Origin of the sequence: Thermoanaerobacter sp. X514 (assembly GCF_000019065.1) — a bacterium.
GTDB lineage: Bacteria > Bacillota > Thermoanaerobacteria > Thermoanaerobacterales > Thermoanaerobacteraceae > Thermoanaerobacter > Thermoanaerobacter pseudethanolicus.
In genome coordinates, this window is record NC_010320.1 from 1,273,530 (window position 1) to 1,315,000 (window position 41,471).

The 41,471-nt window shown below is 40.4% G+C and carries 44 protein-coding genes and 1 pseudogene (2 of these 45 cut by a window edge); all 45 read left to right on the forward strand.

The genetic code is table 11. The annotated features are described in order from the left end of the window. On the forward strand, nt 1-981 hold the 3' portion of the coding sequence (locus TETH514_RS06240) for a DUF2800 domain-containing protein (protein WP_009052908.1). It extends 147 nt beyond the left edge of the window; only the last 981 of its 1,128 coding nucleotides appear in the window; its start codon lies beyond the left edge, outside the window; its stop codon occupies nt 979-981. A gap of 5 nt (nt 982-986) precedes the next feature. After that, nucleotides 987-1,547 (forward strand): DUF2815 family protein, encoded by a 561-nt coding sequence (locus TETH514_RS06245; protein WP_009052907.1) that lies wholly within the window; start codon nt 987-989, stop codon nt 1,545-1,547. Next, nucleotides 1,544-3,478, forward strand: coding sequence for a DNA polymerase (locus TETH514_RS06250; RefSeq protein ID WP_009052906.1), 1,935 nt, complete (start codon nt 1,544-1,546; stop codon nt 3,476-3,478). The genes TETH514_RS06245 and TETH514_RS06250 overlap by 4 nt, the downstream gene beginning before the upstream one ends. Nucleotides 3,479-3,564: 86 nt before the next feature. Further along, entirely contained in the window at nt 3,565-4,356 is a 792-nt protein-coding gene (locus tag TETH514_RS06255) for a phage antirepressor (protein WP_009052905.1), read from the forward strand. Nucleotides 4,357-4,359: 3 nt separating this feature from the next. Then, nucleotides 4,360-4,779 (forward strand): DUF4406 domain-containing protein, encoded by a 420-nt coding sequence (locus TETH514_RS06260; protein WP_009052904.1) that lies wholly within the window; start codon nt 4,360-4,362, stop codon nt 4,777-4,779. Next, entirely contained in the window at nt 4,776-7,121 is a 2,346-nt protein-coding gene (locus TETH514_RS06265) for a virulence-associated E family protein (RefSeq protein ID WP_012268676.1), read from the forward strand. Before TETH514_RS06260 ends, TETH514_RS06265 begins: the two co-directional genes overlap by 4 nt. A gap of 257 nt (nt 7,122-7,378) precedes the next feature. Next, complete coding sequence (locus tag TETH514_RS06270) at nt 7,379-7,660, forward strand: VRR-NUC domain-containing protein (protein WP_009052903.1); 282 nt, start codon at nt 7,379-7,381, stop codon at nt 7,658-7,660. Further along, nucleotides 7,641-8,990: a DEAD/DEAH box helicase gene (locus tag TETH514_RS06275; RefSeq protein WP_009052902.1), complete on the forward strand. Its 1,350-nt coding sequence runs from the start codon at nt 7,641-7,643 to the stop codon at nt 8,988-8,990. Before TETH514_RS06270 ends, TETH514_RS06275 begins: the two co-directional genes overlap by 20 nt. Before the next feature lie 4 nt (nt 8,991-8,994). Beyond that, the gene (locus TETH514_RS06280) at nt 8,995-9,453 is read left to right on the forward strand and encodes a hypothetical protein (RefSeq protein WP_009052901.1); all 459 of its coding nucleotides are present in this window, start codon (nt 8,995-8,997) and stop codon (nt 9,451-9,453) included. A gap of 119 nt (nt 9,454-9,572) precedes the next feature. Then, the gene (locus TETH514_RS06285) at nt 9,573-9,932 is read left to right on the forward strand and encodes an HNH endonuclease (protein WP_009052900.1); all 360 of its coding nucleotides are present in this window, start codon (nt 9,573-9,575) and stop codon (nt 9,930-9,932) included. A 111-nt stretch (nt 9,933-10,043) separates the two neighbouring features. Next, entirely contained in the window at nt 10,044-10,595 is a 552-nt protein-coding gene (locus TETH514_RS06290; protein ID WP_009052899.1) for a P27 family phage terminase small subunit, read from the forward strand. A 17-nt stretch (nt 10,596-10,612) separates the two neighbouring features. Further along, a complete protein-coding gene (metK, locus tag TETH514_RS06295; protein ID WP_012268677.1) occupies nt 10,613-11,788 on the forward strand; it encodes a methionine adenosyltransferase in 1,176 nt (391 codons plus the stop codon). After that, entirely contained in the window at nt 11,769-13,007 is a 1,239-nt protein-coding gene (locus TETH514_RS06300) for a site-specific DNA-methyltransferase (protein WP_009052897.1), read from the forward strand. Before metK ends, TETH514_RS06300 begins: the two co-directional genes overlap by 20 nt. Nucleotides 13,008-13,598: 591 nt before the next feature. After that, on the forward strand, nt 13,599-14,882 hold the full coding sequence (ltrA, locus tag TETH514_RS06305; RefSeq protein ID WP_009052896.1) for a group II intron reverse transcriptase/maturase: 1,284 nt from the start codon (nt 13,599-13,601) through the stop codon (nt 14,880-14,882). A 151-nt stretch (nt 14,883-15,033) separates the two neighbouring features. After that, a complete protein-coding gene (locus TETH514_RS06310) occupies nt 15,034-15,723 on the forward strand; it encodes a virulence protein (RefSeq protein ID WP_009052895.1) in 690 nt (229 codons plus the stop codon). Next, nucleotides 15,723-15,950 carry a DUF4314 domain-containing protein gene (locus TETH514_RS06315; protein WP_009052894.1) on the forward strand — a complete coding sequence of 76 codons (228 nt, stop codon included), beginning with the start codon at nt 15,723-15,725 and terminating at the stop codon, nt 15,948-15,950. Before TETH514_RS06310 ends, TETH514_RS06315 begins: the two co-directional genes overlap by 1 nt. Before the next feature lie 135 nt (nt 15,951-16,085). Further along, on the forward strand, nt 16,086-16,985 hold the full coding sequence (locus TETH514_RS06320; protein WP_009052893.1) for an amidoligase family protein: 900 nt from the start codon (nt 16,086-16,088) through the stop codon (nt 16,983-16,985). Between the two features lie 37 nt (nt 16,986-17,022). Then, entirely contained in the window at nt 17,023-17,484 is a 462-nt protein-coding gene (locus tag TETH514_RS06325) for a gamma-glutamylcyclotransferase family protein (protein WP_009052892.1), read from the forward strand. Next, the gene (locus TETH514_RS06330; protein ID WP_009052891.1) at nt 17,469-17,654 is read left to right on the forward strand and encodes a DUF5049 domain-containing protein; all 186 of its coding nucleotides are present in this window, start codon (nt 17,469-17,471) and stop codon (nt 17,652-17,654) included. The genes TETH514_RS06325 and TETH514_RS06330 overlap by 16 nt, the downstream gene beginning before the upstream one ends. Nucleotides 17,655-17,727: 73 nt before the next feature. Further along, a complete protein-coding gene (locus TETH514_RS06335; protein WP_049886822.1) occupies nt 17,728-19,326 on the forward strand; it encodes a terminase large subunit in 1,599 nt (532 codons plus the stop codon). A gap of 18 nt (nt 19,327-19,344) precedes the next feature. Beyond that, the gene (locus tag TETH514_RS06340; protein ID WP_009052889.1) at nt 19,345-20,601 is read left to right on the forward strand and encodes a phage portal protein; all 1,257 of its coding nucleotides are present in this window, start codon (nt 19,345-19,347) and stop codon (nt 20,599-20,601) included. After that, nucleotides 20,598-21,278 carry a head maturation protease, ClpP-related gene (locus TETH514_RS06345; RefSeq protein WP_009052888.1) on the forward strand — a complete coding sequence of 227 codons (681 nt, stop codon included), beginning with the start codon at nt 20,598-20,600 and terminating at the stop codon, nt 21,276-21,278. Before TETH514_RS06340 ends, TETH514_RS06345 begins: the two co-directional genes overlap by 4 nt. Before the next feature lie 11 nt (nt 21,279-21,289). Further along, nucleotides 21,290-22,489 (forward strand): phage major capsid protein, encoded by a 1,200-nt coding sequence (locus tag TETH514_RS06350; protein WP_009052887.1) that lies wholly within the window; start codon nt 21,290-21,292, stop codon nt 22,487-22,489. A 15-nt stretch (nt 22,490-22,504) separates the two neighbouring features. Beyond that, complete coding sequence (locus TETH514_RS06355; protein WP_012268679.1) at nt 22,505-22,723, forward strand: hypothetical protein; 219 nt, start codon at nt 22,505-22,507, stop codon at nt 22,721-22,723. A 19-nt stretch (nt 22,724-22,742) separates the two neighbouring features. Beyond that, entirely contained in the window at nt 22,743-23,051 is a 309-nt protein-coding gene (locus tag TETH514_RS06360) for a head-tail connector protein (protein ID WP_009052885.1), read from the forward strand. 3 nt (nt 23,052-23,054) lie between these two features. After that, complete coding sequence (locus TETH514_RS06365; protein ID WP_012268680.1) at nt 23,055-23,390, forward strand: head-tail adaptor protein; 336 nt, start codon at nt 23,055-23,057, stop codon at nt 23,388-23,390. Further along, a complete protein-coding gene (locus TETH514_RS06370) occupies nt 23,383-23,814 on the forward strand; it encodes an HK97-gp10 family putative phage morphogenesis protein (RefSeq protein ID WP_009052883.1) in 432 nt (143 codons plus the stop codon). The genes TETH514_RS06365 and TETH514_RS06370 overlap by 8 nt, the downstream gene beginning before the upstream one ends. Beyond that, entirely contained in the window at nt 23,811-24,164 is a 354-nt protein-coding gene (locus TETH514_RS06375; protein ID WP_009052882.1) for a hypothetical protein, read from the forward strand. Before TETH514_RS06370 ends, TETH514_RS06375 begins: the two co-directional genes overlap by 4 nt. A 3-nt stretch (nt 24,165-24,167) precedes the next feature. Beyond that, nucleotides 24,168-24,770, forward strand: a complete 603-nt coding sequence (locus TETH514_RS06380) for a major tail protein (protein WP_009052881.1) — start codon at nt 24,168-24,170, stop codon at nt 24,768-24,770. A gap of 12 nt (nt 24,771-24,782) precedes the next feature. Next, complete coding sequence (locus TETH514_RS06385) at nt 24,783-25,166, forward strand: hypothetical protein (protein ID WP_009052880.1); 384 nt, start codon at nt 24,783-24,785, stop codon at nt 25,164-25,166. Beyond that, nucleotides 25,163-25,354: pseudogene (locus tag TETH514_RS13145) on the forward strand (hypothetical protein); the annotation flags it as partial. The gene TETH514_RS06385 and the pseudogene TETH514_RS13145, both read left to right, overlap by 4 nt. Nucleotides 25,355-25,380: 26 nt before the next feature. Continuing rightward, a complete protein-coding gene (locus tag TETH514_RS06390; protein ID WP_009052879.1) occupies nt 25,381-27,939 on the forward strand; it encodes a tape measure protein in 2,559 nt (852 codons plus the stop codon). A gap of 13 nt (nt 27,940-27,952) precedes the next feature. Then, entirely contained in the window at nt 27,953-28,726 is a 774-nt protein-coding gene (locus tag TETH514_RS06395) for a distal tail protein Dit (RefSeq protein ID WP_009052878.1), read from the forward strand. Nucleotides 28,727-28,730: 4 nt separating this feature from the next. After that, the gene (locus TETH514_RS06400) at nt 28,731-31,253 is read left to right on the forward strand and encodes a phage tail spike protein (protein ID WP_009052877.1); all 2,523 of its coding nucleotides are present in this window, start codon (nt 28,731-28,733) and stop codon (nt 31,251-31,253) included. Nucleotides 31,254-31,268: 15 nt separating this feature from the next. Continuing rightward, the gene (locus TETH514_RS06405; protein ID WP_009052876.1) at nt 31,269-31,463 is read left to right on the forward strand and encodes a hypothetical protein; all 195 of its coding nucleotides are present in this window, start codon (nt 31,269-31,271) and stop codon (nt 31,461-31,463) included. Between the two features lie 9 nt (nt 31,464-31,472). Next, complete coding sequence (locus TETH514_RS06410) at nt 31,473-32,054, forward strand: hypothetical protein (RefSeq protein ID WP_009052875.1); 582 nt, start codon at nt 31,473-31,475, stop codon at nt 32,052-32,054. Beyond that, entirely contained in the window at nt 32,051-34,522 is a 2,472-nt protein-coding gene (locus TETH514_RS06415; RefSeq protein WP_038016876.1) for a glycosyl hydrolase family 18 protein, read from the forward strand. Before TETH514_RS06410 ends, TETH514_RS06415 begins: the two co-directional genes overlap by 4 nt. Before the next feature lie 81 nt (nt 34,523-34,603). Further along, nucleotides 34,604-35,014 carry a holin family protein gene (locus tag TETH514_RS06420; RefSeq protein ID WP_004103217.1) on the forward strand — a complete coding sequence of 137 codons (411 nt, stop codon included), beginning with the start codon at nt 34,604-34,606 and terminating at the stop codon, nt 35,012-35,014. Beyond that, nucleotides 35,011-35,712 (forward strand): N-acetylmuramoyl-L-alanine amidase, encoded by a 702-nt coding sequence (locus TETH514_RS06425; protein ID WP_009052873.1) that lies wholly within the window; start codon nt 35,011-35,013, stop codon nt 35,710-35,712. The genes TETH514_RS06420 and TETH514_RS06425 overlap by 4 nt, the downstream gene beginning before the upstream one ends. Nucleotides 35,713-35,844: 132 nt before the next feature. Further along, complete coding sequence (locus TETH514_RS06430; protein ID WP_004103221.1) at nt 35,845-36,075, forward strand: SHOCT domain-containing protein; 231 nt, start codon at nt 35,845-35,847, stop codon at nt 36,073-36,075. 52 nt (nt 36,076-36,127) lie between these two features. Continuing rightward, a complete protein-coding gene (locus TETH514_RS06435) occupies nt 36,128-37,687 on the forward strand; it encodes a recombinase family protein (protein ID WP_009052872.1) in 1,560 nt (519 codons plus the stop codon). Continuing rightward, nucleotides 37,657-38,109, forward strand: a complete 453-nt coding sequence (locus tag TETH514_RS06440; protein WP_009052871.1) for a recombinase family protein — start codon at nt 37,657-37,659, stop codon at nt 38,107-38,109. The genes TETH514_RS06435 and TETH514_RS06440 overlap by 31 nt, the downstream gene beginning before the upstream one ends. A 1-nt stretch (nt 38,110) precedes the next feature. After that, nucleotides 38,111-39,682 (forward strand): recombinase family protein, encoded by a 1,572-nt coding sequence (locus TETH514_RS06445; RefSeq protein WP_009052870.1) that lies wholly within the window; start codon nt 38,111-38,113, stop codon nt 39,680-39,682. 316 nt (nt 39,683-39,998) lie between these two features. Further along, a complete protein-coding gene (locus TETH514_RS06450) occupies nt 39,999-40,373 on the forward strand; it encodes a metalloregulator ArsR/SmtB family transcription factor (RefSeq protein ID WP_004103228.1) in 375 nt (124 codons plus the stop codon). A 13-nt stretch (nt 40,374-40,386) separates the two neighbouring features. Further along, on the forward strand, nt 40,387-41,471 hold the beginning of the coding sequence (locus TETH514_RS06455) for a heavy metal translocating P-type ATPase (protein WP_009052869.1). The gene runs 1,276 nt beyond the window's last position; only the first 1,085 of its 2,361 coding nucleotides appear in the window; its start codon is at nt 40,387-40,389; the stop codon falls past the right edge of the window.

Sequence of the window (41,471 nt, forward strand, 5' to 3'; positions counted from 1 at the left end):
CTCCGAAAGGCACTTAAGATGAGATCAAAAAAGCCGGTCTCTCCATACGACTCAGATGAGATGGACAATTACACCGATGGTTACGTGGAATTTGTACTTGAAGTGATTGAGCAAGCCAAGAAAATTTGTAGTGATCCCTTAATCTTGATAGAACAGCGGCTTGATTTTTCAAAGTATGTACCTGAGGGATTTGGAACGGGGGATTGTTTAATTATTGCTGATGGAACTCTTCACATTATTGATTTTAAGTATGGTCAGGGTGTCTTAGTCAGCGCAGAAGACAATCCTCAAATGAAACTTTATGCCCTTGGTGCACTGGATCTATTTGATGGCATTTATGATATCGAAATGGTTTCAATGACAATTTATCAACCCCGTCGAGAAAATGTCAGTACATCCACAGTCTCAAAAGAAAACTTGTATCAATGGGCTGAAGAAGTTTTAAAACCTAAAGCTGAATTAGCCTTCAATGGTGACGGCAACTACTGTCCCGGTGAATGGTGTCAATTTTGTCGGGCTGCAGTGAAATGTAGAGCAAGAGCAGAAGCAAAAATGAAACTGGCTACGTTTGAGTTTGCTCTACCACCACTTTTATCTGATGAAGAGATTGCTGACATTTTATCTTCTATCGGTGATCTCACTAACTGGGCAAATGAGATTATAGCCTATGCGACGGATGCAGCAGTTAATCATGGAAAGAAGTGGACAGGGTTTAAAGTAGTCGAAGGTCGCTCCAACCGTAAATATAAAGATGAAGAAGCAGTCGCAGAAGCAGCAAAGAATGCAGGATACCGAGATATATACAAGCAAAGTCTCATTACCATTACCGAAATGGAAAAATTGATGGGCAAGTCAAAATTTAATGAAATCCTTGGTGAACTAGTTATGAAGCCACCAGGCAAACCGACGCTAGTTCCAGTTTCAGATAAGCGTCCTGAAATGAACACATCATCAGCAAAAAATGATTTTATGGAGGTATAAAAATTATGTCAAAAACAGCAAAAAGAACAAATCCAACAAAAGTAGTTACAGGAGTTGTCAGACTTTCTTATGCTAATGTGTGGGAACCTAAATCAATCAATGGCGGTGCTGAAAAATACAGTGTGAGCCTGATTATTCATAAGAGTGATACTAAAACCTTAAGTGCTATCAATGAAGCGGTGAATGCTGCAATAGAAGAAGGTAAAGGTAAATTCGGTGGTAAGATTCCAAATAAAGCGGCGTTAAAGCTTCCTCTACGTGACGGAGATATTGATCGTCCAGATGATGAAGCTTATGCAAATAGCTATTTTATCAATGCCAATAGCAATACCCCTCCACAAATTGTAGATAGAAACGTCAATCCAATCATTGATCGTTCTGAAGTATACTCTGGTGTCTATGCAAGAGTGAGTATCAACTTCTACGCCTTTAACTCCAATGGAAACAAAGGTATAGCCTGTGGACTTGGAAATATTCAAAAAATCCGTGATGGTGAACCTTTGGGTGGCAGAACTAATGCAGCTGATGATTTTGTCACTGATGTGGATGATGACTTTTTATCATGAGAACCCTCAGTATAGATATAGAAACATTTAGCAGCGTAGACCTCGCCAAAAGCGGGGTCTATCGTTACGCTGAAGCACCGGATTTTGAGATTTTACTTTTCGGTTACAGTGTGGATGCTGGGCCGGTTCAAGTAGTAGATTTCGCTTGTGGCGAAAAAATACCTAAAGAAATACAGCAAGCGATTCTAGATAATAATGTTACCAAATGGGCGTTTAATGCGCAGTTTGAGCGGATTTGCTTATCGAAGTACTTTGGTATACACCTTGCACCTGATTCTTGGCGTTGCACAATGGTTTGGTCTGCGTACCTTGGGCTTCCTTTATCTTTGGAAGGAGCAGCAATCGTAACAGGAGCAGACAAGAAAAAGCTAACAAAAGGTAAAGAGCTCATTCGATATTTTTCAGTTCCATGCAAACCAACAGTAACTAATGGTGGTCGTACACGAAATCTACCTGAACATGCTCCAGAGAAGTGGAATAGCTTCAAAGCATATAATCTTCGAGACGTTGAAGTTGAACTTTCTATACAGGAAAAGCTTCAAAAATTTCCTATGCCTGAAGAGGAATGGAATAACTATATTCTAGATCAGCAAATCAATGATCGGGGTATTCAGTTAGATTTGGAATTGGTAAAAAAAGCGATTCAATGTGATGAAAAAGTAAGAGAAGAGCTAACAAGCAGACTAAAAGAACTAACTGATCTTGATAATCCTAATTCAGTTGTTCAAATGAAGTCCTGGCTATCGGAAAAGGGTCTGGAAACAGACAGTCTTGATAAGGCATCAGTTAAGGCACTATTAAAGGAAGCTCCAGAACATCTGAGTGAAGTACTGGAACTGAGACAGTTACTAGCCAAATCCAGTGTAAAGAAATACACCGCAATGGAAAATGCCGTATGCACTGACGGAAGAGCTCGGGGACTACTACAATTCTACGGTGCTAATCGAACCGGTAGATTTGCAGGAAGGCTTATACAAGTTCAAAATCTCCCTCAGAACCATTTGTCGGATCTGGAACAGGCACGTCGATTGGTTAGAGGTGGCCATTTTGATGCCTTGGAAATATTGTATGACTCTATTCCGGGAGTTTTGTCTGAATTAATTCGAACCGCTTTTGTGCCAAAGAAAGGATATAAGTTTATCGTTGCTGACTTTAGTGCAATAGAGGCTAGAGTTATTGCTTGGCTTGCAGGCGAGACATGGAGAAACGAAGTGTTTGCTACTCATGGAAAGATTTATGAAGCATCTGCTTCCCAGATGTTTAAAGTCCCCTTAGAAGAAGTCACAAAAGGCAGTCCTCTAAGACAAAAAGGAAAAATTGCGGAGCTGGCCTTAGGTTATGGTGGTTCTGTAGGTGCATTAAAAGCAATGGGTGCACTTGATATGGGTCTTACCGAAGAAGAATTAAAACCTTTGGTCTACGCATGGCGAAATGCAAATCCTAATATTGTACGACTTTGGTGGGATGTTGATCGTGCTGTCAAAGAAGCTGTAACAGAAAGGTGCAGAACTGAAACTCATCGTATCCGTTTTGAGTATCGTAGCGGGATGCTATTAATATGGCTTCCTTCTGGCAGACAACTTACTTATGTTAAACCAAGAATGGGTATTAACAGCTTTGGCAGTGAAGCAGTGACTTATGAAGGAGTTGGTGCCACAAAGAAATGGGAGCGCATTGAAAGTTATGGTCCGAAGTTTGTTGAGAACATCGTGCAGGCCATTTCAAGAGATCTTCTTTGCCATTCCATGCGAAATCTGGATGAATCAGGACTAAATATTGTCATGCATGTCCATGACGAGGTAGTTTTAGAGGTTCCTTTAGAAATATGCGTACAAGACGTCTGTGTTCTTATGGGTCAGGTACCGCCTTGGGCGCATGGGCTTCTACTTCGTGCGGATGGATTTGAATGCGATTTTTATAAAAAAGATTAATTTGAGGGGGTTCGAAGCCTCCTCTTTTTTTGCTTATAGCTGAGGGCATGTTTTATCGCTCTACAACTATATGCTGGAGGTTCGATATGAACAAAATAACTTTATTCAACTATGAAGGCAACACAGTAAGAACAGTAATGAAGGATGGAAATCCTTGGTGGGTTCTAAAAGATGTATGTTCGGTACTAGACATTGGAAACAGTCGTGATGTTATGGCTCGTTTGGACAGTGATGAAAAGGGAGTCGATATTATCGACACCCCTGGAGGAAAACAGGAAGTATCTATTATCAATGAAAGTGGTCTTTATAGCGTGATATTGGTTTCTCGAAAGCCAGAAGCTAAAAAGTTTAAGCGCTGGGTAACCCATGAGGTGCTTCCTTCAATCAGAAGGCATGGCCTTTATGCTACAGATGAGTTACTTGCTAATCCAGACTTTTTGATTCAGGCACTACAGGAGCTTAAAGCGGAAAGAGCTAAAAATGCTGAGTTAACTACTACCATTAGCATTCAAGAACAGCAAATTGCAGAAATGAAACCTAAAGCAAGTTATTACGATGTGGTACTTAACTGTAAGGATGCGGTGTCTATCACAACAATAGCCAAGGACTATGGAAAGTCAGGGCGCTGGTTTAATGAGTATCTGCATAATTTAGGTGTTCAATTCCGTCAAGGGAAGATTTGGCTTCTATATCAAAAGTACGCTCAACATGGATATACGACGACAAAAACCCATACTTACCTTGGAAATGATGGGACGATGCATTCAAAGGTTCATACTTACTGGACTCAGAAAGGACGCTTGTTCATTTATGAGCTTCTTAAGGATCATGGCATTTTACCATTGATTGAACAAGAGTCCGAATTCGAGGAGATGTAACTTATGGATAGATATAACGCTGAAGGCTATCCAGATCCAACTGCAGCAGAAGCCTTGGAAAATATCATGCGTGAAGAAAAAGCAAAAAACTATAAACCTTGCGTTTTTATTTGTTCTCCTTTTGCTGGAGACATAGAAAAAAATCTGAATAAAGCTAGAGAATACCTGAAGTTTGCAGTGAAGCAAGGAACCATTCCTTTTGCTCCTCATCTGCTATACCCTCAAGTGCTAGATGATGGCGATCCTGAACAAAGAAAACTAGGACTATACTTTGGCATGGTATGGCTTAGAAAGTGTGATGAGCTGTGGGTATTTGGTCGCTATATCTCAAAAGGGATGCAAGCAGAGATAAATAAAGCATCGAAGCATCGTATACCTATCCGGTATTTTTCTGAAAACTGCGAGGAGGTGCAGAAGCTATGAAGATAGCGGTTGGTAACAGCCGAATGGATAAAAAGTGGAAGAACAATGATATCACATGGGAGGACTTTATCTCACGAGTTAAATCTACCATACGAACAACAGAAACGGTATCTGAATTTCGGAAAATGAGTCGCGCTCAACAGGACTCAATAAAAGATGTAGGAGGATTTGTGGGAGGAGCCCTTCGTGAAGGAAAACGCAGAAATGGTTATGTCCTCTCCCGTTCCCTTCTGACTTTAGATATGGATTATGCCAAACCAGAGGTTTGGGAGCAAATTGAAGCGTTACATGATTTCAAATGCTGCATCTATTCTACCCATAAACATACACCAGATGCACCAAGATTAAGACTTATTATTCCACTTAAAAGAGAAGTAACAGAGGATGAATACCCAGCCCTTGGTCGGATGGTTGCAAAGGAGATTGGGATTGATTTATTCGATGACACCACTTATGAACCTTCAAGACTAATGTATTGGCCTTCTACACCGTCAGATGGAGAGTTTGTATTTAAAGAGAAAGACGGTGAACTATTGGACCCAGATATCTATCTATCAAAATATGTAGACTGGCGGGACACTTCAATGTGGCCAGTCTCAAGTCGACAATCTGAGGTTGTACAAAGGAAAATAACTAAACAAGCAGATCCATTAATTAAAGAAGGGGTTATAGGAGCATTTTGCAGAGCCTATAACATTGAAGAAGCCATCGAAGAATTTCTACCTGATGTATATGAACCTAGTACCATGAATGGACGATTTGATTATATTCCAGCAGATTCTTCAGCAGGCTTGGTAATCTATGATGGTAAATTTGCTTATAGCCATCATGCTACCGATCCAGCATGTGGAATGTTGCTAAACGCATTTGATTTGGTCCGAGTGCATAAGTTTCGGGAACTAGATGAAAAGGTGACAGAAAATACACCGCCAAGTAAACTACCTTCATTTAGAGCCATGACAGATTTGGCATTAGAGGATGAACGGGTAAAAGAGCAGTTTGCTGAAGAACGAAAGGCTCAGGTTGAAAAAGAGTTTATTGATGAAGATTGGGAAAAGCAGCTGGAGATTGATAAGACAGGAACGGTTAAAAATACTCTTAGAAATTTGATTTTGATACTTGAAAATGATCCCAACCTAAAAAGCATAGTGTTTAATCAGCTATCTGATAGTCTCGAAATTAAAGGTGATGTTCCTTGGCCGCATCCATCGAAGTTCTGGAGAGATGCAGATGATGCACAGCTAATCAGCTACATTGACACCCACTACGGAACCTTTTCTGCAAGAAACTATGATGTAGCGGTAGCGAAGGTCGCTGACGATAGATCTTATCATCCGATTCGGGAATTTATTGAGGCTCTTCCTGAGTGGGATAAGGTAGCTAGAGTAGATACCTTGCTAATCGATTATCTAGGTGCATCAGATAATCCATATGTTCGAGCTGTGACAAGAAAAACTTTATGTGCAGCGATTTCTCGTGTACTGACTCCAGGCATCAAGTTTGATTCCATGTTGGTTTTAAATGGCCCGCAGGGAGTTGGAAAAAGTACTCTTATAGCCAAGTTAGGTGGAGACTGGTTTTCTGATAGTTTGAGCTTGTCAGATACCAAGGATAAGACCGCCGCAGAAAAGTTACAAGGTTACTGGATTTTAGAAATTGGAGAGCTGGCTGGACTAAAAAAAGCAGAAGTAGAAACACTTAGAAGCTTCTTATCTCGCCAGAATGATATTTATCGAGCTAGCTTTGGCAAGAGAGCTACTCCTCACTTAAGACAATGTGTCTTTTTTGGCACCACTAATGCTGAAAAAGGCTATTTACGGGATACCACAGGAAACCGTCGTTTTTGGCCGGTAAAGACCCCGGGAAATGGCACAAAAAAATCTTGGCAGCTAAAGCAGGATGAAATTCTGCAGATATGGGCCGAGGCTCTTACCTATGTAAAGGCTGGAGAGAAATTGTACCTTGATGCTAGCCTTGAAAAGCTTGCAAAAGAAGAACAGCGAGAAGCTATGGAGTCCGATGAGCGAGAAGGTTTGGTTAGAGAGTACCTTGATATGCTTTTACCTGAGGATTGGGACACCATGGATCTATATGAACGTCGAGCCTATATCAACGGGACTGAGTTTGGTGAAAGCCAAAGGGTTGGTGTTTGGAAACGAAAATCTGTTTCTAATATGGAAATTTGGTGTGAATGCTTTGGAAAGGATCGAGCCAACCTTCGAAGAGTAGATGGTAATGAAATATCAGCTATTATGGCGAGTATTGGAGGATGGACAGGTCTCGTTAAAAAAGAACGTATCCCGCTTTATGGACCACAGTGGGTTTATGTTCCAAAAGAGTAATTCAGTTTGGAACACATGGAACAATTTTTTCTATGGAACAGATTTCAGCTGTTCCGGTGGAACAAAAACGGTCTTTTGGTACATCTCATCGGAACAGGCGGCAGCCCCTAGTAAGGTAGGCAACTTTATAACCCCTGTTCCATTGTTCCAATAATTATTATTAAAAATAATCCTAAAGACAAAAAGAAGAAATTACCTGCAGACGCGTATATACGCGCGTATAGAGACTTTTTGGATTTAGGGAACATGGAGGATATATGAGAGAAAAAAAGATTGAACAGCAACTGGTAAAAGAAGTGAAAGATATAGGTGGTATTGCACTTAAAATTGCATCACCAGGTTTTGATGGAATGCCAGACAGATTGATTCTTTTACCTAATAGAAAGCTAGCTTTTGTAGAGGTTAAAGCACCTGGTAAAACCTTAAGACCCCTACAAGAAAAGCGAAAAAGACAGTTAGAGGCACTTGGTTTTTTGGTATTCTGCCTGGACCATATAGATCAGATTGGAGGGATACTTCATGAAATACAAGCCTCATGAGTATCAGGTTTATGCCACTGAGTATATCCTCAATCATCCTATAGCAGCAGTGCTCTTAGATATGGGTTTAGGTAAAAGTGTCATAACTTTAACTGCCATCTTTGATTTAACACTGGACAGTTTTCTTGTTCGTAAGGTTCTGGTTATTGCACCGCTAAGAGTTGCCAGAGATACATGGCCTGCAGAGATTGAAAAGTGGGATCACTTAAAGGGTCTTAAATATACTTTAGCAGTTGGCTCTGAAGTAAAGAGAAAAACTGCCTTTATGGAAAGAGCACAAGTTTACATTATCAATCGAGAAAATGTAGAATGGCTCATTACAAGAAGTGGAATTCCTTTTGACTTTGATATGGTGGTAATTGATGAGTTGTCTTCTTTTAAATCTCATCAAGCTAAGAGATTTAAAAGCTTAATGAGAGTTAGACCCAAGGTAAAAAGGATAGTAGGACTTACTGGAACCCCATCCTCCAACGGATTAATGGATTTGTGGGCACAGTATCGCTTATTAGATATGGGACAACGATTAGGTAGGTTTATTGGTAGGTATCGGGAGGATTACTTTGTACCAGATAAGCGTAATCAGCAAGTGATCTTCTCCTACAAACCAAAACCAGGAGCAGAAGAAGAAATTTATAAGCTTATATCTGATATAACTATTAGCATGAAAGGGACAGATTACCTGAAGTTGCCGGACTTAGTTATAAACGAAGTGCCTGTAAAGCTTTCTGAAAAAGAAATGAAAACCCTCGATACGATGAAGCGGGATTTAATTACAAATGTTAAAGGTGAAGAAGTAACTGCAGCAAATGCAGCAGCTCTTTCAGGAAAGCTCCTGCAGATGGCAAATGGAGCAGTTTATGATGATCATGGCACAGTCCTTTATATACATGACCGTAAGCTGGATGCACTGGAAGACTTAATCGAAGCTGCTAATGGCAAGCCAGTTCTAATTGCTTATTGGTTTAAGCATGATTTGTCACGAATACAAAAGCGTTTTGAGGTTGAGGTGTTATCCACTAGCGATTCTATTAAGAGGTGGAATGATGGAGAAATCCCCATTGCAGTCATCCATCCAGCATCAGCAGGACATGGACTGAACTTGCAAGCTGGAGGTTCAACTCTTGTATGGTTTGGTCTAACTTGGAGCCTAGAGCTTTATCAGCAAACCAACGCCCGTCTTTGGCGGCAAGGACAAAAAGAAACGGTAGTGATTCATCACTTGATTTCCAAAGGCACCATTGATGAACGTGTAATGAAAGCCCTAAATGATAAAAACAATACTCAATCCGCACTGATAGATGCGGTTAAAGCCACACTAAAGGAGGTCTGATAAAATGAACATTGTCTGGCAATATTTAGATAAAAGAGCAGCGGCAATTAACGCCCTAAAAGATTACAGCAGTATGAAGTACATCATAGAACATACCGATGAGGACATTGCAACCCTCAACGAAGAAATGAGTTCCCCAGCTTCCCCAGTTATCAATGGCATGCCATCGACCCATGATCCAAAAGCTGGAGAGAAAAGGCTCATTGCCTGCATCAATGAAATTGATGTATTGAAAGAACGTTATCGTCAAGCACTGGAATACATGGACTGGTTTCAACCGGCATGGGATGCTTTAACAGAAGATGAGCAGTATGTGTTAAAGGAGTTTTATTTGGATGATGAACAAAAGCAGATTGATGCAGTGTATAACATTTGTGATCACTTTAATATTGAACGTTCTTCTGCATACAACAAAAAGAATCGAGCGCTTCAGCATCTTGCGCTACTACTCTATGGAAAGTAATGAGTAATATCATGGACGATTTTATTAGAAATCCATAATACAATGGTATTGTGAAAAATTGTAGAGAGCCTTCGTGGAAATACCGCGGGGGCTTTTTGCATGTCCAAAGGAGGTACGAAATGCCAAAGAAACCAAAACGACCATGTTCTTCTCCTGGTTGTCCGGAACTGACAGATGGACGTTTTTGTCCGGAGCATGCCAAAAAGGAAGCTTCTCGTTATGAAAAATATCAGAGAGATCCTGAAACGAGGAAGCGTTACGGTCGTGCATGGAAAAGAATACGTGACCGTTACATTACAGCCCATCCACTATGTGAAGAGTGTAAAAGACAAGGAAAGCTGACACCAGCAACTGAAGTGCACCATATCCTTCCCTTGGCACGAGGTGGGACACACGATGAAAGCAACCTAATGGCTCTTTGTACTCCTTGTCACTCAGCTATCACAGCAAGAGATGGAGACCGTTGGGGAACCCGGTAGGGGGAGTCATATCTCCACAGCTATTTAAATGTGCAACGGGCGTGGGGCTTCGTGCAAAAAGTCGCAGTTTCAAACGGGGTAATACCCCCTAATAAGAAATGAGGTGAGTTAATGGCCAAAGATGGTACAAATCGAGGTGGTGCCCGTATTGGATCTGGTCAGAAAAAGAAAGCACTTATAGATAAAATTGCTGAGGGAAATCCCGGAAAAAGAAAACTGGAAGTTATTGAATTTAAAAATACCGCAGAACTTCAAGGGCAGGAGATGCCACAGCCAAGGGCTATGCTTTCAGCAGTACAAAAGGATGGTAAAACCTTAGTAGCTAGCGAAATTTATGAGCTTACGTGGAAATGGCTTGAGGAGCGAGGGTGTGCACATCTAGTTCTACCACAGCTATTAGAAAGATATGCCATGAGTGCTGCTAGGTGGATACAGTGTGAGGAAGCAATAAGTGAGTTTGGTTTTCTTGCTAAGCATCCAACTACTGGCAACGCTATCCAAAGTCCATACGTTTCCATGAGCCATAATTTTATGAGTCAAACCAACAGACTCTGGATGGAAATATATCAGATTGTTCGTGAAAACTGTGCGACAGAGTATTCCGGTACAAATCCACAGGATGATGTGATGGAACGACTGTTGACTGCCCGTAGAGGCAAATAATGATAAGGAGATGTGAAATGAGTAAGAGATATTTAACAGCAGAAAGTGTATGTGCAGGGCATCCTGATAAACTGTGCGATATTATTGCTGACAGTATTTTGGATGCATGTCTTAGAAAAGATAAAGCATCACGCGTAGCTTGTGAGGTTATGGCTACTAAAGGAAAAATTATCGTGGCGGGCGAGATCTCCTGCAGCGAGAAAATTGATATCAGAAATATTGTTAAGAATGTGCTTAAAGAACTAGGTTATAACCCTTTGAAATTTTTAATTTATGTATATGTACACAATCAGAGTTCTGATATTGCATCTGGGGTGAATACTGCACTAGAAGCACGAAATGGTATAAACGAACAATATGGTTCTATCGGTGCTGGTGATCAAGGGACTATGTATGGCTATGCCACTAAAGAAACTAGAGAAATGCTTCCTCTTCCCCTTGTCTTATCTCATCGAATTGTAAAGAGACTAGATGAGGCAAGAAAAGGTAAGCTGATTAAAGGTATCCTTCCCGATGGAAAAGCACAGGTAACGATTGAGTATGATGATGATGTTCCAGTGAGAGTTAAAACCATTGTAGTGTCAGTTCAGCATGAAAAGAATAAAACTCAGGAAGAGCTAAAATCCGATATTTTAAATAATGTGTTATGGCAGTGTTTTGAGGATTTTCCTTTTGATGATGAAACAGAAATTCTTATCAATCCATCTGGCCAGTTTGTATTAGGTGGACCTGCTGCAGATACAGGTTTAACTGGAAGAAAGATCATGGTGGACACTTATGGCGGACTTGCATCACATGGTGGCGGAGCACTATGCGGGAAAGATCCAACCAAAGTAGACCGAAGCGGTGCTTACATGGCTAGGTATATTGCTAAACATATCGTGTGGTGTGATTTGGCAGAGAAATGTGAAGTGGCTATTTCCTATGCTATTGGCAAGGCAAATCCTGTGGCTTTTTCCATAAATACTTTTGGAACAGGAACAGTTTCTGATGAAGTTCTAACCATTGCTGCTCAAGAAGTTTTTAATTTGAGGCCTGCAGCAATTATTGAAAAGCTGCGACTTAGAAACATTCATTACTCCGATACAGCAGTCTATGGTCACTTTAACAGTTGCCTGTTCCCTTGGGAGGATGTTAATAAATATAGCGAACTAAAAGAGGCGGTGGGAAAATATGCAGATAGAGAAAATTAAGACGAAACTGCTGATCCCTGCTGATTATAATCCTAGAAAGGACTTAAAGCCGGGTGATCCAGAGTATGAAAAGCTAAAACGCTCCCTTGAGGAGTTTGGCTACGTCGAACCAGTTATTTGGAATAGAACCACAGGTAGAGTAGTTGGTGGCCATCAGCGATTGAAAATCCTACTGAACATGGGTATGGAGGAAGTAGATTGCGTAGTTGTTGAGATGGATGAGGAAAAGGAAAAAGCCCTCAATATTGCATTGAATAAAATAAACGGAGATTGGGATAAGGAAAAACTGGCACTTCTCATCACAGACTTAAACGCCGCAGACTTTGATGTATCTCTCACAGGTTTTGACCCCGGAGAGCTGGATGATCTTTTCAAGGATACGTTGAAAGACAAAATAAGAGAAGATGATTTCGATGTGGACAGCGAGCTGAGTAAGCCCGCTGTTTCGCGTTTAGGAGATGTATGGATACTTGGTAAGCACAGACTGGTATGTGGAGACAGCACAAAAAAAGAAACATATAACATTTTAATGGAAGGAAAGGTCGCCAATCTGGTGGTAACTGATCCCCCATACAATGTCAACTATGAAGGAACCGCTGGGAAAATCAAAAATGATAATATGGCCAATGACGCATTTTATCAATTTTTATTAGATGCCTTTAAGAATATCGAATCGGTATTGGCATCAGATGGAAGTATATATGTTTTCCATGCTGATACAGAAGGACTTAATTTTAGAAAAGCCTTTGTTGACGCAGGCTTTTATCTTTCCGGTACTTGTATTTGGAAGAAACAGTCATTGGTTCTTGGAAGATCCCCTTATCAGTGGCAGCATGAACCGGTGCTATTCGGTTGGAAAAAGAAGGGGAAGCATCTCTGGTATTCAGACCGTAAGCAATCAACCATTTGGGAATTTGATAAGCCGAAAAAGAATGCAGATCATCCGACTATGAAGCCCATTGCTTTAATTGCCTACCCCATTATGAATTCTAGCCTTACTAATAGTATCGTACTTGATCCTTTTGGAGGTTCTGGCTCGACGCTGATTGCCTGTGAACAGACCGATAGAATTTGCTATACCATCGAGCTGGATGAAAAGTACTGCGATGTTATTGTGAAGCGTTACATTGAGCAGGTTGGAACAGATAAAGATGTCTATGTTATTCGTGAAAAGAGAAGATTCCATTTAACGTGGCAGCCACATCCACTGATGAATTAGATTGATAGAGCAAGTTTTAAATGCATTTTTGCACAGAAATAACTTGCTATTGTGTAGCGTTAGAGTGATATATGGTACTACCAAATAAGAAAGGGTGCGCCGGTTCGGCGCTAAATATATAGCCCGGTGAAACACCGAGCCCGGTAAAGTGAGGCCAACAGCCGGTACCAAGCCTTGGAGCCGAAGCCGCGAGGTTAGGTTTAAGCGTAGGCATGGGAGTAAGCGAGCCGCAATGCGAAAGCGTGAAGCGATACAGCCCCGTTAGTTTATGAAGTCGAAGCCGATGCCGTCCTTTCGGCAGCAGGCAGCAATCCGCAAACGAAAAGGCAAGAATGCGGAGGTTCGGCCGGGGTCAGAGAGCGTGGCGAGCTTGCAAGGTATATTTAGCGTACCCGGGAGGTCTCGGAGGTTCTCGAAAGAGTATGAGAGGTAAGCGTTTTGTAAACGGAGCCAAACAAACGACCTGCGAGAAGTCGGACTGACTCATAGTAGCGAGGAAGCGCATGAAAGTGTGTGGAGCCAAGGGGTCAGCTGACACACATTTCTGCGAGAGCAGAAACATAACTATTGCACAGGAGGCACAGAAAGGTTATGGGAACAAAGAGAGCAGAGATAAGCGAAATCATAGCTAAATACGGAAAAGTGCAGAATCTGATAAGCTATGTAAACCCCGAAACACTCAAAGCCAAGCACGAGGAGATGCCCAAAAAGAAAGCGTCAGGAGTGGACAAAGTAACATGGGAAGAATACGATGTGAACGTGGACGAGAACGTAGAAACGCTCATAGCGAAAATGAAGCGGTTCAGCTATCGACCCCAGCCCGCAAGACGAGTCTACATCCCAAAAGCCAACGGAAAGCTGAGGCCGCTGGGGATACCGTGTTACGAAGACAAACTGGTAGCAGCGGTTATGGCAGACATACTAAACGAAGTGTACGAAAACATATTTCTAGACACATCGTACGGGTTCAGGCCAGGCAGGAGCTGTCACGACGCAATAAAAGAACTCAATCGCATAATAGGGAGATGCAAAATAAGCTATGTGCTTGAAGCGGACATCAAAGGATTCTTCGATAACGTAGACCAGAAACAGCTGATGGAGTTCATCGCACACGACATCGACGATAAGAACTTCAGCAGGTACATTGTCCGATTTCTGAAATCAGGGATAATGGAAGAAGGCAAATACCACGAAAGCGACAAAGGGACAGCCCAAGGCTCGCCACTATCGCCGATACTAGCCAACATATACCTGCACTACACGCTGGACGTATGGTTTGCCTATCTCAAAAGAAACGGGAAGTTCAGGGGTGAGGCATACATAGTGCGATATGCAGATGACTTTGTGATGCTCTTTCAATACAAGAGTGACGCAGATAAGATGTACGAGGCGCTGCCAAAGAGGATGGCGAAATTCGGGCTGGAATTGGCGATGGACAAGACGAAGATACTACCATTTGGGAGATTCGCCAAACAAAACAGCAAAGACGGCAAGACCGAAACATTCGACTTTCTCGGCTTCACATTCAGCAACGGTACGACCAGAAACGGCAAATACAGAGCACACATCCAGACGAACAAGAAGAAGCTCAAAGCAAAAAGGCAAGTAGTAAAGGCATGGCTCAAAGAGCAGCAACATGCGCCGGTAGCAGAAACATTCAAGAAACTGAATCAGAAACTGCAAGGGCATGTCAACTACTATGGCATAAACGGGAACTCAAAGATGGTAGCAAACTTCTTTATGTACGTCAAAGAAACATTCATAAAGATATTGCGAGCCAGAGGGCAGAAGCACCCGATAAAATGGGAAGACTATCAGAGAATGTGGGACTACTATATCAAGCCGCCGAAGGTCGTAGTCAACATTTGGGTATGATGAGCAAAAGTATGACAATACATGTGTGTCAGAAGAGCCGTATGCGGGAAAACCGCACGTACGGTTCCGTGAGGGGCAGTAGGCAATCCCTTCACGATACTAAAATATTTTGAAAGGAGTGTCGAGACTGTCTACTCGACTGGTATGTAGCATGAAAATTGATTTTAATCGCACTGGTGGTGAGAGAAAGGCCCTAGTTACTGAGATTGGAGAAATACTAAGAAAAAAGCCTGAATACAAAGGTGCACCAACATTTATTTATCAAATAGGCAGTTTTAAAGTTGATAAAGAAGGTGCTCTTATTTTTGACGAGGGAGTTATTGGCGAAAAAGCGGCCACACTCCTCGATAAACTTGAGAGTCGAGGATTTACCTATGTGAAACCAGAAGGTTTGCTACAGGGGCACACAGACGACAAAGACTTGTTAGTAATTGAAATCCCTAAGAAAGACTTCACCGACATTGCCTTAAGCAACTTGGAAAAGATTCTGGAAAGTAAGGGAGCTCTCATTAAAAAGGCCCTTGGAGTAGAGGAACTACCTGTTGAGCAAACAGAGGAAACTCTACGTTTTCCTTGGTTTTCCTTTGATGAAGATGCTGAGAAAGTTAAAGCCTACACGCATTTCATTACAGCCCTTTGTGATATGGCAAAAAAACAGAAGAGAATCACTGCCACAGCTAAGGAAGTGGATAATGAAAAGTATGCCTTTCGTTGTTTCCTTCTAAGACTTGGCTTTATCGGTCCAGAATACAAAACCGAACGAAAAATTCTCCTCTCCAAACTGTCGGGTAGCTCTGCCTTCAAAAGCGGAACTGCCAAGCATAAGGAGGTGAGTGAATAATGAATATCATTCACCCAGAAATGCTAAAACAACTTAGGAGTTATTACACTCCGGGAACTCGTGTCATGCTACTTAAAATGAATGACCCTTATACCAAGCTTCAGCCTGGAACTAAAGGTACGGTTACTAGTGTTGATGACATGGGAACCATCCACGTCAGTTGGGATTCAGGCAGTTCCCTTGGAGTGGTCTTTGGAGAGGATTTATGCAGGAAAATCGAAGAGTAAACATACACATTTTAAGACCAATATGGCAGTAAATATGTAGATTTATATTGCAGAATTGTCTTGCTATATAAGCCTTTTAGAGTGATATATGTACATGCCGAAAGGACAAACACACTTTAAAAGGAGCGAGATACGATGTTAAGTGCAAAATTCGGAATCGAGATTGAATTTACAGGGATTACAAGGGAAAGGGCAGCCAGAGTTGCTGCAGAGTTTTTGCAAGGCACTTATAGTGAAGGCGGGACTTACTACGACACTAAGAAGGTAAAAACTCCAGATGGTAGAGTTTGGAGATTTATGTATGATGGGAGCATCAACTGCCAAAGAAAAGAAGGTAGAAGAAAAGTAGCTGCAGGTAGAGATTATAGCGTTGAGCTGGTTAGCCCAATCCTAACCTACCGGGAGGACATTGAAACTTTGCAGGAGCTAGTAAGAAAGCTTCGAAAGGCTGGAGCCTTTACAAACACTTCTTGTGGAATTCACATTCATTTAGATGGCTCCAATCATACACCAAGAAGCATCCGAAACTTTGTAAATATTATTGCAAGTAAAAACGATCTTTTTTATAAAGCACTACAGATTGCGCCAGAGCGAATGCGCTACTGCAAGAAGATGGATAGCATTTTAGTTGAGAAGATGAACCACAAAAAGCCAACAACCATGAGACAGATTGAGGACATTTGGTATGAAGGCTACAGCGAAAGCAGGGGTACACATTATCACAATAGTAGATACCATTTCCTTAATCTACATAGCTTTTTTACTGGGAATCATACGGTTGAGCTAAGAGGCTTTAACAGCGAGCTGCACGCAGGCAAGGTAAGAAGCTATATTGTTCTTGCCTTAGCTTTAAACAACCAAGCTTTAACACAAAAATTTGCCTCTGCGAAGAAGCCTCAAGTAGAAAATGAAAAGTTTGCCATGAGAACCTACCTAAACCGTATTGGTTTTATAGGAGAAGAGTTCAAAAACTGCAGAGAGCATTTAACAGCAGCGCTTTCAGGTTATGCAGCTTGGCGGTTTCGGGCGGCTTGAGCTGCCCTAAGGCCCTAAACTAGGAAGGAGGAAAGCAATGAGTAACAAACTATATCTTGCCTATGGTTCTAATCTTAATCTGGAGCAAATGGCAAACAGATGCCCCACAGCCAAGGTAGTTGGGGCAAGTATAATAAAAGGTTATCGGCTGCTTTTTAGAGGATCACACGCGGGAGCAGTGGCAACCATAGAGCCTTTCAAAGGCGAAAGTGTTCCAGTGTTAGTCTGGGATATCACACCGGCAGATGAAGCGGCTCTTGACCGCTATGAAGGATGGCCATTTTTATATCGTAAAGAAACCATTAAAGTGAGATTGAATGGTAAAACTGTTCAGGCTATGGTCTACATCATGAATGAAGGAAGGCCATTAGGCCAGCCAAGCTGTTATTATTACAGCACCATTCTAGACGGCTATAAAAGTGCAGGTTTTGATGTGGAGATTCTGCGTAAAGCGGTAGCGGATTCTTTTGAGGAGGATAATGAATGTACCAAACCATAAAAAAACAAATACTTGCCATTCGAGATTCAGGTGAAACAAATATGTTTGATATCCCGATTGTGACTAGCATTGCTTTAAAAGAAGGCTATAATGAGCTAGTAGATTACCTTGAAAAGAATAAAGAAGCGTATGTCCATTTTATTCTGACAGGGGAAGAAAAAACAAAATAACCTAATCAACTTTATAGAATATTAAGGAACTCTTAGGGGGTTCCTTTTTTGTATCCATAGGGAGGTGGCGGCTATACGTAAACTAAAAAAATATAAGCCGACCATCTTTAAGGCGGATGGTTCGGTATATGATAAGGACGCTGCAGACATTGCGGTGTCTTTTATTAATTGCTTAAAGCATACCAAGGGAGAATGGTATGGGAAGCCATTTGAACTGATAGACTGGCAGGAACAAATTATCCGAGATGTGTTTGGCATTATAAAGCCTAATGGCTACCGTCAATTTAATACTGCATATATCGAAATCGCTAAAAAACAAGGAAAGTCTGAGCTAGCAGCAGCGGTTGCCTTACTGCTTACTTGTGGTGATTTTGAGCATGGTGGTGAAGTATATGGATGTGCATCTGACAGACAGCAAGCTTCCATTGTTTTTGATGTAGCAGTTGATATGGTAGAACAATGCCCAGCTCTGAAAGCAAGAATTAAACCGGTACTATCGCAAAAACGACTTGTTTATAAACCTCTAGGTAGTTTCTATCAAGTTTTATCTGCAGAGGCGTATACCAAGCATGGACTAAATGTGCATGGTGTGGTATTTGACGAACTTCATGCTCAGCCAAATAGACAGCTTTTCGATGTCATGACTCATGGCTCTGGTGATGCAAGAAAGCAGCCACTGTATTTCTTAATTACGACTGCCGGAAATGATACACACTCTATTTGCTACGAAGTGCATCAAAAGGCTAAAGACATCCTAGAAGGGCGAAAGGTTGACCCTACATTTTATCCAGTTATTTATGGTGCTGATGAGAATGATGACTGGACTGATCCAAAGGTGTGGGCGAAAGCCAACCCCTCAATGGGCATTACCGTTGACATAGAAAAGATTTATATTGCTTGTGAAAGTGCAAAGCAAAATCCAGCAGAAGAAAACTTATTTAGACAACTTCGTCTAAATCAATGGGTTAAACAGTCGGTACGTTGGATGCCTATGGAAAAGTGGGATAAATGTGCTTTTACTGTAAACCTAGAAAGTCTTACAGGACGTGTGTGTTATGGTGGTTTGGACTTATCCTCTACAACCGATATAACAGCATTTGTTCTTGTATTCCCTCCTGAGTATGAGGGAGATAAATATATCATCCTCCCTTTTTTCTGGATTCCAGAAGATAACATGGACCAAAGGGTAAAGCGTGATCATGTGCCCTATGACGTATGGGAGAAGCAGGGGTTCTTACACACCACTGAAGGAAACGTGGTGCATTATGGTTACATCGAAAACTTTATCGAAGAGCTGGGCTTAAAGTACAACATTCGAGAAATTGCTTTTGACCGGTGGGGAGCTGTACAGATGACACAAAACTTAGAGAACCTTGGGTTTACAGTAGTTCCTTTCGGTCAAGGTTTTAAAGATATGAGTCCGCCAACGAAGGAGCTTATGAAGCTTACCTTGGAAGAGAAACTGGCGCATGGTGGTCATCCGGTGCTCCGATGGATGATGGATAACATCTTTATACGTACTGATCCTGCTGGAAATATCAAACCGGATAAAGAAAAATCAACTGAAAGAATAGATGGAGCTGTCGCTACCATTATGGCTCTTGACCGAGCAATTCGCAAAGGTGGAACAGGTAACTCCGTTTATGACGGTCGAGGGCTTCTTATTTTGTAGCAAAGGAGAGTGATGCAGATGGGATTGTTTTCTAATATTTTCAAAGCGCGTGATAAACCGAAGGATCGAACCACAGGAAGCAATTATAGCTTCTTTTTTGGTGGAACAACCAGCGGTAAGCCTGTAAACGAACATACAGCAATGCAAATGACAGCGGTCTATTCATGCGTAAGAATACTTGCAGAGGCTGTGGCAGGGCTACCCCTACACCTATATAAATACACTGCAAGCGGCAGTAAGGAAAAGGCTCTTTCTCATCCACTGTATTTTTTATTACATGATGAGCCGAATCCAGAGATGAGTTCTTTCGTTTTCCGAGAAACGTTAATGACTCATCTTTTATTATGGGGCAATGCCTATGCACAGATTATTCGAAATGGAAAAGGTGAAGTCATAGCACTGTATCCGTTAATGCCAAATCGAATGTCGGTGGACCGCGATTACAGTGGTGCTCTTTATTATACCTATACCAGATATTCCGATGAAGCACCTACGATGAAAGGTATGACAGTCACACTTAGACCAAGTGATGTATTTCATATACCTGGCTTAGGCTTTGATGGACTAGTGGGCTATTCGCCGATTGCAATGGCTAAGAATGCTATAGGTATGGCAATTGCTTGTGAGGAATATGGAGCTAAATTCTTTGCTAACGGAGCTGCTCCAGGAGGGGTACTTGAGCATCCAGGTACCATTAAAGACCCTCAAAAAGTACGGGATAGTTGGAATGCAGCCTATCAGGGAAGCAGTAACTCTCATCGTGTAGCGGTGCTTGAAGAAGGAATGAAGTATCAGCCTATTGGTATCTCACCAGAACAAGCTCAGTTCTTAGAAACAAGAAAATTTCAGATTAATGAAATCGCTCGAATTTTCCGCGTACCTCCACATATGGTAGGAGACTTGGAAAAATCGAGCTTTTCTAATATTGAGCAACAGTCACTGGAGTTTGTGAAATACACATTAGATCCTTGGGTGATTCGTTGGGAGCAGACCATCAGCCGAGCACTTTTAAGGCCAGATGAAAAGAAACTTTATTTTGCCAAGTTCAATGTAGATGGACTGCTTCGAGGTGATTATGTTTCTCGAATGAATGGGTATGCAACCGCGAGACAGAACGGCTGGATGAGTGCCAATGATATTAGGGAGCTTGAGAACCTTGATCGAATCCCACCAGAGCTTGGAGGAGATTTATATCTAATCAATGGCAATATGACCAAACTTGAAGATGCGGGTATTTTCGCAAATAAAGAAGGATTGGAGGGAAAACCTGAATGAAGAAATTTTGGAATTGGGTTCGCGACACAGATACACAGACACGAACCCTCTATCTAAACGGTGCAATTGCCGAGGAGAGTTGGTTTGAGGATGATGTTACCCCAGCTGCTTTTAGAGAAGAGCTAATGAGTGGTGAAGGAGACATAGTAGTTTGGATTAACTCTCCTGGTGGTGATTGTATTGCAGCATCTCAGATATACAACATGCTAATGGATTATAAAGGAAACGTCACTGTAAAGATTGACGGTATTGCTGCATCAGCTGCTTCTGTCATCGCTATGGCAGGGACGGAAGTCTTAATGTCTCCTACCTCACTGATGATGATCCATAATCCCTTTACCATAGCTATTGGCGATAGTGAGGAGATGCAAAAAGCAATCCAAATGCTTGATGAAGTGAAAGAGAGCATCATCAATGCATATGAGCTTAAAACCGGCTTATCTAGAACAAGGTTGTCGCACCTGATGGATGCTGAAACTTGGCTAAACGCCAATAAGGCAGTTGAGCTTGGTTTTGCAGATGACATTATGTTCAAACCAGGAGAGAGTTCACTACAAGACAGCTTTGTATTCAGCAGAAGAGCAGTGACCAATTCACTAATGAATAAACTTCAAAAACCAGTTGTAAAACAGTCAGTAGAGCCGCTTTATGAGCGGCTTAATTTATTGAAATATTAGGAGGAATAAAAATGAGTAAAATTCTTGAACTGCGTGAAAAACGCGCAAAAGCATGGGAAGCAGCAAAGGCATTTCTTGATTCAAAGCGTGGTAGTGATGGGCTTGTATCCGCAGAAGATGCAGCAACCTATGACAAAATGGAAGAAGACATTATTAATCTCGGTAAGGAAATAGCAAGATTGGAACGTCAAGAGGCTCTTGAAGCAGAGCTTAATAAGCCAGTAAATATGCCTCTTACTGGAAAGCCAGCTGTTCCAGGGATGGATGCAAAGACCGGAAGAGCCAGTGATGAATATAGGAAAGCATTCTGGAACGTAATGCGTAGCAAAAACCCTCGTCATGATGTGTTAAACGCCTTATCTGTAGGCACTGATTCTGAGGGAGGATACCTTGTTCCTGATGAATTTGAGCGCACCTTGGTTCAAACTCTTGAGGAAGAGAATGTATTCCGTAAACTTGCAAAGATTATTCAAACTTCAAGTGGTGATCGTAAAATCCCGGTTGTGGTGACCAAAGGCACAGCTGCTTGGCTTGACGAAGGTGAGGAGTTTGATGAGAGTGATTCTGTATTCGGTCAGACATCTATTGGTGCTTACAAGCTGGGTACAATGATTAAAGTTTCTGATGAACTTCTCAATGACAGTGTATTTGATCTGGAGAATTATATCTCCACTGAATTTGCCCGTAGAATCGGTGCTAAGGAAGAAGAAGCTTTTTTAGTTGGAGACGGAGATGGAAAACCTACTGGTATTTTCAACGCAACAGGCGGAGCACAGCTTGGAGTGACAGCAGGGTCTGCAACTGCTATTACTGCAGATGAGATTATCGATCTTGTTTACTCATTAAAAGCGCCATATAGAAAGAACGCGGTATTCCTGATGAATGATGCAACAGTAAAGGCAATCCGTAAGCTGAAAGACGGTCAAGGTCAATATCTGTGGCAGCCTTCTTTAACAGCAGGTACTCCAGATACTTTATTAAATCGTCCGGTTTATACTTCAGCTTATGCTCCTACTATTGAAGCTGGAGCTAAAACTATTGCCTTCGGTGATTTCGGATATTATTGGATTGCCGATAGACAGGGACGTTCTTTCAAACGTTTAAACGAGCTTTTTGCAACCACAGGGCAGGTTGGTTTCCTTGCGAGCCAGCGTGTAGATGGAAAGCTTATCTTACCTGAAGCCATCAAAGTTCTTCAGCAGAAGGCTTAATGGGAGGTGTAAATGATGAGCTATAACGCAAAGAACTACACCGAACAAGGAGGGGAAAAGACAGTTATAGGTGGAGAGCTTGTAATTGAAGAGGGAGCCAAAGTAACTGGGCTCCCTGTTCTTGATAATCAACCAGCAAGTACTGCGGAAACTGTAGAAGCTTTGGTGACAGACTTTAATGCCTTACTAAGTAAGCTTAAAGCCGCAGGAATCATGACTGCGGATACGCCTTAAAAAAAGGATGGTGACGGTTATGACTCTATTTGAAAAAGTAAAAGCTAACTTAATTCTCGAGCATGAACGCGATGATGAGCTTCTTCAAATGTATATCAACACCGCTATCGCTTATGCCGAGAGTTATCAGCATCTACCAGAAGGACATTATTCTGAAAATGAAATGCCACCAACTACAGAGCAAGCCGTCATCATGTTATCATCTCACTTCTATGAAAGTCGAGATGGCAGTACTGGCGGCTTTTTTGCTGATAACGTCCAGGCAAGCCAACAAGTTTGGAACACTGTAAATTTACTGCTTAGACTTGACCGAGATTGGAAGGTGTAGAGTATGAGTTTTGGTAAGATGAACACCTTTATTGATATCATATCCGTTGAAACAACGAGAGACAGTGAAGGTTTCGGTAAATCTAAGGATATCATCCTTGCTTCTGTTCGTGCTTATAAAGAAGAACGTCATGGTAATGAAAAATGGGCCAATCGAGCAGTATTTTCTGAAGCGACTGCTCTGTTTTGCTTTCGTAAGATACCTGATGTTGAGGTGTCTACCAATACGGTGATTGTGTGTAGTGATGGTCGTTATGAGATTACAAATGTTGAAGATGTAAAAGGCAGAGGCATGTATATTGAAGTTTTGGCAAAAAAGGTGGTGGGGTCAAGTGGCTAAAGTACAAGTTAAAATGCCTGAGGAGTTCCTTCTAAAACTATCAAGACTGGGAGAAAAGACGGATGAAATTATTCCAAAAGTACTTGAGTCAGGCGGAGAAATTGTTTTAGAAAAGGTAATGTCAAATTTGAAAGCTGTAGTTGGTAGTGGAACAAAAGAGAAAAGTCGGTCTACTGGTGAGCTTGTCAATTCCCTGGGACTGTCTCCGGCAAAAGTAGATAGGAATGGAAATTTTAACGTGAAGGTGGGTTTCAAGGAGCCACGAAGAAATGGCGAAAGTAATGCCAAGATAGCCAATATTATTGAATATGGAAAATCAGGTCAGCCACCAAAACCATTTTTAAAGCCTGCAAGAAGTGCGTCAAGAAAAGCATGTATTGACGCTATGAAGAAAAGGTTTGAGCAGGAGGTAGAAAACTTATGAGTATATTAAATGAACTCAAATTCATTGCAGATATGTGCAATATTCCAGTAGAGACAGGACGGTTTTCTGGTGTTCCTCCTGATATTTATATTGTAATTACACCACTTATTGATTTATTCGAAGTTCATGCTGATAATGCACCAGGATATGAAGTACAGGAAGCTAGACTTTCCTTATTTGTAAAAGGAAATTATACAACTATAAAAAACACTATTGTCCGCACTCTTTTGGGTGCGGATTTTACTATAACGGACCGTCGGTACATTGGACATGAGGATGATACCGATTATCACCATTATGCCATAGATGTGGCTAAATCATATGAATTTCAATTGGAAATGGAGGAATAAGAAATGGCTACGATAGGTCTTGATAGGCTTTATTATGCAAAAATCACTGAAGACATAAACGGTGATGAAACCTATGAAACACCGAAACCGCTGGCAAAAGCAATCAGTGCAGAACTTTCCGTTGAGCTTGCTGAGGCAACTCTTTATGCAGATGATGGTGCTGCTGAGATTGTAAAAGAATTTAAAAGCGGTACCCTTACACTCGGTATTGATGATATAGGTGTAGCAGCTGCCGGAGATTTAACAGGAGCTACCATTGATGACAATCATGTGCTCATCTCAACCAGTGAGGATGGTGGAGCTCCAGTTGCGATTGGCTTCAGAGCACAAAAAGCAAACGGTAAATACCGATACTTTTGGCTGTATCGTGTGAAGTTTGGAATTCCTGCAACAAACTTAGCGACAAAAGGCGATAGTATCACTTTTTCAACCCCAACTATCGAAGGAACAGTGCTTCGAAGAAATAAGCTAGATGGTCAAGGTAAGCATCCATGGAAGGCGGAAGTTAACGAGGGTGATGAAGGGGTAACTTCAACGGTTATTAATAGCTGGTTCAACGAAGTGTATGAGCCCACATTCGCAGCTTCTAGTGGAATTGGAGAGTAAGGGGGAATTGAAATGGATAAAGAACGAAGTGCAATGATTAATATTGGCGGGCAGGAGTATGAACTTATTCTTACTACTAAAGCCACGAAAGAAATTGCGGGTAGATATGGTGGCCTTGAAAATTTGGGTGAAAAATTGATGAAGTCTGAGAACTTCGAAATGGCACTGGATGAAATAGTCTGGCTGATAACTTTAATGGCCAATCAGAGCCTGCTCATTCATAACCTGCGAAATCCAGATAACAAAAAGCCGCTTCTTACTCAAGAAGAAGTTGAGCTTCTTACTTCTCCTTTGGAACTAGCGACATATAAGAGTGCTCTAACAGAAGCTATGTTCAAGGGAACAAAAAGGAATATTGAGTCTGAAGATGACTCAAAAAACGTGCAAACCGGGTAAATGAGAATGAACTCTTTACCCGGCTTTTATATTACGGAACTGTTCATTTAAATCGCACTGAAGAGGAAACATGGCTTACACCTATTGGCTTGCTTATGGATTTATGGGAGTGTCATAAGCAGTTCCTTGGGATGTCAAAACCGAAGCGGGAACTTTATATCGATGACATTATTCCTTATGGGATTTGATTTTTCAACGAAAGGAGGAGGTAATCTTGGCAGATAATTTCGGTTTAAAAATCGGAGTGGAAGGCGAAAAGGAATTTAAAAATGCACTTCGTGATATTAACCAGGCATTTAAAGTCTTAGGTAGTGAGATGGCTCTAATCAGCTCCCAGTTTGATAAAAATGATAAGTCCATCCAAGCCTTAACAGCGCGTAATGAAATATTAGAAAAAACGATCGATGCACAAAAAGAAAAGATAGAGACACTACGATCTGCACTAGATAATGCCTCCACTTCTTTCGGAGAAAATGATCGTAGAACTCAAAATTGGCAGATTCAATTAAATAAAGCTTTGGCTGAGCTCAATGGCATGGAACGAGAACTTGAAAATAACAATAAGAGTTTGCGTGATCATTCCGATGCTACAGATGAAAGTGCTGACAACATGGAAGATGCTGCTGATGCAGCCGATGAACTTGCTGATAATGTTGATGATGTTGGCAATGAAATGGATGATGCCACTAAGAAAACCTCTGTTTTGGGAGATGTACTTAAAGCAAATCTGCTATCAGATGCCATAATCGGTGGAGTAAAAGCATTAGGCTCGGCTATTGCGGGAATAGGAAAAGCATTTGTGGGTGCGATGAAGGATGGCGTTGAATACAACGCTCAAATGGAAAGTTATACTGCATCGTTTACTACCATGCTGGGCGATGAGGCAAAAGCACAAAAGTTAGTGAATGATCTGAAAAAGGAAGCAGCGGCTACTCCATTTGGAATGCAAGATCTTGCTCAATCAGCCCAAACTCTTATGAGCTTTGGAATGTCTGCAGAAGAAGCTCAAATAAGAATGAAACAGTTGGGTGATATATCTCAGGGGGATGCCGAAAAATTCAAAAGTTTAACTTTAGCATTTGCACAGATGTCCTCAACCGGTAAGTTAACAGGGCAAGACCTAATGCAAATGATTAATGCAGGCTTTAACCCATTAGAGGAAATTTCACGTAAGACCGGAAAATCCATCGGTGAACTCAAGGAGGAAATGTCAAAAGGGGCAATTTCAGCAGACATGGTTGCGGAGGCATTTGCATCAGCAACATCAGAAGGTGGGCGTTTCTATGGTTCAATGGAAGCACAATCCAAAACTTTTTCTGGGCAAATGGCAACTCTTGAGGATGGAGTTGCTTCGTTAAAGGGGCAGCTTGCTGAAGGGTTAACAACCATGCTTTCTGGAACTGTTCTTCCGATGGTTAATGGTTGGATTGATGAATTATCTCAAGCTTTTGAGAAAGATGGTGTTCAAGGCTTAATTGATGCTTTTGGTGGAATCTTAGAAGAAGCAGTTCAATTTATTTCTGAGCAGTTGCCAATTGTAGTGGATATTGCTTCTCAAATAATTATTTCTCTAGTTCAAGGACTTACCTCTGCATTACCGAAGATAACAGAGGCTGCTGTCATACTATTGATGACACTAGTCAATGGAATCATTGAAACTTTACCGGCACTTGTTACGGCAGGAGTACAAATGATCGGAACTATTGTCAGTGGAATTGCAGAAGCACTGCCACAGTTAATTCCAGCTGCAGTATCAGCAGTGATACAAATTGTGCAGGCACTTTTGGATAACCTACCAATGCTCCTAGAGGCGGCACTTCAGCTTGTACTTGGACTAACTCAGGGGATTTTGGATGCTCTTCCAGTGTTGATTGCAGCATTGCCGGTCATTATTACTGGGATAGTAGATTTTATTATTGGTGCAATACCTCAAATAATTGAAGCGGGTATTCAACTTCTAACATCTTTAATTTCAGCTTTACCAGAAATCATCACAGTAATTGTAGAAGCAATTCCGCAAATTGTCGACGGGTTAATAACAGCGATTTTGGGCTCAATCCCGCAGCTTATTGATGCCGGAGTGCAATTGTTAGTAGCACTGATTCAAAATCTTCCACAGATCATTTCGACTGTTATTACTGCTATACCAAAGATTGTGTCATCTCTTGTGAATGCTATTATTGGTAGCATACCTCAGATTATTCAGGCGGGGATCATGTTGTTAGTTTCACTGATTAAAAACCTTCCAACGATTATTGTAGAGGTTGTAAAAGCTGTACCACAAATTATTACAGCACTGGTTAAAGGATTTACAGGTTCAATTTGGCAAATGGCTCAGATTGGAACCAATTTAATCAAAGGATTATGGCAGGGTATCTCTGATGCTGGAGCCTGGCTTTGGGATAAAATTTCAGGCTTTTTTGGTGGGGTTGTCGATAAAATAAAAAATTTCTTTGGCATTCATTCACCATCAACATTATTTGCTGGTATAGTTGAAAACCTTGGAGAGGGTATTGGGGTTGGTTTTGAAAAAGCAATGAATAGTGTTAGTCAAGATATGCAAAATGCCATCCCAACTGATTTTGACATCAACTCCAATCTGAATATGAATGGAGCTGGCATTAGTAGCAGCTATGGAACTTTTGAAGGTTCATTAATTACGATACAGCAGATGATTGTTCGAAGTGAGGACGACATTCGGAAGATTTCACAGGAGCTATATAATTTAATGCAAACAGGATCACGAGCTCAAGGAAGATTTATAACTGCATAAAGGAGGGCGATGTATGGGCTTCGTTTATAATGGTATCAATTCAAAAAATATGAAGATAAAAGCAAAACTTACAAGGTGGCAGGCATCGCCCGCTCTACGAAATTCGTATGAGGTTGTTCCAGGAAAGGCGGGAGTTGCAGATTTTGGTTGTGATAGTTCAGAGCGGATCATAACAATCAGCTGTAATGTATATCCTCAAAAGAGTTTTGCAGATTTAGTGAGCGTTTTAGATTCTATTGCAGAATGGCTTAATCCAATGAATGGTCTCAAGCAGCTTGTATTAGAGGATATTCCCGATCGATACTTTTATGCTCGGCTTACTGAACAAGTAGATTGTGAGAGATTACTTAGAACTGCTGGAGCCTTTGAATTAAAATTTATTTGTCCAGATCCACACGCCTATGCACTGATAGATGAACAATTTACGATTTCCAGTGTTGGTGCTCATGAAATTAAAAGGTTAACTGGGAATGCGGATTCAGAACCGGTTTATCAACTTAAGGGGATAATCAGCAGCTCATCATCCACCTACATTTCTATTACGACAAATGGCGAAGAACTACGAGTATTTGGGGCTTTGGCAGCAGATGAAGTGCTTGTCATTGATAGTGGATTAGTAACTGCAAAAATAACCGATGCAAACGGAAATACACTTAGAAATGGGCTTGCAGGCTTGGATGAGCTTAACTTTCCTATACTGCACAAAGGTGAAAATGAAATAACAGTTTCAGTGGCGGGAGCAACTTTTTCGGAGCTGAAGATTATGGCTAAAAGCAGATGGAGGTGAGCTTGTGGCAATTAAATCAATCTTAACATCACAGACAGATTTTACAGGTGAGTTTCCTGTAAGCGAGAAGACAGTTGCTCTTTGGCGATTTAATGAAGCTACACCAGATAGCAATAACATGCTTGCAGATGATTCTGGTCATAACAGAAACTTCTTTGTATCCGGATGGTCAGGCACATCAGCCAACTTATCATCTGGTAGATTAGGAAGATATTTTAGGCAGAATATCATTAATCCAACAAGTGAAAAGACGCATTTAGTGGCTACCAATGATGGTAGCTTTTTTAGTGATTTAGGTGAAAAGATTGTTGTTGGTGGATGGATAAACCCAACTACTTATTCTGTGGGGCAGACGTATATCCCGATTTTCAATACTAGACAAGGCCCTGGCCAACCAATTTTTTATGTTTCTTTATTTCAGGGAAGGTTGCGATTAATGCTGTATAATTCTTCCGGCTCCCTGATATATGACCAGACAGAAACACCTACTATTCCCCTAAAGAATAACGGGTGGTACTTTATTGCATCAATCATTGAGGTAAACAGCAAAAGGGTACAGAACTTACTTTGCGATCGAAGTGATGGGGCTGTCTGGCAATCTCCAGTTCGAACATTCACGGGAGACTTAAATCAATCCTGTGTTGCGGACATTGTGATGGGGATGCATGCAAATACCTATTATTACGCAGGAGGATTTGATGACTGGTTCTATGAAAAAGATTCTTCGCTTACCATGGAGGATCTTATTTTCTATTTTAAATCTTCAATTTTGGCAAACGGTGGAGACAGCACTGCTGATGTTGATGCTCTTGTGGACCCTGGTTCTGTCATACTAAAAGCAACAAGCGGAGTCTATGCACAAAGTGGCCAGTTTTATTCGATAGCAGCTGCCTGTGGGCTTTCTGGAACGGGTAGAGTATCAGTTACAAGTGAATACATTGCAGGTATAACATCGATAAGCTTAGTTGAAACTTCTACATCAGATGATTTGTCTAGTTGGACTGAATGGCAGGCTATTGGAACAAGTGGGGAATTACTATCTCCAAACAGAGAATATATTCGTTATCGAATTACATTATCTACTCAAGACACCAGTAGAACTCCTAAACTTCTTGAAATACAACTACATGATATACCAAAACCTCCTTATGAGAGACTTGGATTTGCAAGACCAGTTGTGTTGGATACTAACGGGGCTTGGGAAGCAGTGTTAGAAAATGCCTTTGATATTGTAGTAACAAGTGAAGTAAATGGCGCTGATATTCTGGAGTTTAAACTGCCATTTCATGATTCCAAGCGAGAGACATTAGACAATGAAAAACAGGTGCAGATTGTTAATGATGTTTATCGTATTCGAACTATAACAGATGAGAAAAGCTCCGATGGAAGAGTTGTAACTCAAGTATATGCGGAAGCAGCATTTTATGATCTTTCTTTTAGTGCTGAAAAAGAACCCATGGAATTTGTTGCAGAGACACCAGAAGTCCCTATGCGCTATGCCTTACTTAATACTGGCTGGTCATTAGGAAACGTAACTGTAAATACTAAACGTACATGGCAATCAACAGAAAAGAATGCATTAGCTATCCTACGAACAATACAGAATATTCATGGAGGCGACTTGATTTTCGATAGTGCCAATCGTTTGGTACATCTCTTGACATTTGGAGGTACTGATAGTGGGGCATTATTTTGCTATAGAAAGAACATGAAAAGTATACAGCGCGTAGTGGATACTAGAAGTCTAATCACTCGCCTTTATGCTTATGGAAAAGATGGTATAACATTTGCTTCTATCAATGGTAATAAAGAGTATGTTGAGGATTATAGCTATTCATCAGAAGTTAGAGTAGGAACGCTGGATGCTTCATCAATCAGCAACCCTTATCAGCTGCTTGAGTTCGCTAATATGCGCTTAGCTCAGTATGCGAAGCCACGAATCTCATATGTTCTCTCTGCAATGGACTTATCAGTGTTGACAGGATATGAGCATGAGGCATGGAAACTAGGTGATATAGTAACTGTGGATGATAGAGATTTGAATTTATCTGTCAAAACTCGTGTGGTACGCAGACAATATAATCTCCAAGAACCATGGAAAACAGTGCTGGAGCTATCAACAACGTTAAGAGAACTGGGGGATTCATCTGCTGTTTGGGATAAAGCTGCTGATATTTTATCTTCAGCTGATGTTCTTGACCGTCAGGAAGTAAAAGACTTAGTTCCTTTTAATCATCTAAGAAATTCACGAGCTGATGACGGGTTAACCTATTGGTTAAGTTCAGGTTTTACAGTGGACCCTAATAATGGGGTATCAGGATCAGCTTCTTTTAAAGCTGAGGGAGTTTTAGGAATGACAAAAAGTCTATCACAGACTGTGTATCCTGCTAGTAGAAAGAGTTACACATTTTCAGCGCAGATTGCATCGGAAAATCTACAGAAAGGGCCAAACGGAAAAGTTGGAATTGAAGTTGTCATTGAATATGAGGACGGTTCGACAGAAACTAGGTTTATTGATCTCTATTAGGAAGGAGGTAGCGATATGGCTTATTTTTCACAGACAGCTCATGCTATTACACCGAGAGGTTTTGGCAAGATAAAGTCGCTTACCATCCGTCTTTTCATTACTGATTGTACTGGTGAGGTATTCTTTACGGATATGCTTTTGCAAGGTGGCTCTGTTGCTACGGGCTGGGTTGGTCATGTGTCAGAAATACAATGGACGCTGGATGGGTAGGTGGTGCAAATGTCAGTTGCATTTACCAGATTTACCGAGACGATTCATTGTAAAGAGGATAAACGAGTAGTAAGCGTAACAGTGAATTTACTTCTTGAAGATTGTACAGGTACGGTATATTTTACTGATATTCAAGCACAGGAAGGAAATCACCTTACTGGTTATACAACTAACACAGAGAGCATGCTGCAAAAATATCGAGAGAATGAGACAATTGTTCCTGTTCGCTTTTATAATGGAGTAGTTCGAAGCGGAGAGACGATTATTCTCTTCAATCTGGGTTCAACTTCCGCTGGCCTTGACTGTCATATTTATCCCAACCAAAATATGGCTGCAGGCAGTATCCAATTGTCTCAAGGAGCAGGGGCGCACAAGGTGATATTTAATGAGGCAGTTAGTCCAGGTGATACCTTTTCGCTACTAGCATCAACTAGGCAGTGTTTAAAGAACGGAAACCCAACTGATAAGGAAGGTTTTTTTCAATATACAGCATCCGGTGATAGCAAACATGTGATAAAGCTAGAAGACAGAAAATCAGCCCGGGTATTATTTGAGTTTCAAGAAATGCAGGAAGGAAGTGAGCGCCTTTGATTGACTATTTAAAAGGTAAGCGTTGTATGGTCTGGAGTTTCATGGGGAATACCCGCATGTATCAAGCATTACGAGACTATGGTGATCGAATTGATACGGTGGGTATTTTTACTTTTGAAGTGGATATCACCGGGACAATAACAGAAACAGGAACAAGCATATCCAGTATGCTTACCTATATTAACCGTTGGCCTCATATCAAATGGCTACTGACTATTATGAATCATGGTACAGCTTCTATTTTTACTGCCCTTAGAAATAATACCAGTGGTGCGAAGGATAAATTTCTTACTGAGATCATTCGCATTATGGAAAAGTATCCATGGTGTGCAGGGGTTGATATAGACTTGGAACGTGGAGGTGGCTACGAGAACAAGGATGCTGCCAATGCCCTATTTCGTGACATATATAATACTGTCAAAGCCTATGATTCTTCTAAACTCGTTAATATTTGTTTACCAGGAATGACGGGAGTACAAGGCTCGGTTGGTGGCGAAAATTGGTGTGTCTATGAAGACTTAAATCCGTACTGTGATACGGCAGCGATTATGAGTTATGGCATGGCATGGGCTGGTTCTGCTCCGGGACCGGTTTCTCCGAGGGATTGGTTGGAAGGTATTTATGATTATGCTGTTCGGGTTATGAATCCTGAAAAAATATTTTTGGGATTGCCCGCCTATGGCTGGAACTGGAGGATACATGATACACCAGAGAACCTTGGAATAACATATCGTGGGATTTCAAACACTTATTATGCAGCAAAGCTTTGGATGACAGGAGGATATAACTTTACTGATGACGGGCCACCTCAACCAATGATTCCAATCATTGCGTATTGGGATGATTATGATAAGGTTCCTTGGGCGTTACCACATGTGTATGACTACATGGAAGGCTGGGATGCTGTTTCAAGAACATACCCATTACTTGAGGAATCCTATAGTCGTCGCAGATATTTGACCGCCTATAGTAAGCAACAAAAAACTGAATTTGGCACAATCTTTATAGACCGTAGTGGTGGAACACCTGATAATTATTTTGGTAATGTATCAGTTTCATCTCAATTTATTACACTTGGAGATGAAGGTGAAGCCACCTACGAATTTGAAATAGAATCTGCTGGTTTTTATGATGTAGCTATTCGCTTTTCTTTTCCTTTTTGGGACAAGAATACTATCCATGTTTCGCTTGACGGAATAAATAAGGTATTTAGTGAGAGTAGGTTATGGTGGCCATATTGGAGAACAACTTGCTGGAGCTCTTTGGCTTCGAGTGTATATCTTTCAGCTGGAACTCATACTGTCACAGTTAGTTCCACAGTAACAGGAGTACAGTTCTATGGATTTCGGGTATGTTCAAGCTTTAGTGAAGAGCCTTCTGCTGGAGAGGCTGACTTCATGTTATCCCCTCGCCAGTTTAAAGATGTGAACGGTTTAATGGTTCAGCCCGATCGAGGATTTAAATTGACAACGGAAGTACTTCGTAGAAAGCCTGATTCAGCACTAATTTGGTATGAGGACTTTCGAGATGAAAATCCGCTTCCATCCAGCTATTGGACAACATTAAGCGGAGAGTGGGAGGTGTGGCAGAACAAGAATGATCCAGCTACTCGCCCTTATTCACAGCTTGATGGACATGGGAGGTTGGCGTGGAAATATAATGGTTTCTCAGATGTTCATTTAAGAGCGAGATTAGCTTTTCCTTCAGATGGAAGTGGTCGAGCTGGCATTTTTTGTGGAGAACTCTTTTGCTGTTTAAATATTAATTCACAGCGTATTGAACTATATAATGGTTCTACTCTAATCGGAAGCTATGCAACCGAAATTTCTAAAACTCCATCATCAGATCTTCGCTCAAATCCAAGAATGTACACCATTGAAATGAGGATACGTAGTAATTCTGTAAGGGTTTATTCTGGAGCAAGTAGTATTTTGCGATTCACAGCGTCGCTTGATGGTTATTCAGGTGGTTATGCCGGAATTCAATCGGATGGACGTATTCTATGTGAATTAATAAGATTAGGAGATGCCTGGACTTATGAACCTTATGAAAGATTTGATGTAATCTTCCCAGATGGAACTAGAACGGAGTATGGGAGACTAGAAAGAACTGGTGTTACATGGGATAGTGAGTTTCAGGTTTTTACAGTTAACAGTGATGTGGAGGAAGCTTCAACAAGAAGTCAGGATATTTCCATGGATTATGATTTTTTTCACTCAGAGCTTTTATCATTGGTCTGTGGAAATGACTATTCAGTAAAGATTGTGCCTAAGGACATTAATGTATGGATTTCACGCCTATTTCTCGGGGATGCTGATGGCTTCTCAATTCTTTACTACCAAGACGTGGATAGCCTAGTCTATTGGGCAAATGAGGCAGCGTATCGATGGAAGCTTAGGGGGATTGCGATATGGTCTCTGGGACAGGAGGATATGAGGTTATGGGAAGCCTTACCTAAACAAATATAATTAACACACTGAACCAAGAGTGTTTGCGATAATGCAGACACTCTTTTTATATATGCACCAATCATGAAGGAGGTAAAAATAATGAAGGAAATTTGGAGTTGGATACAAACTGCGTTTACTGTACTTGGTGGACTTTTAGGATGGTTTTTAGGAGGTTTTGATGGATTTTTATATGCATTAGTGGCATTAATGGTGGCTGATTATATCACCGGTGTCATGTGTGCCATTGTTGAAAAGAAACTATCAAGTGAAATAGGGTTTAAGGGCATATTCAAAAAAGTACTTATTTTTATTCTAGTTGGAGTTGGACATTTGATTGATACAAATCTGATCGGAGATGGGAGCGTGCTTCGGACTGCTATCATCTTTTTCTATTGCTCCAATGAAGGTGTATCTATGCTAGAAAATGCTGGTCGATTAGGACTACCAATACCAGAAAAATTAAAAGATATCCTTGTTCAGTTGCATAATAAAGGAGGTAAGGAATATTGAATCTAAGAAAACTTATTCTGACTGAAAATGCTTGTTATAAGGCAGGTAAAAAGATTACACCGAAAGGTATCATGGTTCATAGCACCGGTGCCAACAATCCTTATCTTCGTAGATATGTTGGGCCGGATGATGGTTTATTAGGTGTAAATCAGTACAATAATCACTGGAATCAGGATAGGCCCGATGGAAAACAGGTTTGTGTCCATGCTTTCATTGGAAAACTTAAGGATGGTTCAATTGCTACCTATCAAACTCTACCATGGGACCATCGAGGGTGGCATGCTGGAGGAAGTGCAAATGATACACATATTGGTTTTGAAATATGCGAGGATGGATTGACCGATGCCTCGTATTTTAATGCGGTTTATAAAGAAGCGGTAGAGCTTTGTGTTTATCTTTGCAAATTATACAATCTAACTGAAAAAGATATTATTGGCCATTATGAAGGCTATCAAAGAGGAATCGCAAGTAATCATGGTGATCCGAAAAACTGGTTTCCTAAGCATGGAAAGAGCATGGATACATTTCGTGCAGATGTAAAAAGCCTCTTAAGTGAAGGAGCTAAATCTGGAGAAACAGAGAAAAAGAAATACTACCGCGTTCAAATCGGTGCTTATTCCGTAAAAGCCAATGCAGAGGCCCAGCTTGCCAAAGCGAAAAAGGCTGGCTTTACGGATGCGTTTATAAAGTATGATTAACACTTTTACCTATGACCTGAGGAGTGTAATAGCTCTTCGGGTCATTTTTTTTTTGACCTTTAGGGGTTCGAATCATTAGGGATTTTTGCATATAGGTGCAGGGGTCTACCTGTAGAAATGGAGGTTACCTATATGCAGATTACTAAAATTACAGATAAACAGGATCTACTATTAAATCCAAAAAGGAAATATCTAAGTGCCGAGGCTCTTCAAAGAGAATTTGATTATTATAGGGCGGAAAAGCTATTACATCAAATGCTTGATAAGGGTCTTATTTCAAAGGAAGAGTTCAACAAAATTATGCTATTAAACCGCGAAACTTTCTCACCTATGTTAGCACAGATAATGCCCGATATTCCTTGATATACTGGGCGTTCAGAGGTAATATGTGACCTACCAAAAAGGAGGTGAGTCGATGAAAAAGATAACAAAAATAGACGGGAATAAGGGTACATCAATTATCAAGCCAAAATTACGAGTAGCTGCTTATTGTCGTGTTTCTACGGACAGTGATGAACAGTTAGTGAGCCTAGAAGCACAAAAATCCCATTATGAGACTTACATAAAGGCAAACCCAGAATGGGAGTATGTTGGCTTGTATTATGATGAGGGAATTAGTGGCACCAAAAAAGAAAACCGAACGGAACTTCTCAGAATGCTGTCAGATTGTGAAAATAAGAAGATTGACTTAATTATTACAAAGTCCATTAGTAGGTTTGCGAGAAACACTACGGATTGTTTGGAGATGGTTCGTAAACTGTTGGACCTGGGTATTTACATCTATTTTGAGAAAGAGAATATTAATACCCAATCAATGGAAAGTGAGTTGATGCTTTCTATATTAAGTGGACTTGCAGAAAGCGAGTCCATTTCCATTTCGGAAAACAACAAATGGGCAGTTCAAAGGAGATTTCAAAACGGAACTTTTAAGATTTCATACCCACCATTTGGTTATGACAACATTGATGGTCAAATGGTGGTAAACCCTGAGCAGGCAGAAATCGTGAAGTATATTTTCGCAGAAGTATTATCGGGCAAAGGTACACAGAAAGTTGCAGATGATCTTAATCAAATGGGTATACCTACTAAAAGAGGTGCTCGTTGGACTGCTACTACAATTCGAGGGATATTAAAAAATGAGAAATATACTGGGGATGCTATACTGCAAAAAACTTATACAGATTCCCGATTTAATAAGCGCACCAATTATGGTGAGAAAAATAAATATTTAATAGAAAATCACCATGAGGCAATTATCAGCCATGAAGTATTTGAAGCAGTAGAAGCTGCCTTAAATCAAAGGGCAAAAGAAAAGGGCATAGAAAAGCGTAACAATAAATACCAAAATCGGTATTCTTTCTCTGGAAAAATTATTTGCTCGGAATGTGGTAGTACCTTTAAAAGGCGAATTCATTCATCTGGTGCAAGAAAATACGTAGCCTGGTGTTGTAGCAAACACTTAAAGCAGATAACAGAATGTTCCATGCAGTTTATTCGAGATGAGGATATAAAGAAGGCATTTGTTACGATGATGAATAAGCTGATTTTCGGCAGAAAACTTATTCTACAACCACTATTAGAGGCTTTACGTGGAATGAACAAGTCTGATAACCTTTCAAGAATTCAGGAATTAGAGAAGCAAATTGAAAAAAACGCGGAACAGAGAGAACTGCTTGTAAAGCTTATGGCGAAGGGATATCTAGAACCTGCCCTTTTTAATCGAGAAAACAATGAACTGCAAATGGAAGCAAACAACTATATGGAGCAAAAAGAAGCATTAATTCATGCCTTAAATGGAGAATTATCAAAGGTGCAGGAAGTCAGTAACTTAATAAAATTTACAAATAAGGCTGAAATGTTAAGTGACTTTAACGACCAACTTTTTAATGATTATGTTGAAAAAATAATTGTCTTCTCAAGAGTAGAGATAGGTTTCATTTTAAAATGCGGAATCACACTAAGGGAAAGGATGTGAGAAAAGTGGCACATACGCCTTACGGCTATAGGATAGAGAATGGTAGAGCAGTTATCGATGAAGAAAAAGCTGAAAAGGTTAGGAGTTTGTATAGGGGATACTTATCAGGCCTTTCTTTATCGGTCGCAGCAAAGACTGCTGGAATAGATGCTTATCATGGAACTGCTGGAAGGATGCTAAGAAATGAACGTTATCTTGGTGATGATTATTACCCTGCCATCATTGATAAAGAGACCTACGAAAAAGCAGAAGCAGAGAGGGTAAAGAGAGCGAAAAAGCTAGGTAGAATCTTTGAACCCAAGAAAGAAGACAAACCTACTATTTCTAAGAAGTTTACCATAGGACAAGTAATTCAGAAGTATACAAATCCTTTTACACAAGCGGAGTATGTTTATAGCTTAATAGAAAGTGAGGGACAGTAAGATGGCAGTTAGTAAAAATGTAATGATTATACCTGCAATAAAACGCATGGGCAACAATCGAAAAGAAGATGAAACACCAAAACTTCGGGTTGCTGCTTATTGTCGAGTTTCTACCGACAGTGATGAACAAGCTAGTAGTTACGAAGTGCAGATTGAACATTATACTGAATTTATTAAGAAAAATTCAGAGTGGGAATTTGCAGGGATCTTTGCTGATGATGGTATCAGCGGTACAAATACAAAAAATCGTGATGAATTTAATCGAATGATTGATGAGTGCATGGCAGGGAAAATTGATATGATTATTACCAAATCAATAAGCCGATTTGCTAGGAATACCTTAGACTGCCTACATTACATCAGAAAATTAAAAGATAAAAATATTGCGGTATATTTTGAAAAAGAAAATATCAATACACTGGATGCCAAAGGTGAAATTATGCTAACTATTATGGCTTCCTTAGCGCAACAAGAAAGCCAGTCATTAAGCCAGAATGTAAAGCTTGGTTATCAATACCGATACCAACAAGGAGAAGTAATGGTCAATTGCTCTAGGTTTTTAGGATATACCAAGGATGAGAATAAGCGATTAGTAATTGTACCGGAGGAGGCTGAAATAGTTAAGAGAATTTACCGAGAATATCTTGAAGGCTCCAGTATGGATAAAATTAAAAAAGGACTTGAAGCAGATGGCATACTTACAGGAGCGGGCAAAAAAAGGTGGCATACCAGTACCATAAGGAAGATATTAAGCAATGAAAAATATATTGGTGATGCATTGCTCCAAAAAACTTACACAGTAGATTTTCTTACAAAAAAGAGGGTTGTAAATAACGGTATCGTACCTCAATATTATGTTGAGAATAGTCATGAAGCTATTATCCCGCGTGAAATTTTCATGCAGGTTCAAGAAGAGTTAGTTCGTAGAAGTAAAGGACATATAAGTACTAGTGGAAAGAAAAGAAACTTTAGTGCAAATCATGTATTTTCACAAATTATTTTCTGTGGAGAGTGTGGTGAAATATACCGTAGAGTTCATTGGAATAACAGAGGCAAAAAATCGATTGTTTGGAGATGTGTCAGTAGGCTTGAGAATACAGGGTTAGCTTGTCATTCTCGAACTGTACAAGAGGACATGATAGGCTTAGCTACGGTGGATGCAATTAATAAGCTACTTGGGCAAAAAGATGACTTTTTGATTACCTTAAAGGAAAATATAGAAACAGTGATAAGTGAAACGGACAATAATATTGTTTCCGAGATAGATAAAAAGCTAGAGGAATTACAAAAAGACCTTTTGAGGCTGGCCAATTCCAAAGAAGATTATAACGATATAGCCGATGAGATTTACAGGCTCAGAGAGGAAAGGCATAAGGCTTTAGCAGAAGAAGCTGGCAAAAAGGGCTCCAAGCAAAGGCTAGAAGATATGGAAAAATTCATTAATGAACAATCCATCCTCCTTGAGGAGTATGATGAGCAACTAGTAAGGAGACTTATAGAGAAAATAACGGTCTATGATGATAAACTAACTATTGAATTTAAATCTGGTGTAGAAATTGATATAGAAAAATAAAATGAACTTGACCGCCGATTGAGGAGAAATACTTCTTGATGGGCGGTTCTTTTCTATTTATACTTGGGGATAATCTAATAAGTGAACTCGTTTCAGCAAGCTGAAACATCGGGGAATCAGATGGAGAGTCTACTCCACCTGATTAAAACCCACCTACGCTGCGCTTAGAGGTGGCGGTCTTGACCGTAAAGCTAAAAGATAAACACACTTGAACAATTACTCATATGTTTTTATTGACAAACGGAGAATTGAGGTTTATAATACATATGAAAGCTTATTCAAGTGTTCAATTGAATGATAAGGAGGTGATATAAATATGGCAAAAAAAATTCAACCAATTGAAAGATGCGACTGTGATGTAATACATGAGGAAATTGTAAATAAAGTGCGAGAAAAAATGCCTCAAGAAGAAACTCTATATGATCTAGCAGAACTATTTAAAGTTTTTGGAGATTCAACAAGAATTAAGATACTCTGGGCATTAGATGAATCAGAGATGTGCGTTTGCGATATTGCATTCTTATTAAATATGACCCAATCAGCAATTTCACATCAGCTAAGAGTCTTAAAGCAGGCTGGACTAGTAAAGAGCAGAAGAGAAGGAAAGATTGTATTCTACTCTCTTGAAGATGAACATGTAAAGCAAATATTTGACCAGGGATTAATTCATATTTCAGAAGAAAGTAAGTAAAGGAGGGTCAGTAATGTTAAAGAAGGAAGTAATTTTAGAAGGTTTAGATTGTGCAAATTGTGCAGCTAAAATTGAAGATGAGGTTAATAAATTAAATGGAGTCAAAGCCTATATGAACTTCATGAACAAGACATTGACTTTAGAAATTGAATCAGAGCAAGAGTATAAGAATATATTACAGCAAGTTAAAACCATAGTGCACAAGCACGAACCGGATGTGGTAGTGAAAGAAAAATCCGTTAACAAGAGCAATAAAATAGTATTAATACTTGAAGGACTTGGCTGCGCGAATTGTGCAGCTAAAATGGAAAAAGAAATAAGCGGTCTAGAAGGAGTTGAATTTGCTGCAGTAGATTTTGTTTCGAAGAAACTAACACTGGAAATAAGTCCGAAAGTCAACCGCTCTGAGTTAAATGAGAAGATTGAAGGCATAGTAAAGAAAATAGAGCCAGATGTAAAGGTCATTTTTGAGGAGAATAACTCCAAGACCAAAATAAACGAAAATAACGAAGAGGAAGAAGAAGGTGTCAACAAAAAAGAAATCATAAGACTTGTGGTCGGTGGAGCAATATTTGCCGTGGGAATCATCTTTAATTTCCAAAATTGGCTTGAGCTTACCTTGTTTATTATTAGTTATATCATAGTTGGTGGAGAGGTTGTCTTAAGAGCAATAAAAGGTATTGCCCGCGGTCAGGTATTCAGTGAGCATTTTTTGATGAGTATTGCTACCATTGGTGCTTTCTTCATTGGAGAGTATCCAGAAGGTGTAGCAGTTATGCTGTTCTATCTGGTAGGTGAATTGTTTCAGGATATAGCTGTAGGTCACTCCAGAAAATCAATAAGTGCTTTGATGGATATTCGTCCTGACTATGCAAATCTTAAAGTTGGCGATGAGATCAGGAAAGTATCTCCTGAAGAGGTAAACATAGGTGACATCATTATTGTTAAGCCAGGAGAAAAAGTTCCCCTCGATGGCAAGGTTATAGAAGGAAACTCAATGGTTGACACTGCAGCGTTAACAGGGGAATCTGTTCCTCGTGAAGTCGGGCCAGGAGACGATGTATTGAGCGGATTCATTAATAAAAATGGCGTTTTGAC

Bases quoted from the DNA above. Each gene is read 5' to 3' on its own strand.
- TETH514_RS06385 (WP_009052880.1), top strand. From the start codon at position 24,783: ATGGATAAAGAACGAAGTGCAATGATTAATATTGGCGGGCAGGAGTAT.
- TETH514_RS06365 (WP_012268680.1), top strand. From the start codon at position 23,055: ATGAGTTTTGGTAAGATGAACACCTTTATTGATATCATATCCGTTGAA.
- TETH514_RS06420 (WP_004103217.1), top strand. From the start codon at position 34,604: ATGAAGGAAATTTGGAGTTGGATACAAACTGCGTTTACTGTACTTGGT.
- metK (WP_012268677.1), top strand. From the start codon at position 10,613: ATGAGTAAGAGATATTTAACAGCAGAAAGTGTATGTGCAGGGCATCCT.
- TETH514_RS06245 (WP_009052907.1), top strand. From the start codon at position 987: ATGTCAAAAACAGCAAAAAGAACAAATCCAACAAAAGTAGTTACAGGA.
- TETH514_RS06315 (WP_009052894.1), top strand. From the start codon at position 15,723: ATGAATATCATTCACCCAGAAATGCTAAAACAACTTAGGAGTTATTAC.
- TETH514_RS06380 (WP_009052881.1), top strand. From the start codon at position 24,168: ATGGCTACGATAGGTCTTGATAGGCTTTATTATGCAAAAATCACTGAA.
- TETH514_RS06405 (WP_009052876.1), top strand. From the start codon at position 31,269: ATGGCTTATTTTTCACAGACAGCTCATGCTATTACACCGAGAGGTTTT.
- TETH514_RS06440 (WP_009052871.1), top strand. From the start codon at position 37,657: ATGCGGAATCACACTAAGGGAAAGGATGTGAGAAAAGTGGCACATACG.
- TETH514_RS06355 (WP_012268679.1), top strand. From the start codon at position 22,505: ATGAGCTATAACGCAAAGAACTACACCGAACAAGGAGGGGAAAAGACA.
- TETH514_RS06280 (WP_009052901.1), top strand. From the start codon at position 8,995: ATGAACATTGTCTGGCAATATTTAGATAAAAGAGCAGCGGCAATTAAC.
- TETH514_RS06260 (WP_009052904.1), top strand. From the start codon at position 4,360: ATGGATAGATATAACGCTGAAGGCTATCCAGATCCAACTGCAGCAGAA.
- TETH514_RS06265 (WP_012268676.1), top strand. From the start codon at position 4,776: ATGAAGATAGCGGTTGGTAACAGCCGAATGGATAAAAAGTGGAAGAAC.
- TETH514_RS06330 (WP_009052891.1), top strand. From the start codon at position 17,469: ATGTACCAAACCATAAAAAAACAAATACTTGCCATTCGAGATTCAGGT.
- TETH514_RS06450 (WP_004103228.1), top strand. From the start codon at position 39,999: ATGGCAAAAAAAATTCAACCAATTGAAAGATGCGACTGTGATGTAATA.
- TETH514_RS06270 (WP_009052903.1), top strand. From the start codon at position 7,379: ATGAGAGAAAAAAAGATTGAACAGCAACTGGTAAAAGAAGTGAAAGAT.
- TETH514_RS06255 (WP_009052905.1), top strand. From the start codon at position 3,565: ATGAACAAAATAACTTTATTCAACTATGAAGGCAACACAGTAAGAACA.
- TETH514_RS06350 (WP_009052887.1), top strand. From the start codon at position 21,290: ATGAGTAAAATTCTTGAACTGCGTGAAAAACGCGCAAAAGCATGGGAA.
- TETH514_RS06430 (WP_004103221.1), top strand. From the start codon at position 35,845: ATGCAGATTACTAAAATTACAGATAAACAGGATCTACTATTAAATCCA.
- TETH514_RS06320 (WP_009052893.1), top strand. From the start codon at position 16,086: ATGTTAAGTGCAAAATTCGGAATCGAGATTGAATTTACAGGGATTACA.
- TETH514_RS06275 (WP_009052902.1), top strand. From the start codon at position 7,641: ATGAAATACAAGCCTCATGAGTATCAGGTTTATGCCACTGAGTATATC.
- TETH514_RS06410 (WP_009052875.1), top strand. From the start codon at position 31,473: ATGTCAGTTGCATTTACCAGATTTACCGAGACGATTCATTGTAAAGAG.
- TETH514_RS06375 (WP_009052882.1), top strand. From the start codon at position 23,811: ATGAGTATATTAAATGAACTCAAATTCATTGCAGATATGTGCAATATT.
- TETH514_RS06310 (WP_009052895.1), top strand. From the start codon at position 15,034: ATGAAAATTGATTTTAATCGCACTGGTGGTGAGAGAAAGGCCCTAGTT.
- TETH514_RS06435 (WP_009052872.1), top strand. From the start codon at position 36,128: ATGAAAAAGATAACAAAAATAGACGGGAATAAGGGTACATCAATTATC.
- TETH514_RS06250 (WP_009052906.1), top strand. From the start codon at position 1,544: ATGAGAACCCTCAGTATAGATATAGAAACATTTAGCAGCGTAGACCTC.
- TETH514_RS06300 (WP_009052897.1), top strand. From the start codon at position 11,769: ATGCAGATAGAGAAAATTAAGACGAAACTGCTGATCCCTGCTGATTAT.
- TETH514_RS06340 (WP_009052889.1), top strand. From the start codon at position 19,345: ATGGGATTGTTTTCTAATATTTTCAAAGCGCGTGATAAACCGAAGGAT.
- TETH514_RS06395 (WP_009052878.1), top strand. From the start codon at position 27,953: ATGGGCTTCGTTTATAATGGTATCAATTCAAAAAATATGAAGATAAAA.
- TETH514_RS06290 (WP_009052899.1), top strand. From the start codon at position 10,044: ATGGCCAAAGATGGTACAAATCGAGGTGGTGCCCGTATTGGATCTGGT.
- ltrA (WP_009052896.1), top strand. From the start codon at position 13,599: ATGGGAACAAAGAGAGCAGAGATAAGCGAAATCATAGCTAAATACGGA.
- TETH514_RS06445 (WP_009052870.1), top strand. From the start codon at position 38,111: ATGGCAGTTAGTAAAAATGTAATGATTATACCTGCAATAAAACGCATG.
- TETH514_RS06325 (WP_009052892.1), top strand. From the start codon at position 17,023: ATGAGTAACAAACTATATCTTGCCTATGGTTCTAATCTTAATCTGGAG.
- TETH514_RS06360 (WP_009052885.1), top strand. From the start codon at position 22,743: ATGACTCTATTTGAAAAAGTAAAAGCTAACTTAATTCTCGAGCATGAA.
- TETH514_RS06285 (WP_009052900.1), top strand. From the start codon at position 9,573: ATGCCAAAGAAACCAAAACGACCATGTTCTTCTCCTGGTTGTCCGGAA.
- TETH514_RS06345 (WP_009052888.1), top strand. From the start codon at position 20,598: ATGAAGAAATTTTGGAATTGGGTTCGCGACACAGATACACAGACACGA.